This window comes from Pseudaeromonas sp. HNCC25DJ180 (assembly GCF_055413345.1).
This window is the reverse complement of the sequence record NZ_JBVAYF010000006.1, coordinates 173015-228807: the sequence shown is the minus strand read 5'-3', so window position 1 is coordinate 228807 and position 55793 is coordinate 173015. Positions and strand designations below refer to the sequence as shown.

44 protein-coding genes (1 of these 44 cut by a window edge) are annotated in these 55793 nt (G+C 58.2%); 29 read left to right on the top strand and 15 right to left on the bottom strand.

Features of this window, described 5'->3' with window-relative positions:
* Positions 1-182: 182 nt before the first annotated feature.
* The 6 genes from ACZYTD_RS07695 (at position 183) to ACZYTD_RS07670 (ending at position 5041) form a co-directional block, all read left to right on the top strand.
* Entirely contained in the window at positions 183-1220 is a 1038-nt protein-coding gene (locus ACZYTD_RS07695; RefSeq protein WP_463890912.1) for a phytoene/squalene synthase family protein, read from the top strand.
* 86 nt (positions 1221-1306) lie between these two features.
* Positions 1307-2407 (top strand): GGDEF domain-containing protein, encoded by a 1101-nt coding sequence (locus ACZYTD_RS07690; RefSeq protein WP_463890911.1) that lies wholly within the window; start codon positions 1307-1309, stop codon positions 2405-2407.
* A 15-nt stretch (positions 2408-2422) separates the two neighbouring features.
* Positions 2423-2689, top strand: coding sequence for a YihD family protein (locus tag ACZYTD_RS07685; RefSeq protein ID WP_463890909.1), 267 nt, complete (start codon positions 2423-2425; stop codon positions 2687-2689).
* A 74-nt stretch (positions 2690-2763) separates the two neighbouring features.
* Positions 2764-3744 (top strand): serine/threonine protein kinase, encoded by a 981-nt coding sequence (locus tag ACZYTD_RS07680; protein ID WP_463890907.1) that lies wholly within the window; start codon positions 2764-2766, stop codon positions 3742-3744.
* A 64-nt stretch (positions 3745-3808) separates the two neighbouring features.
* Entirely contained in the window at positions 3809-4417 is a 609-nt protein-coding gene (locus tag ACZYTD_RS07675; RefSeq protein ID WP_463890905.1) for a thiol:disulfide interchange protein DsbA/DsbL, read from the top strand.
* A gap of 153 nt (positions 4418-4570) precedes the next feature.
* Complete coding sequence (locus tag ACZYTD_RS07670; RefSeq protein WP_463890903.1) at positions 4571-5041, top strand: 2-thiouracil desulfurase family protein; 471 nt, start codon at positions 4571-4573, stop codon at positions 5039-5041.
* 98 nt (positions 5042-5139) lie between these two features.
* On the opposite strand, the gene ACZYTD_RS07665 is transcribed toward ACZYTD_RS07670, so the two are convergent.
* Positions 5140-6657, bottom strand: coding sequence for a YifB family Mg chelatase-like AAA ATPase (locus ACZYTD_RS07665; RefSeq protein WP_463890901.1), 1518 nt, complete (start codon positions 6655-6657; stop codon positions 5140-5142).
* 392 nt (positions 6658-7049) lie between these two features.
* Between ACZYTD_RS07665 and ilvG the strand changes: the two genes are divergently transcribed.
* From ilvG to ACZYTD_RS07635, 6 genes are all read left to right on the top strand, one after another.
* Positions 7050-8696: an acetolactate synthase 2 catalytic subunit gene (gene ilvG, locus ACZYTD_RS07660; protein ID WP_463890899.1), complete on the top strand. Its 1647-nt coding sequence runs from the start codon at positions 7050-7052 to the stop codon at positions 8694-8696.
* The gene (gene ilvM / locus ACZYTD_RS07655) at positions 8693-8959 is read left to right on the top strand and encodes an acetolactate synthase 2 small subunit (protein ID WP_463890897.1); all 267 of its coding nucleotides are present in this window, start codon (positions 8693-8695) and stop codon (positions 8957-8959) included. Before ilvG ends, ilvM begins: the two co-directional genes overlap by 4 nt.
* A gap of 17 nt (positions 8960-8976) precedes the next feature.
* A complete protein-coding gene (locus ACZYTD_RS07650) occupies positions 8977-9903 on the top strand; it encodes a branched-chain amino acid transaminase (protein ID WP_463890895.1) in 927 nt (308 codons plus the stop codon).
* 187 nt (positions 9904-10090) lie between these two features.
* The gene (gene ilvD, locus ACZYTD_RS07645; RefSeq protein WP_463890893.1) at positions 10091-11941 is read left to right on the top strand and encodes a dihydroxy-acid dehydratase; all 1851 of its coding nucleotides are present in this window, start codon (positions 10091-10093) and stop codon (positions 11939-11941) included.
* A 2-nt stretch (positions 11942-11943) separates the two neighbouring features.
* Positions 11944-13476 carry a threonine ammonia-lyase, biosynthetic gene (gene ilvA, locus ACZYTD_RS07640; RefSeq protein ID WP_463890890.1) on the top strand — a complete coding sequence of 511 codons (1533 nt, stop codon included), beginning with the start codon at positions 11944-11946 and terminating at the stop codon, positions 13474-13476.
* Positions 13477-13842: 366 nt separating this feature from the next.
* On the top strand, positions 13843-14844 hold the full coding sequence (locus ACZYTD_RS07635; protein WP_463890889.1) for a DUF2860 family protein: 1002 nt from the start codon (positions 13843-13845) through the stop codon (positions 14842-14844).
* A gap of 132 nt (positions 14845-14976) precedes the next feature.
* Here the strand turns inward: ACZYTD_RS07635 and ACZYTD_RS07630 are convergent, their stop codons facing one another.
* From ACZYTD_RS07630 to hemC, 6 genes are all read right to left on the bottom strand, one after another.
* A complete protein-coding gene (locus tag ACZYTD_RS07630; protein ID WP_463890888.1) occupies positions 14977-16194 on the bottom strand; it encodes an ammonium transporter in 1218 nt (405 codons plus the stop codon).
* Positions 16195-16542: 348 nt separating this feature from the next.
* Positions 16543-18813: an LTA synthase family protein gene (locus ACZYTD_RS07625; protein WP_463890886.1), complete on the bottom strand. Its 2271-nt coding sequence runs from the start codon at positions 18811-18813 to the stop codon at positions 16543-16545.
* 182 nt (positions 18814-18995) lie between these two features.
* Entirely contained in the window at positions 18996-20198 is a 1203-nt protein-coding gene (locus ACZYTD_RS07620; protein ID WP_463890884.1) for a heme biosynthesis HemY N-terminal domain-containing protein, read from the bottom strand.
* A gap of 10 nt (positions 20199-20208) precedes the next feature.
* Positions 20209-21306: a uroporphyrinogen-III C-methyltransferase gene (locus tag ACZYTD_RS07615; protein ID WP_463890882.1), complete on the bottom strand. Its 1098-nt coding sequence runs from the start codon at positions 21304-21306 to the stop codon at positions 20209-20211.
* On the bottom strand, positions 21303-22037 hold the full coding sequence (locus ACZYTD_RS07610; protein WP_463890880.1) for a uroporphyrinogen-III synthase: 735 nt from the start codon (positions 22035-22037) through the stop codon (positions 21303-21305). The genes ACZYTD_RS07615 and ACZYTD_RS07610 overlap by 4 nt, the downstream gene beginning before the upstream one ends.
* Complete coding sequence (hemC, locus tag ACZYTD_RS07605; RefSeq protein ID WP_463890918.1) at positions 22034-22960, bottom strand: hydroxymethylbilane synthase; 927 nt, start codon at positions 22958-22960, stop codon at positions 22034-22036. Before hemC ends, ACZYTD_RS07610 begins: the two co-directional genes overlap by 4 nt.
* 321 nt (positions 22961-23281) lie before the next feature.
* Here hemC and ACZYTD_RS07600 point away from each other — a divergent pair, with 321 nt between their 5' ends.
* Positions 23282-25768 carry a class I adenylate cyclase gene (locus ACZYTD_RS07600; protein WP_463890879.1) on the top strand — a complete coding sequence of 829 codons (2487 nt, stop codon included), beginning with the start codon at positions 23282-23284 and terminating at the stop codon, positions 25766-25768.
* A gap of 103 nt (positions 25769-25871) precedes the next feature.
* Here the strand turns inward: ACZYTD_RS07600 and ACZYTD_RS07595 are convergent, their stop codons facing one another.
* Both ACZYTD_RS07595 and cyaY read right to left on the bottom strand, forming a co-directional pair.
* Complete coding sequence (locus ACZYTD_RS07595; protein WP_463890877.1) at positions 25872-26180, bottom strand: Rdx family protein; 309 nt, start codon at positions 26178-26180, stop codon at positions 25872-25874.
* Complete coding sequence (cyaY, locus tag ACZYTD_RS07590; protein ID WP_463890874.1) at positions 26177-26488, bottom strand: iron donor protein CyaY; 312 nt, start codon at positions 26486-26488, stop codon at positions 26177-26179. The genes ACZYTD_RS07595 and cyaY overlap by 4 nt, the downstream gene beginning before the upstream one ends.
* Positions 26489-26559: 71 nt before the next feature.
* On the opposite strand from cyaY, the gene lptM reads away from it, so the two are divergent.
* The 8 genes from lptM (at position 26560) to traF (ending at position 35604) form a co-directional block, all read left to right on the top strand.
* Entirely contained in the window at positions 26560-26724 is a 165-nt protein-coding gene (lptM, locus tag ACZYTD_RS07585) for an LPS translocon maturation chaperone LptM (protein WP_463890871.1), read from the top strand.
* Between the two features lie 71 nt (positions 26725-26795).
* Positions 26796-28046, top strand: coding sequence for a diaminopimelate decarboxylase (lysA, locus tag ACZYTD_RS07580; protein WP_463890869.1), 1251 nt, complete (start codon positions 26796-26798; stop codon positions 28044-28046).
* 9 nt (positions 28047-28055) lie between these two features.
* A complete protein-coding gene (dapF, locus tag ACZYTD_RS07575) occupies positions 28056-28886 on the top strand; it encodes a diaminopimelate epimerase (protein ID WP_463890868.1) in 831 nt (276 codons plus the stop codon).
* A complete protein-coding gene (locus tag ACZYTD_RS07570; protein ID WP_463890865.1) occupies positions 28883-29578 on the top strand; it encodes a DUF484 family protein in 696 nt (231 codons plus the stop codon). Before dapF ends, ACZYTD_RS07570 begins: the two co-directional genes overlap by 4 nt.
* Positions 29472-30500 (top strand): tyrosine recombinase XerC, encoded by a 1029-nt coding sequence (gene xerC / locus ACZYTD_RS07565; RefSeq protein ID WP_463890862.1) that lies wholly within the window; start codon positions 29472-29474, stop codon positions 30498-30500. The genes ACZYTD_RS07570 and xerC overlap by 107 nt, the downstream gene beginning before the upstream one ends.
* Positions 30501-30767: 267 nt before the next feature.
* The gene (locus tag ACZYTD_RS07560; RefSeq protein WP_463890859.1) at positions 30768-33164 is read left to right on the top strand and encodes a hypothetical protein; all 2397 of its coding nucleotides are present in this window, start codon (positions 30768-30770) and stop codon (positions 33162-33164) included.
* Between the two features lie 227 nt (positions 33165-33391).
* Positions 33392-34099, top strand: coding sequence for an HAD-IA family hydrolase (locus tag ACZYTD_RS07555; protein ID WP_463890858.1), 708 nt, complete (start codon positions 33392-33394; stop codon positions 34097-34099).
* A 245-nt stretch (positions 34100-34344) separates the two neighbouring features.
* Positions 34345-35604: a conjugal transfer protein TraF gene (traF, locus tag ACZYTD_RS07550; protein WP_463890856.1), complete on the top strand. Its 1260-nt coding sequence runs from the start codon at positions 34345-34347 to the stop codon at positions 35602-35604.
* Between the two features lie 127 nt (positions 35605-35731).
* Here traF and ACZYTD_RS07545 read toward each other — a convergent pair whose 3' ends face one another.
* Complete coding sequence (locus ACZYTD_RS07545; protein WP_463890855.1) at positions 35732-37351, bottom strand: sensor domain-containing diguanylate cyclase; 1620 nt, start codon at positions 37349-37351, stop codon at positions 35732-35734.
* Positions 37352-37528: 177 nt separating this feature from the next.
* Here ACZYTD_RS07545 and uvrD point away from each other — a divergent pair, with 177 nt between their 5' ends.
* Positions 37529-39721 (top strand): DNA helicase II, encoded by a 2193-nt coding sequence (uvrD, locus tag ACZYTD_RS07540; protein WP_463890853.1) that lies wholly within the window; start codon positions 37529-37531, stop codon positions 39719-39721.
* Between the two features lie 62 nt (positions 39722-39783).
* Here the strand turns inward: uvrD and ACZYTD_RS07535 are convergent, their stop codons facing one another.
* The gene (locus tag ACZYTD_RS07535; protein WP_463890850.1) at positions 39784-40410 is read right to left on the bottom strand and encodes a TetR family transcriptional regulator; all 627 of its coding nucleotides are present in this window, start codon (positions 40408-40410) and stop codon (positions 39784-39786) included.
* Between the two features lie 150 nt (positions 40411-40560).
* Between ACZYTD_RS07535 and ACZYTD_RS07530 the strand changes: the two genes are divergently transcribed.
* The 5 genes from ACZYTD_RS07530 to ACZYTD_RS07510 all read left to right on the top strand — a co-directional run bounded on the left by ACZYTD_RS07530 (position 40561) and on the right by ACZYTD_RS07510 (position 49245).
* Positions 40561-41742 carry an efflux RND transporter periplasmic adaptor subunit gene (locus tag ACZYTD_RS07530; RefSeq protein ID WP_463890848.1) on the top strand — a complete coding sequence of 394 codons (1182 nt, stop codon included), beginning with the start codon at positions 40561-40563 and terminating at the stop codon, positions 41740-41742.
* A 17-nt stretch (positions 41743-41759) separates the two neighbouring features.
* Positions 41760-44918, top strand: a complete 3159-nt coding sequence (locus ACZYTD_RS07525) for an efflux RND transporter permease subunit (protein ID WP_463890846.1) — start codon at positions 41760-41762, stop codon at positions 44916-44918.
* Positions 44911-46287, top strand: a complete 1377-nt coding sequence (locus tag ACZYTD_RS07520; protein ID WP_463890844.1) for an efflux transporter outer membrane subunit — start codon at positions 44911-44913, stop codon at positions 46285-46287. The genes ACZYTD_RS07525 and ACZYTD_RS07520 overlap by 8 nt, the downstream gene beginning before the upstream one ends.
* A 578-nt stretch (positions 46288-46865) precedes the next feature.
* Complete coding sequence (locus tag ACZYTD_RS07515) at positions 46866-47915, top strand: SH3 domain-containing protein (protein ID WP_463890838.1); 1050 nt, start codon at positions 46866-46868, stop codon at positions 47913-47915.
* 859 nt (positions 47916-48774) lie between these two features.
* Positions 48775-49245 carry a DUF2846 domain-containing protein gene (locus ACZYTD_RS07510; protein ID WP_463890834.1) on the top strand — a complete coding sequence of 157 codons (471 nt, stop codon included), beginning with the start codon at positions 48775-48777 and terminating at the stop codon, positions 49243-49245.
* Between the two features lie 217 nt (positions 49246-49462).
* Here ACZYTD_RS07510 and ACZYTD_RS07505 read toward each other — a convergent pair.
* The 3 genes from ACZYTD_RS07505 to ACZYTD_RS07495 form a co-directional block, all read right to left on the bottom strand.
* Positions 49463-51015, bottom strand: a protein-coding gene (locus ACZYTD_RS07505) for an IS3 family transposase (RefSeq protein WP_463890831.1) whose coding sequence is annotated in 2 segments (ribosomal slippage) — positions 49463-50553 and positions 50553-51015 — 1554 coding nt in all. Because the reading frame shifts where the segments join, the coding sequence is not laid out codon by codon here.
* A 414-nt stretch (positions 51016-51429) separates the two neighbouring features.
* Positions 51430-52401, bottom strand: coding sequence for a transposase (locus ACZYTD_RS07500; RefSeq protein ID WP_463890828.1), 972 nt, complete (start codon positions 52399-52401; stop codon positions 51430-51432).
* Between the two features lie 309 nt (positions 52402-52710).
* Entirely contained in the window at positions 52711-53913 is a 1203-nt protein-coding gene (locus ACZYTD_RS07495) for an MFS transporter (protein WP_463890826.1), read from the bottom strand.
* A 99-nt stretch (positions 53914-54012) separates the two neighbouring features.
* On the opposite strand from ACZYTD_RS07495, the gene ACZYTD_RS07490 reads away from it, so the two are divergent.
* Positions 54013-54780: an AraC family transcriptional regulator gene (locus ACZYTD_RS07490; RefSeq protein WP_463890825.1), complete on the top strand. Its 768-nt coding sequence runs from the start codon at positions 54013-54015 to the stop codon at positions 54778-54780.
* A 40-nt stretch (positions 54781-54820) separates the two neighbouring features.
* The gene (locus ACZYTD_RS07485) at positions 54821-55360 is read left to right on the top strand and encodes an HD domain-containing protein (protein ID WP_463890823.1); all 540 of its coding nucleotides are present in this window, start codon (positions 54821-54823) and stop codon (positions 55358-55360) included.
* Positions 55361-55399: 39 nt separating this feature from the next.
* Here ACZYTD_RS07485 and ACZYTD_RS07480 read toward each other — a convergent pair whose 3' ends face one another.
* Positions 55400-55793 carry the 3' end of a gamma-aminobutyraldehyde dehydrogenase gene (locus ACZYTD_RS07480; RefSeq protein ID WP_463890821.1) on the bottom strand. Its footprint extends 1031 nt past the window's final position, so 394 of the gene's 1425 nt are visible here — the last part of the coding sequence; its start codon lies beyond the right edge, outside the window; its stop codon occupies positions 55400-55402.

Sequence of the window (55793 nt, the reverse complement as noted above, 5' to 3'; positions counted from 1 at the left end):
ACTACTTCGCAGACACCCAATTTGACCGTAAGGTCAGCAAAAAGCCTCGATAGTGATATCGGGGCTTTTTTGTTTTGGATCTTCCCTGTTAATAGTCGCACTGGGGATTGTTGTTAAAACATGCAGCAATTGGCACAGGATGATAAGATCCGCCGCTCACTATGACGGAGCCATGTTGTCCCATGCTGACGCTAGAGCAACAAACCACCTATCTACAGCAGGTCTCTCGCACCTTTGCTCTGACTATTCCCCTGCTTCCGGCACGGCTCTCCGATTGGGTTGGGAATGCTTATCTGCTCTGTCGTATCGTCGACACCATTGAAGATGATGCTGAACTCTCTTGTCAGGATAAGCAGCGTCATATTGCCAAATTTCTCGACGCATTCAGCGATCCGTTATCTGCGCCAGACTTTGTCATTCATCTGTTACCCATGATCTCCGCCTCGACACCAGAGCACGAGCGCGCTTTACTGCTGGATACGCCAGCTGTGTTGGCCCGTAGCCACAGTTACCCGACTGCGGTGCAAGATATTCTTAAACAAGCTGTGACCATCATGAGTCGCGGCATGCTGGATCAGCAAGGCAAGGTTATCACGGGTCAACAGGAGCTGGATCGATACTGCTATGTGGTGGCCGGAGTGGTTGGCGAGCTGCTTACCCGATTATTTGCCGAATACTCGCCCGAGATTAAACACCTGCAAGATCAGCTACTTCCTCTCTCTGTCTCGTTTGGCTTGGGGCTGCAGCTTACGAATATCCTTAAGGATGTGGGGGAAGATGGGGCGCGCGGGGTATGTTGGTTGCCATCAGAGACCTTGGCCAAGTTTGGCGTGTGCGCGGATAGCTTGGCCTCTGTTCCTGCTGAACAACAGGCACGGTTGATGGCCCATTTCGTGGCATTGGCGCGTGGTCATCTGTCCGATGCCTTGGAGTTTACTCTGCAACTCCCGGCCAGTGAGCAAGGATTACGGCAGTTTTGTTTGTGGGCGATTGCCATGGCCCTGCTCACCCTGCAGCGCATCATGGCCACTCCGGGATTTACTTCTGGCCTGCAGGTGAAGATCCGGCGGGGGCAGGTCCACACGCTTATCTTGATGTGCCGGTTGTTAGGAAAGCAGGATAGATTGCTGCGGTGCTATTTTTCCTGGCTGGGAAGGTGGTTGCCCAAGGAAGCCAGAGATCCTCATGCTGTATGGCGAACTGTCTCTTGCTGGCAGTAGTCGTGCGGCATTGGTTGGGTCTATGAAGCAAAACCCAGGGAGGTTTTCTGATTAACGAGCGCGTTCTGCACCGCGTCAGGCGGCAATTGTTACTCTATCTCTATGCGAATGGCTCGTTTGGCATTCCAGCATTGGCTGTACTCACCCTCTATGTTTCCTATTTCTGCCGTGATTGGGTCTCCAAGCCGCAGATAGATGCCTGGATGGTCACCATGCTCTTGAGTCTACTGGTGCGTTCTTGGCATCTGTGGTGGCGCTGGCGGCGTAATAACATCAGTCTCTCCTGGCTGGACCATGAGTATTTCGTTGCCGTGACGGTGAGCGCTATCCTGTGGGCGATGGGACTCATCTTCTTCATGAGTCATCTACCCGTAACCTTGCGTATGATGCTCACCTTGCTCTCCTGCATGTATATGGCCGCGGCGGGCATCTTGCTGCTCAGTAGTAGCCGTTGCTATTACGGGGTCGTGTTACCCATTGGTGGCGCTTTATTGCTGGAGCTCAGTGCTCAGTATGATGAGCAGTGGTTGGGCATTATGCTCTCTGTCTTATGCATACTGCTATTCATTACCCTGGTCCGGCGGCGGCTTGCCCACTGGCAAATGGAAGGCTTGTATCATCGTTATACCAATGCCCATATGGCTCAGGAATTGCGGAGAACTTCGGAGACGTTACGGTTGACCTCACAGCTGGATGGGTTAACGGCGATTGCTAACCGTGCGCGATTTGATAAGGCGCTGGAGACCGCTTGGCGGCGCTGCCATCGGGCTCAGGCGCCACTTTCCCTGATCTTGATCGATGTGGATTTTTTTAAGCAATTCAATGACAAATATGGCCACCAGGCGGGTGATGAGTGTTTGCGTCGTGTTGCCGGTTTATTGCCGCAGGTGCTGCGCCGGGAAGACGATTTGGCGGCACGTTATGGCGGTGAGGAGTTTGTGTTAGTCTTGCCCTTTACCGACCAACCTGGAGCCGTGCAGGTTGCGCAAGCGTTACAGAAAGGATTGGCAGAGCTGGCGATCCCCCATGGCTTTTCCGAGGCGGGTTCCTCCGTCACTTGCAGTATGGGGGTGGCGCGTCTCGTGCCTGGGATAGAGTTGGTGCCAGGTGATCTGGTGGCTATGGCTGATGTGGCGTTGTACCGTGCCAAGAGAAACGGCCGAGCTCGTATTGAAATTGCAGATTGAGAGAGGAGAAGAGGCATGCAGTGTCATCGCATAGAAGAGTTGTTGGCGTTGTTACAGGATGCTTGGTTAGCCGAGCAGGATCTTAGCCTGCTGCAGTTTTTAACTAAGCTGGCGAGTGAGGCGGGTTTCCCTGAGCCGCTGGAGCAGTTGAGCGATGATGTCCTCATTTATCAGCTGAAGATGCGGGGTAGGGGGCAGACGGAGATGATTCCTGGCTTGGCCAAGGATTGTGTACCTGATTTCAAAGAGGCCCTATTGCGCGCTCGTGGTATCAAGCCGTAGCGGCTGATTTGTTGCTTAGGTCTGGCCGCGGGTCGGGATGGGCCTATTTATAGCTTTGACCATGGAGAGAGTCGGTGAGTGCTTTTCATTTTGGAACCTTGACGCCGGAATTGATCCTGGATGCCCTGGCCTCGTGCGACTTTTATCTGGAGTCGGGTCTTACCGCGCTCAACAGCTATGAGAATCGTGTCTATCAGTTTGTTGCCGAAGATAAGCGCCGCTATGTGGTGAAGTTCTATCGCCCTGAGCGTTGGAGTAAGGCGCAGATCGACGAGGAACATGGCTTGGCTGCGTATCTGGCGGAGCAAGAGGTGAGCGTGGCTACGCCTCTGGTCTGTCGCGGACAGACGCTACATCAGCATCAGGGCTTTCTCTTCGCCATCTGGCCTAGCGTCGGTGGGCGGCACATAGAGCCGGATAACCTGGATCAGCTGGAGGCTGTCGGCCATCAGCTCGGTCGTTGGCATAGTCTCAGCCCCGGTTATCCACTGCAGCATCGCGCTGCGATGACGTTCAGTCGCTGTGTAGCCGAGCCCTGCCAGCAGTTGCGACAAATGGCGTTGTGGCCCGCCGTGATGACGAGCGATTTTGCACAGCTACTGCAGCAACTGGTCGAGGCCTTGCGCCCGGCTTTTTCCCTGCCGTTTGCGGCTATTCCCCTGCACGGTGATTGCCACATTGGCAATGTATTGTGGCGCGATGGCCCCTTATTCGTCGATCTGGATGACAGCGTGACGGGGCCGGCGATCCAGGATTTGTGGATGTTGCTCTCGGGTGAGCAGGCTGAGCAGCGCTTGCAGCTGGATACGCTGTTGGCCGGGTATGAAGAGTTTTGTGAGTTTGATGTGCGTCAGCTGCAGCTCATCGAGCCTCTGCGCACGGCCCGCATGGTGAGCCATTTAGCCTGGGTAGGGAAACGCTGGGCTGACCCGGCTTTTCCTATTGCCTTTCCCTGGTTTGCCACCGAGGCATTCTGGTTAGAGCAGTACCAGACGCTGCAGCAGCAACTCGTTCGGTTGAAACAACCTCCCCTAGCATTGACGCCTGGCTATTGAGTGAATAGGCTGTGAGCTGGGTTGGGCCACGAGGCCTGAATAGCAAAGACAGACAAGGTATTCTATGAAGAAAATCATCATGTTAATGGTGGGCCTGTTGATGGGCTCACTGGTTCAGGCCGCTCCCGTGTTCAAGGAAGGGGTCAATTATGAGGTGGTGAAACAGAGCCCCTCGGCTAAACCTGAAGTCTTGGAGTTTTTCTCCTATTTTTGCCCCCACTGCTATCAGTTTGAGCCCATCATGACTGATGTGAAGAAGGGCCTGCCGCAAGGGGTGGAGTTCAAGCGTAATCCGGTAGCTTTTTTGGGTCGCGAAATGGGGCCTGAGTTGCAACGCGCCTATGCAGTGGCAGTGTTGTTAGGGGTTGAAGAGAAGTTTTCTGCCGAGACGTTCAAACGTGCCCAGGTAGAACGTAATCCGCCTAAGGATCGCGCTGAAGTGAAGGCCCTGTTTGAAAGCATTGGGGTAGCAGCTGCCGAGTTTGATGGTGCTATCGATAGTTTTGCGGTGACCGGGCTGGTTTCTCAGTATGATCACAACACCGAAGGCTTCAACATCCGTGGTGTGCCGTCTACTCTGGTTAATGGCAAGTATCTCATCAAGACTGAATCACTCAAGAGTGCCGATGAGTTCAAGTCCTTGATCCAGTTTTTGCTGGCCCAAAAAGGGTAACAGTGGATGGGTGGCATATGCAGGGGAGCTTAGGCTCCCCTCTGTTTTTCTAGTGAGTAAAAATGACAGTAAGCCCAGCTGCTGTCGCTAGGTCCATACTTAGGGTTCATACTCATCAACAGATGCAGATAGTGCTATGCAACGGGTAACAAGATGAACAGCAAGATCCTGGTGAGTAGTTGTCTGCTGGGCGAAGCCGTCCGCTATGACGGTGTGGTCAAAGGGTTGGAACATGCCCTGCTGCGACGCTGGGTGACTGAAGGTCGTGTGGTCTCATTCTGCCCCGAGGTTGCGGCTGGCCTGCCTGTGCCGCGGGCTCCTGTCGAGTTACAGCAAGATGGTTATGTGCGCACCGAGCTAGGGGTGGATCTCTCCGAGGCGTTTGCTCGAGGTGCCGAAATGGCTCTGGCCGTGTGCCAGCGAGAGGGGGTGGTCTGTGCCCTACTCAAGGAGCGTAGCCCCTCATGCGGCTCTCGCTGGATCTACGATGGGCGTTTTCAGGGCCAGTTACAGCCCGGACAAGGGGTGACCACAGCCCTGCTGCGGCAACATGGCATCCCGGTTTATTCAGAAGAGCAGCTCCCCGAACTGGTCAGCTTCATGATGTCGCAACCTATGAGTTAAGGGGGGCCGAGGTCAGTGCGTCTCCCGTTTTCATCTGCGCTAGTTGTCGTACCTTCCCCAGCCATACCCCAATCTTTGCTTGTTGGCCTGGAAATAGCTCAGCTAATGTGCAGACGCTTGAGTAGGCGATCCATGGCTCGGTAGCCCAGGGCCTCGGCCAGATGGCGGCGTTGTATGAAGGGTTCCTGGCTCATATCGGCTACGGTGCGGGCGACCCTCAGTATCTTGTGCCAGGCGCGCAGGGAGAGTCCGAGCTGATGTATCGCCTCCTCAAGAAACTGGGCATCCTGGGCGCTGAGGTGGCAGTGCTGTTCAATCTCCCGGCTGTCCAGTAAGGCATTGAGCTTGCCGCTGCGGGCCAATTGGCGTTGTTGGGTGCGCAATACCCGTTCCCGTATGGTGCGGCTAGTCTCGCCCCGGTCACACGGGCCGCTGAGGGCGCCCTTGGGCAGGAGCGGGATCTCGACCGTGAGATCGAAGCGGTCGAGGAAGGGGCCGGAGAGGCGACTCAGATAGCGCAAGATCTGCTCTGGGCTAGAGCGGCGCTGCTGGTCATCCACATGGCCACAGGGGCTGGGATTCATGGCGGCGATGAGCTGGAAACGGGCCGGATACTCCACCTGACGCGCGGCGCGGCTGATGGTGATGCACCCTGTCTCCAGCGGCTCGCGCAGGGAGTCCAGTACCCGCTTGTCAAATTCCGGCAACTCATCCAAAAATAGAATGCCATTATGGGCCAATGAAATTTCACCCGGCCTGGGTTGGCTGCCGCCGCCCACCAGCGCCACGGCGGAGGCACTATGATGAGGTGTTCGAAATGGCCTATCGCGCCATTTTGTCCACTCGCGCTGCAGACCCCCTATGGAGTGAATGGCCGCCGTCTGTTGGGCTTCGGCGTCGCTCAGTGGCGGCAGTATCCCTGGTAGGCGGCTGGCCAGCATGCTCTTGCCGGTACCCGGTGGGCCGAGCAGCAACAGATGGTGCTGGCCACTGGCGGCGATCTCCAGCGCCCGTTTGCCGGTTTGCTGGCCCAGCACATCTTGCAGGTCGGCACTCCACTCTGGCTCTGCCATGGGTTCGGGGGCCTGTGCCAGCGGCAACTCCTGTTGTCCGGCCAGCCAGGCACTCAATTGCAGCAGGTGATCGCAGGTGTGCACCTGGGCTGTGGTGATGAGGCCCGCCTCCTGGCTATTGGCTCCCGGCAGTATCAATATGCGTCCTGCCGCTTGGGCGGCCAGTACGGCTGGCAGGGAGCCCAGGATAGGGCGGATGGTGCCGGTCAACGCCAGCTCGCCGAGGAATTCGCACCCGGCCAAACGGGTAGGCGGCAATTGGCGGGAGGCCACCAGTATGCCAATGGCGATGGCCAGATCGAAACGCCCCCCCTCCTTGGGAAGATCGGCCGGAGCCAGGTTGACCGTGATGTGGGCGGCGGGGAAGGTGAAGTTGCCGTTGAGCAGAGCACTGCGCACTCTATCGCGCGCCTCCTTCACCGAGGCCTCGGGCAGGCCCACTATGTTGAAGGCGGGCAGGCCGTTGCTGATATGGACTTCGACGCTCACCAGGGGGGCGCCAATACCCAAACTGGCACGGCTAAAAACAACAGCTAATGACATGAACTGCCTCTACAGTGAAATTATATTTTTATATGTTGATGATGTATGGAGTTTAGTTCTGGCTGGCCGCGTGTCAGCTGGCGGATTTCAGTGCATTCGCGCATAAAAAATAGTTGTGTTACCTAAACCCATATGCTAGTTGTAGAGGCCGGATGCCGCTGAAGCGGCAAGAATCAGGATTTTCTGGATAACTCATGCGCAGCTTTATCGTCGTCGTCAGCATTATTATCGTGGACCTAGTGGTGGTGATTATTCCACCGCTCGGGGCGAGATTAGCTGGCGTAAGGTAAGCATCACCTATCCAGAACGCAGCAAACGACCCCCGAGGCTCCAAAGCTCGGGGGTTTTTTTTCAGCCAGATGTAACACCCAGATAGCACAAGGAAGTAGACGATGAATGGCGCTCAGTACCTAGTCAACGCATTGCACCAGCAGGGAGTGACCCAAGTATTCGGGTATCCGGGTGGTGCCATCATGCCGGTGTATGACGCCCTTTACGATGGTGGCATCCCGCACCTGCTCTGTCGCCATGAGCAGGGGGCGGCCATGGCTGCCATTGGCTATGCCCGCAGCTCGGGTCAGGTGGGGGTCTGCATCGCCACCTCGGGGCCAGGGGCGACCAATCTCATCACTGGGCTGGCCGATGCCCTGCTCGACTCTGTGCCCCTGGTGGCCATTACCGGCCAGGTGGGGCGCGACTTTATCGGTACCGATGCCTTCCAGGAGATCGACGTACTGGGGATGTCCCTCTCCTGCACCAAACACTCCTTTATGGTGACCGACCCTGCCGAGCTGGGTGCTGTGGTCGCCGAGGCCTTCCAGATCGCCCGCTCCGGTCGTCCTGGCCCTGTGCTCATCGATATTCCCAAGGATGTGCAGACCGCCCTGCTGGAGCCGCGCCCGACCATGCATCTGGTGGACGAAATCCTGCCTCTGTGCGAGGACGCCCTGGGCGAGGCTCGTGCCCTGCTGGCGGCTGCCAAGCAGCCGGTGCTTTATGTGGGTGGTGGGGTGGCTCTGGCTGATGCGGTCAGTGAGCTGCGGGAGTTTGCCGCTGCGACTGCTATGCCAGCTGTGACCACCCTCAAGGGGATTGGCTCCGTGGATCCGGCCAGCCCGCTCTTTCTCGGCATGTTGGGCATGCACGGCACCAAGGCGGCCAACTTTGCGGTCCAGCAGTGTGATTTGCTGCTGGTGGTGGGGGCGCGCTTCGATGACAGAGTCACAGGGCGACTCAATGCCTTCGCTCCCCATGCCAAGGTGATCCATCTGGATGTGGATGCCGCCGAGCTGGGCAAGCGCCGCTCGGTACAGGTCAGCCTGCAGGCCGATCTGAAGTGTGTGCTGCCCCGTCTGGCCATGCCGCTGAGCATTGCTCCCTGGCAGGCGCACTGTCAGGGGATGCGTGAACAGCATGCCTGGCGCTATGACCATCCGGGTGAGCGCATCTATGCCCCGCTGCTGCTCAAGCAGTTGAGCGATGCCCTGCCGGAAGATGTGGTGGTGACCTGCGATGTGGGTCAGCACCAGATGTGGGTGGCCCAGCATATGCGCTTCAATAGCCCGCGCAATCACATCTCCAGCTCAGGTCTCGGCACCATGGGTTTCGGCCTGCCTGCGGCCGTGGGCGCCAAGGTGGCTCGCCCTGACTCTGAGGTGGTGCTGGTGAGTGGCGATGGCTCCTTCATGATGAATGTCCAGGAACTGGGCACCCTGCGCCGCGCCAAGCTGCCGGTGAAGATGGTGCTGCTGGATAACCAGCGTCTGGGTATGGTGCGCCAGTGGCAGGAGCTCTTCTTCGATGGCCGCTACAGTGAGACCATACTCACCGACAACCCGGACTTTGTCTGCATGGCCTCGGCCTTTGGCATTCCCGGCGAAACCATTACCCGCAAGGAGGAGGTAGCCCCGGCCCTGGCTCGTCTGTTGGCCAGCCCGACGGCTTACCTGCTGCATGTCTCTATTTCTGAAGGCGATAACGTCTGGCCCCTGGTGCCACCCGGGGCGGCAAACGAACACATGTTGGAGGCTCGACCATGAAACAGCATCAACTCACTATTCACGCCCAATTTCGTCCCGAGTTATTGGAGCGTGTGCTGCGGGTGGTGCGTCATCGCGGCTTTCAACTGCGCACCATCCAGATGGAATCCCAAGCCGATTGCCAGGATCTCTGCATAACGGTAATGGTTGAGAGTGAACGACCCATCCAGTTGCTGCATACTCAGCTGGCGAAATTGAGTGATGTGACTCATGTGGCGGTACAGTTGTTGACCCAACAAGCGGCTTTCCCTATCCGGGCTTAATCTAAGGAAGCATTCAGATGTCAAAAACCACTAAATATATCTGGTTCAACGGCGAGCTGGTTGAATGGGACAAGGCTCAGGTTCACGTCATGACCCACGCCCTGCATTATGGCTCCTCGGTGTTTGAAGGCATTCGCGCCTATGACACTCCCAAGGGCCCGGCCATCTTCCGTTTGCAAGAGCATATCCAGCGCCTGTTCGACTCCGCCAAGATCTACTGGATGGATATGCCTTACAGTAAGGAAGCCATCTGCGAGGCTTGCCGTCTGACGGTGCGGGAAAATGGCCTGAAGTCGGGTTATCTGCGTCCGTTAGCCTTCGTCGGCAATGTGGGCCTGGGTCTGCATCCGCCCAAGGATGCCCATACCGATGTGATGATCGGGGCTCTGCCCTGGGGCGCCTACCTAGGCGAAGAGGGGCTGAAGAATGGCGTGGATGTGGCCGTCTCGTCCTGGAATCGTCTGGCGCCCAACACCATACCGACCGGCGCCAAGGCGGGCGGTAACTACCTCTCCTCCCAGCTCATCTCCCGGGAAGCCAAGCGCCATGGCTATGCCGAAGGGATCGCCCTGGATGTGAACGGCTACCTGAGTGAAGGGGCGGGCGAGAACCTGTTCCTCATCAAGAATGGGATAGTCCACACCACGCCTGCCACCTCAGCCATATTGCCGGGCATCACCCGTGACACCATCATCACCCTGGCTCGTGAACTGGGCTACACAGTTAAGGAGGAGGCGCTGCCTCGTGAGGCGCTCTACCTGGCCGATGAGATCTTCATGACAGGGACTGCTGCCGAGGTGACCCCGGTGCGTTCCGTGGACAAGATCCAGGTCGGTGCCGGTTGCCGGGGCCCCATCACGGAACAGTTGCAGAAAGCCTTCTTCGGCCTGTTCAATGGTGAGACAGAAGATAAATGGGGTTGGTTGACCCCGGTTAACGATTAAGAGTAGCGAGGGAGGCGCGATTTGCCTCCCTCGTCTTGTTTCGGTTGTCGATGTGACAACGTGATAGGGCTCGACTGTGAGCCCAGGTAGGAGCGAGCTTGCTCGCGACGTTCAGCTTCGCCAGCAAGCTGGCTCCTGCCCTCAGTGATCGATCAGAATTCCAGTATGTCTATTCAGGGAGAGTTTCATGCCTAAGTACCGTTCAGCTACTACCACCCAAGGCCGCAACATGGCCGGAGCCCGCGCCCTGTGGCGTGCCACCGGCATGACAGATGATGATTTCAGCAAGCCGATCATCGCCGTGGTTAACTCCTTTACCCAGTTCGTACCGGGTCATGTGCACCTCAAGGATCTGGGGCAGCTGGTGGCGCGCGAGATCGAAGCGGCCGGTGGTGTGGCTAAAGAGTTCAATACCATTGCCGTGGATGATGGCATCGCCATGGGCCATGGTGGCATGCTCTACTCCCTGCCGAGCCGTGAGCTGATCGCCGATTCCGTGGAGTATATGGCCAATGCCCACTGTGCCGATGCCCTGGTCTGCATCTCCAACTGTGACAAGATCACCCCCGGCATGATGATGGCGGCCATGCGTCTGAACATTCCGGCCATCTTCGTCTCCGGTGGCCCCATGGAAGCCGGCAAGACCAAGCTCTCCGATCAGCTGATCAAGCTCGATTTGGTCGATGCCATGGTGATGGCCGCCGACAGCAAGGTGAGCGATGAAGATACGGCCGCCGTCGAGCGCAGTGCCTGTCCGACTTGTGGCTCCTGCTCCGGTATGTTTACCGCCAACTCCATGAACTGCCTGACCGAGGCCCTGGGGCTCTCCCAGCCAGGTAATGGCTCCCTGCTGGCGACTCACGCCGACCGCGAATTGCTGTTCAAGAGCGCCGGCCGCCGCATCGTCGAGCTGGCCAAGCGTTACTACGAGCAGGATGATGAATCCGTGCTGCCGCGCGCCATCGCCACCAAGCAGGCATTCGAGAATGCCATGACTCTGGATATCGCCATGGGCGGCTCCACCAATACCGTGCTGCACCTGTTGGCGTCAGCCCAGGAAGGTGGCATTGATTTCACCATGGCCGACATCGACCGTCTCTCCCGCAAGGTGCCGCACCTCTGCAAGGTGGCGCCGTCGACCCAGAAGTACCATATGGAAGATGTGCATCGCGCCGGTGGCGTGGTGGGCATCCTCGGTGAGCTGGAGCGCGCTGGCTTGCTGCACACCAAGGTACGCAACGTGTTGGGCATGAGTCTGGCAGAGCTGCTGGAGGCCTATGATGTGACCCGTGGGGCTTCGGTCATGGTTAAGGATTTCTACCGTGCCGGCCCGGGCGGTATCCGCACCACCAAGGCCTTCAGTCAGGATTGTCGCTGGCCGGATCTGGATGTGGATCGCCAGGAAGGGTGTATCCGTTCCAAGGAGAATGCCTATAGTCAGGATGGTGGTCTGGCCGTGCTCTCAGGCAACCTGGCGCTCAATGGCTGTATCGTCAAGACCGCCGGTGTGGATGAGTCCAATTTGATCTTCTCTGGCCCGGCCAAGGTGTTCGAAAGCCAGGATGATGCGGTCGCCGCAATCCTCGGCGCTGAGGTTAAGGCGGGTGATGTGGTGGTGATCCGCTACGAAGGGCCCAAGGGTGGCCCCGGCATGCAGGAGATGCTCTATCCCACCTCCTACCTGAAGTCCATGGGGCTGGGCAAGGCCTGTGCGCTCATCACCGACGGTCGTTTCTCTGGCGGTACCTCCGGCCTCTCCATCGGTCACGTCTCTCCTGAGGCGGCGGCAGGTGGCAATATCGGTCTGGTGGAAAATGGTGACATCATCAATATCCATATCCCCGAGCGCCGTATCGAGATCGCTATTACCGAGGCTGAACTGACCAAGCGCCGTGCCGCCATGGTGGCCAAGGGTAAATCAGCCTGGAAACCGCTGGGCCGCGAACGCGTGGTCTCCTATGCCCTGAAGGCCTATGCCATGCTGGCGACCAGTGCCGATATGGGTGCGGTGCGGGATCGCAGCAAGCTGGAGGAGTAAGTATGTCCAGTTCCCAACCTGATGCAGGCGAGTATCTGCGCAAGATACTGCTCTCTCCGGTCTACGAGGTGGCGAAAGTCACCCCGTTACAGGTGATGAAGAAGCTCTCCGATCGTCTGGGCAACCATGTGGTGCTCAAGCGAGAGGATCTGCAGCCGGTCCACTCCTTCAAGCTGCGCGGTGCCTACAACAAGATCGCCGGCCTGAATGAAGAGCAGCGTGCCCGCGGGGTGATTGCGGCGTCGGCTGGCAACCACGCTCAGGGTGTAGCGCTCTCCGGTGCCAAGCTCAATATCAAGGCGATCATCGTCATGCCTACCACCACGCCGGATATCAAGATCGACGCGGTGCGGCGCATGGGTGGCAACGTGCTGCTGTTCGGCAACAATTTCGACGAGGCCTATGCCGAGAGTCGGCGGTTGGGTGAGCTGCATGGTTATACCCTGATCCCGCCGTTTGATGATGCGGATGTGATCGCCGGTCAAGGCACTATCGGTCGCGAGCTGCTGGAGCAGGATACCCGACTGACCCACGTCTTCGTGCAGGTCGGTGGCGGTGGTCTGGCTGCCGGTGTGGCTGTCTATATCAAGCAACTGTTGCCCAACGTCAAAGTGATTGGCGTCGAGGCCGAAGGTTCCGCCTGTCTGGTGGCGGCCCTGAAGGCGGGTGAGCCGGTGAATCTGGAGCGGGTTTCGCTGTTTGCCGATGGGGTCGCGGTGCGGCGCATGGGGGATGAAACCTTCCGGCTCTGCCAGCAGTACCTGGATGAGGTGATCACCGTCAGCAATGACGAGATCTGCGCCGCGCTCAAGGATATCTTCGAAGATACCCGAGCCATCGCCGAGCCCTCCGGGGCCCTCTCGCTGGCGGGGTTGAAGAAGTATGCCGAGGAGCGGCAGGTGGTGGGGGGGCGCATGGCGGCCATCCTCTCCGGGGCCAACGTCAACTTCCACAACCTGCGTTACGTCTCCGAGCGTTGCGAGATCGGCGAGAAGCGCGAGGGGATGCTGGCGGTGACCATACCGGAGCGCAAGGGTGCCTTCCTGGAGTTCTGCCAGCGTCTGGGTAAGCGGGTGGTGACCGAGTTCAACTATCGCTACTCTTCCAGCGATAAGGCCACCCTCTTCGTCGGCGTGCGCCTGACTCGCGGCAGCGAAGAGCTCAAGCAGATCACCGACGAGCTGCAGGGGTCGGGTTATCCGGTCGTTAATATGACCGATAACAGCCTGGCCAAGAACCATGTGCGTTACATGGTGGGCGGTCGCCCCTGTGCCGCGCTCAACGAGCACCTGCTGAGCTTCGAGTTTCCGGAACAGCCGGGTGCCCTGCTGCGCTTTCTGGAAACCCTGGGCAGTCACTGGAACATCACTCTGTTCCACTACCGCAACCATGGTGCCGATTATGGTCATGTGCTCTGCGCGTTTGAGCTGGCCGAGGGCAATTTGCCTGAGTTCCACCAGCACCTGCAGGAACTGGGCTACGTCTGGCACGATGTCTCCGACGATCCGGCCTACCGCCTCTTCCTGGCGCCCTAGGCTGGGGTTAACTCCAGGTCAATAACCGAAGGGGAGCGAATCGCTCCCCTTGCCTTTGCCTGTTCTTCATCCAGCACAGGCGAGCGTAAAGAGAGGTTCTTTCGGTAAAACCTGGCAAAAACCAAGGAATGAATGAATAAAGCCAGGTGATTATATGACCTATAATCGCCCCCCCAAAATAGAACCCATAGATTTCGAAAATGGGTTGTATTTATATGAAGCCCTATTCTGTTAAGTTGGCAAGCGGGAGCGTGGCGAGATCTGGTAGCCAAACCTCTCGGTTTGTGTAAAAAATAGTCGCGGTGAACAGGGTTACTGCCGGACTAGACTTCCGGCTTCCTTCCTTTTTATACAAGAGAGTTTGTTATGCGTAAGGCTATTTTGGTTTTGGGATTATGTGGCGGTATCAGTGTCTGCCAGGCCGGAGTCAATCCGATCCCCAAGGAGAGCGGATTTTCTGGTTACGGTGCCTTGAGTGGCTCCTATTCCAAGGTGAACTCCAATACCCTGGTTGGGTCGGATGAGAAAGAGAGCCGCTATATTGGCTCCTTCAACGATCAAGCCTCCAGCAGTGGTTACAAGATTTCTCCTGATATCGATCTGCGTTACACCATGGCGGAGAGCCGCGCCCAATTGTATCTCGGCACCCTGATCCAGGATGCGGTGATGTTCGACTTTACCCAACAGTTCGGGGTGCGTAAGGAGTTTGGTAATAAGGGTATTGGCTCGATTGCCTATGTCTTTTCTGCCATTCCTACCGAGGTGTGGGCGGATCCCTATCTGACCGGACAGAACCGCGAGAAGAGTGATCGTGATTCATCAGGCCTGCGTCTGGGTTGGGACAGTGTCTGGGGCTCCAATTTTGATTTCACCTATACCTACCGCGATGTGAAAATTGATGATGAGCGTAGCGGCTCGAGTGTGGCCGGGCTTAGCGCGGCCGAACTGGCTCTGCTGCAGCGCAGTGGGCGTAGCGATTCCGTCGAACTCTCCTACAACTGGATGGGTAAGCCGGGTAACATCCTGACGCCGACCCTCAGTTATCGCCGCATGGATGCCGATGGGGACGCCATGAGCTACAAGCGCACCGGTGCCCAACTCACTTATGCCCTGCTACAGGCCAAGTACAGCCTGGTCACTAACTTCCTGGTTGCCAAGGTTGACTATGATGAGGCCAACCCTGTGTTTGGCCAGGTCGCGGATGCCGATGAGTGGGGGGTTAACGCCAACTTCTTCTGGCATCGCCTCTGGAATGTGGATCAACTCAGCGCCCTCTTTTCGGTGGCCTACGGCGAGTCTAATTCCAAGGTCAATTTCTTCGATACCGACCTGAGCCGGGCGAGCGTCGGCCTGCTCTACAAGTTCTGAGCTGTGTCATGTAACAACCAGGGTCGGTTATCCGGCCCTGGTTGTTTCTGGCGCGGTTAGCGATGCGCTATGAGCAGACAAAGAAAAAGCGGCTCACAAGGAGCCGCTTTAACAGAGCAGAGAGATTCAATCTCAGATCTGGACCTCGTGGGCGGTGGCACTGATCTTGTGAATGGCCAAATCCGCCCCTTCGTGCTCGGCCTCTTGTGACAGGCGCAGACCCACCACTTGGCGCATGATGCCATAAATCACCAGGGCGCCGACGACGGCGATCACTATCCCCAGCAGGGTGCCGAGCAGTTGGCTCATGAAACTGACCCCCCCTATGCCACCCAAGGCTTGGCTGCCGAAGATACCGGCGGCGATACCACCCCAGGCACCACACAAACCATGTAACGGCCAAACCCCCAACACGTCATCGATCTTGTGCTTACGTTGCAGCCAGGTGAAGACCAGGATGAAGAGACCACCCGCCACGCCCCCCGTCACCAAGGCCCCAACCGGGTGCATCAGATCGGAACCCGCGCAGACCGCCACCAGACCGGCCAGGGGGCCGTTATGGATGAAGCCTGGGTCATTCTTACCCAGCAGCAGAGCCACCAGGGTGCCACCGACCATGGCCATCAGCGAGTTAACGGCCACCAGGCCGCTGATGGCAGAGAGTTTCTGGGCTGACATGACGTTGAAGCCAAACCAGCCGACGATCAGGATCCAGGCACCGAGGGCCAGCATCGGGATGTTGGAAGGAGCAAAGCCCACTGTCTGGCCGTTGCGTACCCGTCCGCGGCGGGTGCCGAGCAGGATCACGGCGACCAGACCTATCCAGCCTCCGACCGCATGCACCACTACTGAGCCGGCAAAGTCATGAAAGGCGGCGCCAAATTCGGCCTGCAACCAGCTTTGGATGCCGAAGTGGTTATTCCAGGCAATTCCTTCAAACAGCGGATAGACCAGACCGACGATGAAAAATGAGCAGATGAGCATGGGATAGAAGCGGGCCCGCTCGGCGATACCGCCACTGACTATGGCGGGAATGGCTGCGGCAAAGGTCAGCAGGAAGAAGAACTTGGTCAGATCGAAGCCATGGTTGGTCACCAGGCTCTGAGCGCTGCCCATGAAGCTTTGACCATAGGCTAGATAGTAGCCAAAGAAAAAGTAGGCCAGCGTCGAGACGGCAAAATCTGTGATGATCTTGACCAGGGCATTGACCTGGTTCTTGCCTCGTACTGTGCCTAGCTCGAGAAAGGCAAAGCCTGCATGCATTGCCAGCACCATGATGGCACCCAGCAAAATAAACAGGGTATCCGAACTCGTGACCAGCGTTTCAACTGCGCTGTTTACATCAACCACAACCGACCTCCATCTTGAAGTGATGCCTCTTGATTGGGCATTTTATGTGCCATTTATGAGCATGCTCTTTGCTGGTATGGGCGCAAGGCTCCATCTTTGGGAGTGGATCTGGTGCGCGCGGGCCATCCTGATACACAAACTGTACCAGGTTTGTTGTTTCAATATTTTTAAAATGTAATCCATTGATCTCAAATGGAAAAAGCCACTAAGGTGACAGGGGTATTCCCTAGGGGCTGCACCAGCCATGAGCGCTTATTCTGTGCCCCATTACAGTGCAATGCACCACAAGGAGGAGTTATTGGTGTGTGGGGCTTGCCTGGTGATCTGCACCAGAGCAAGCTTTGCGGATCAGTGGGGTAGGAGGTCGGAACGGAAGCTCTGATGGATCTGCAGTTGGTAGTCGCTTAGCGAGAAACTTTTCTCCATGCCCAGCAGGGGGTGCAGCAGGGCAGGGCGCAACTGGGGGGTGACGCCGCGCAGTAGTGCCGAGGTCTGTTGGCTGGCCTGGAACAGTTGTCGCACCCCACCATAGGCTTGGGTCAAGGGCACAGATCCCGATGAAGAGAAGGCCATGAAGGGGATACGGAAGGTGAATTCGGTGTGGGCATGTTTGGGTAGCACCTGCTCACCGGCACTCATCAGATAGGGCTGATGATCACCGAAGGCCAGTACCAGATAGCGTTTACCACTGGCCTGCAGCGCAGTTACCAGCTGTTCCAATGAGGCCATGGCATCTACCACCCCAGTGTAGTAGGTATTCAGGAGCTGGCGATTGCCTTCACTCTGATTCGGGCAGGCAGCGTCCAGCTCCTGTTGGGCATAGCGCTGCTGGTTGAAGGGGCCATGGCCCTGCATGGTGACGGCATAGATAAATTGCGGCTGTGTGCTCTGGTTTACCTGCTGCACTATGTGCTCAACCACAGCCTGATCGCTGGCGTAGAGTCCCTTCTGTTGCAGGGCGGAAAATTGATCCTCGAACTCCTGATGCTGGTAGCCCAGTGCCGGTATGGCCTTGTCTCGGCCCCAGAAGTTACGTTTGAAGGGGTGAATGAAGCGGGTCTCATAGCCTTGTTGCTGGGCGCTGCGGGCCAGGCCAGGTACGTTGTCACTCAGGTAGTAGTAGGGGACTATCCCCTGTTTGAGGATCCCGACTGGCAGGCCAGTATTCATCTCGAACTCGGCCAGCACTGTCATGCCACCCGTGGTGGGTGAGTGGATCTCCTTGCTGAATTGTTCGACCCCCGCAGGGAGATGCAGGGTCGGTGCTGGTTTGCAGATGCCACCCTGCCAGCCCAGCCACAACGCCTCGTACTGCATCACAATGACCACATCATAGGGTTGCTGGCCCACAGGGGCAGGAGCCGGGCTGGCTTCTTCCTGCAGTAGGGAGGGAGTAATGGGATAGGTGAAGATGGTGCTGCCGGAAACCAGACCGCTGATGAGGTCGAACAGATAGAGGGTGGGACCGCGGCGCACCATGTCCCTGTGGTAATTCACTTCGCTGTGGAAGTAATTGATGTTGGGCCCCAGCACCTTGATGCTGGCCTGGGTGGCAAACACGCTGAAGCCGAAGAAGGCGATGAGCACGGCACTGCAGCGCAGCAGCCAGCCAAACAGCCGCAGGCGCCACAGGATCAGTAAAGAAGCGATCAGCACGGCCCAGACTATCCTGCTGTGTTGATCGAGCAGGATTTCCAGCAGACTCCCCAGATTTTGCAGATCGTCGCCGCCCAAGGGGATGCCATAGACATTGATCTTGGCAAAGTTGGCCAGCAGGCCGATGGCGAATAGGCAGGTGAACATCAACCCCATGTAGAGGTGGCGGCCAACCAGCACACAGAAGGTCCAGCCCAGCACCATCAGGGCCCAAGAGAGGTAATATTGCTCGATACGGTATTCTGACCAGACCAGGAACTCATCCAGGCGAAAGCTGAAGCTTGAATGCAGGCTGAGAAAGGCCAGGTTGCCTATCAGCAGGCAGCCGATGGAGCGTCGCCACCAACTGCGACGCAGGGTGGGGGCGATCGCGCTCAGCAGGCCGCCGCATAGCAACAGGGTGGCCAGCAGGCTGATGGCCATGCGCTGCAGATCAAAGCCACTCTGGGGCAGTTGTCGCACTAGTTGCGCCTGGTTGAAGGGGCTGCCGCGCTGGGGACTGTGGATCTCGGCTGTGAGTTGATACTGCTCGGCCAGCTCCTCCTCCATGACGCGAATACTGCCAGCCAGATGAACCCGACACCCTTGGGCCAGGCAGCCGGCCTGAAGCCCCTCCTGCTCTCCCACCGCCATCTCGATGTGGCTGGCCTCCTTGCTATCGACCCGGCTCAGGCGGTAGATGATCTTCTCATCGGCAGTCAGCGGCTGGTGGAATACCCAGTTGGCATCCAGCACCGCATAGGTGCCCCGCTGATCGCTCTTGTAGATGAGCCCCAAGGTATCCAGCTCGGCCACTTGACCAAACTTGAGTTGGTAATGGGGGTAATAGAGGGCTTCCATGCGGGCGACAGGCAGTAGCAGGGTGAATAGCAGCAGAGCCGCCAGCGTCACGAGCAGCAGGCGTTGCCAGAGGGTACTGGCTGAGGCGGCGGGGGGGCGCTGAAATAGACGAGGCATCTGCATGGTGACCGAGTTTCTCCAACCTAATAGATTTGACCACATGGGGTCTGTTTCATTCCATATGGTGAAAAACCAGCCAGCCCAATCAGGTGATGGTGGCGAGATAACAGAAAGGTGTCAATCAGATGACAGCAAGATTAAGAGGGAGTCGACAACCTGTAATAGTTGCCGACTCCAGATGAGAACTATTTTCTCTGGGGTAGGGGATGCGGGGCCGGGCTGTTCAGGGTTTGGGCTTGGCGATAGTAGCCATTGGCTTTTTCAAATAGTCGCTGCTGTTCCATCACTCGGGCCAGTGCCAGGTAGAGGGCGGGAGTTGGTGCCTGCTGTACGGCCTGCTCCAGGGCGGCTTGAGCCTGGGGATACTCATGGCGCTGCAGGTGCAGCAGACCCTGGATCTCAAAGCGCAGGGCGGGCTCTAGTTGAGCACTCGATTTTTCCAGCTGGGCCAGCAGGGCCGGGCTGGGGTGGGGCCACTCCCCGGCAATCCGCAACAGGGCGGGATGAGGATGTTTGCGCAACCCCTCCAGCAGCAGGGGTTCGCCTTCACTGCGGGCGTCCAGCTGTGCCAATTGGCAGCAGAGGGCGGCTAACAGCTCAGGCTCCTGGCGCAATGCCTTGGGTAACTCCAGCCACAGGGAGAGCAAACCCTGTTTGCCTAGCTGAGTGGCCCGCTCGGCAAACAGCGCCGGATAGATCTGGCGATAGAGCTGATCCTGTTCGCGGGCCGTGATCTGCTTATGTTTGAGCAACTGGGGCAGCAGGGCCAGCAGAGATGACCAGTGGCCTAGCGCCAGATAGCACTCTTTAAGCAATTGCAGCAGGGCAAAGTGGTGCGGATACTCCCCCTGCAGTGTTTGCAAACTGCTCTCGGCCGCTTGGTACTGCCCCTGGCGGATCTGTTGACGAGCCCGGATCAGTCCCACGGCCAGGCGGGCATCAGCCTCTTCACCCTCGGCCTGTTGCAGGTAATGAGCCGAACGCTCCAGCTCACCTTGGGCGGCGGCGGCCTCGGCGGCGGAGAGGTAGTTGAGCAGCGCCTGCTCATTGCCCTTGGCCCCTTTGAGCATCAGGCTCTCAGCCTGGGCATAGCGCCCCTCGGCCAGGGCCAGGGCGCCGCTTAAGGTCTGTTGTCGCGCTTTGGTCCGACGGCGGCGGTGGAACCAGTCACGGGTATTGCCCCGCAGGCTGAACAGCCTGGCCAGCGCCGCCTCCAGCAGCAGCAGGGTGAAGTAGAGCAGCAGAGCAAACAACAGGGCACTGACGACGCTCATCTCTATGGTGTAGTCACCCAGCGCGATCAGTACATACCCTTTATGCCCGGCCAGCAGGGGGCCGGCTATCATGGCGCCAGCTATCACAGCGAACAGCACTATCATGCGTAACATGCGCTCCTCCTCATTGGCTCATCAGGCGCTGGAGACGCTGATGGACCAGCTCCTCCAGTTGGGCCTGAGTGGCGAATTGTTTCGGATAATCGGTGACTATCGGCTGTTCCAGCAGCTTCTCCACCTCACTCTGCATGTATTGGTTGGTGCCATCATTGGCATCGAAATATTGAGTCAACCAGGTTGCCGCCTTGTGCAGGTTGTCTTCGTAGACCCCCTGCTGTTCGCGGTAAACCGCCAGTTGCGCCTGCAGCAAGCGGGTCTTCAGATTCTCTTTCAAATACCAGCTCTGCTGAGGTGAGACCAGCGCCTCGGTATTGCCATCTCGGCGACGAATGGTGATGAAGTTTTCGGCAAAGGCATGCCAGCTCTTTTGCAAATTACTGCGCCAGTCGCTCAGGTTATCGCTCAGTTGTTCCTCTGTGGTTGGCTCGCTACTGGGCGGAGTGATGCCCAGCAGGGTCAATTGATCCACGTTATCGATGAGGGCGCCCAGACGCAGCACAACCCCCTCTCGGTCGATGAGGGGCAGCTCCTTGAGTTGGGAAAGATCCTTGGCCAGGGCTTGGCGCAGGGGCAGCAGACTGGCATCGTTCAAGTCTCGCAACCGATTATCCGCTTCGTTCAGCAGCAACAGGGTGGCATTGACGTCGCGCTCCAGCCAGAGCTTGCGGCCGGCCATGCGGATCAGATAGTCAGCCTCGGCCAGCAACCAGTCATTGGGACGGCGGCTATCCAGGCGTAGTAGCTGCTTCTCCAGCTCACTCTGTTTGTCGTTCAGTTGTTGCTGGTTGGAGCTGAGATTGCGTAGTTGTAACTGGGCCTGCTGGTCACTCTCCTGCAGGGCCGGTTGTTTACTCTGCAGCTCGGTCAGCTTCAGCTCCAGGGCATGTAGGGCTGCGGTCTGTTGCTGGCTGCGCCAGTTGTCATAGAGATAACCGCCAGCACAGGCGCCGATGACCAGCACCAGGGAGAGGCCTCCGAGCCACAAGCCGGCGTTCGATGCGCGGATAGGCTGGGAGGCAGGTGCCGCCGCGGTGTTACCTGCTTGCGGGGGAAGGGACTCTGTCACGGCCGGGGGCAGTGGAGAGTGGGTTTGTTCTGTCATGCCGAATTCCTCTCGCCTAAGGCCGCCAGCAGGGCGGCATGGGTGGCACCTGCAGCCAGCCGGGGTGCAGGTAAGCCCGCCTCAACGACCAGGGTGGCAACCCGGGGGCTGGGGACAATAAAGAGTAGATGCTGTAGCCAGGGGCGTTCGCTCTCTGGTACCAGCTCCAGCAGGCGGCGTAACAGCTCGCCGCTGGTGATGATAACACTGTCTATCCGCGCCGTATGCCACCTGGCACACAGCCGAGCGCCATCCAGCTCCGGCCAACAGCGCCGATAACATTCACAATAGCTGACTCGGGCACCGCGCGCGCGCAGGGCCTCGGCCAGCAGCTCGCGCCCGCCATCCCCACGCAGGATCAGGATAGCTTTCCCCGCCACGTGCTGCAGCGCGGGATGCGCCAGCAGCCCCTCACTGCGGGCATCCTCCGGGTAGTGGGCGCTTACCCCATCCTCGCGCCAGCTCTCGGCCGTGGCGCTGCCCACCGCCAGATAGGTACGCTGAGGCCAACTTAATTCACTGCGCGCCAGCGTGTGTGAGGCTTGTTCTACCGCCTGGGCGCTTACCGCTATGATGAGTTCACTGGCTTGGAGGCGAGCATAGAGCTCAGGCAACTGGCGCCCTGGTAATATGGTCAGCAAGGGGGTGACCACAGGCTGGTGGCCCGCGCTAGCCAGTTGCCGCGCCAACTCGCTGGCCTGGGGTTCAGGGCGCAGTATGAGTGGCGTCATTGGGCGTAGACTGCGGCCAATATCTCATCGGCACCCAGTTCCCGCAGTTGCTCGGCCAGTGAAACCCCCAGGGTTTCGGCTTGGTTGGCTGGGCCGCGGATCTCGGCACGCAATAGCTGTGCGCCATCTGGGCTACCCACCATGCCGCGTAACCAGAGGGTCTCCTCCTCCAGCTCGGCATAGGCACCGATAGGCACCTGGCAGCCGCCCTGCAGGGCGCGGTTCATGGCGCGTTCAGCCTGCACCCGGTAGCGGGTGGGGCCATGCTCCAGGGGGGCCAGCAGGGCTAAGAGTTCGGCATCGTCACTGCGGCACTCAATGCCGACGGCGCCCTGGCCGTTGGCCGGCAGGCTCTCGTGACTCTCGAGATAGGCAGTGATGCGCTGGGTTAACCCCAAACGTTTGAGTCCAGCCGCTGCCAGCAGTATGGCATCGTATTCGCCACCATCCAGCTTGGCCAGGCGACTGTTGACGTTGCCACGCAGGTCACGCAGTTGCAGGTCCGGGCGTTGGTGGCGTAGCTGACATTGGCGGCGCAGGCTGGAGGTGCCCACCACGCTACCAGGCGGCAACTGGGCCAGGGAGGCGTAGTGATTGCTGACAAACGCATCGCGGGGATCTTCCCGCTCGCAGATGACACAGAGATCCAGGCCGGCCGGAAACTCTACCGGCACATCCTTCATGGAGTGAACCGCTATGTCGGCGCGCCCCTCCAGCATGGCTTGCTCCAGCTCCTTGACGAAGAGCCCTTTGCCTCCCACTTTGGCCAGCGGGCTATCGAGTATCTTGTCGCCTCGAGTGGTCATGGGCAGCAGCTCTACCACGAGTTCAGGATAGAGGGCTTGCAGCCGCTCCTTGACGAAGTTGGCCTGCCACAGGGCCAGGGGACTCTTACGGGTGGCGATGCGAACCAGGGATTTCATAGTGTGCAGGCGTAGGGGTGTCGGGCTACAGAGTGATAACCCGATAGTAACACTCTTACCCAGTGTGTGCATGAGGCGAGCCCCACGCTGGGCTTTAGCGCTGTGGCTGGGGAGGGGGAGCAGGTAACCGGTTTCTTTTCTTGCGGGACGAGCATAGCTCGAACGGGAAGGGTGGCCGTGGTGCTGGCTAAATAGAGCAAAAAACCTAACATACAAGATGGTTTACCCGCGTGTTACCTGTTGTTACCATGCTCACACTTTTGTCTGGTTAGCCATGACTGGGCCATGCCTTAATCTCCCGAGAATATAAGGTCAACACGATTGCTCAATGAATTCGATACGCTCATAGCGCGCTATGATGCGATCAATCAGATCAGGACTGAGCGTGCACTGGAAGCAATGAGTCAATATGGACAACAGCTGTTCGAGCTGCTGCCTGTGCTGTTCCATTACAACCACCCGCTCCTGCCAGGCTATGTCTCCGGGGAAGTTCCCCACGGCATCGCCTGCTTTGCCCTGTCTCTGAGTCAGCGCGAGTTCATCGACGACATCTGCATGGCCACCAATTGTCATGGCGGGATTCATACCCAGGAGAGCTCCATCCTCGGGCTCTACTCCATGGGCAGCACCTCCTCCATCGGCCAGTGCTGTCATTCCGATCTGGATATCTGGGTCTGCCACTCCCACTTCCTGGCGCCGGATCGCCTGGAACTGCTGGAGCACAAGTGCCTGCTCATCTCCAAGCTGGCGGAGAATCGCGGTGTCGAGCTCAACTTCTTCCTCATCCCCGATAACAAGTTCCGCCTGGATAACCGGGCCGAACTGGGCGGTGATAACTGCGGCAGCGCCCAACACCTGCTGTTGCTGGACGAGTTTTATCGCAGTGCTTTGCGTATTGCCGGTCAGCGCCTGCTCTGGCCCATCATCTCGGGGGAGTGGGAGCCTGAGTATGATGCGCGGGTGGCTGCCCTGTTTCGCGAGGGGGTGCTCAACCAGGCCGAGTGGCTGGACTTGGGCAGTCTGGCCCGCATCCCGGCCGAGGAGTATTTCGGCTCGGCGCTCTGGTTGCTCTACAAGGGGCTCGACTCCCCCTACAAGGCGGTGCTCAAGATACTGCTGATGGAGGCCTATTCGGCCGAATTTCCCCAGACGCGTCTGCTCTCGGTCGAGACCCGCGACTGGTTTCAGCAGCATGCTGAGTACAGCCTGCAGCTCGATACCTACTACCTGATGCTGGATAAGGTGACTCACTATCTGCAGGGCATAGGGGATGAGAAGCGGCTGGATCTGGCCCGACGCTGTTTCTACCTCAAGGTGTGTGACGAGCTCAGCCATGAGCAGAGCCCGCAGCATGGGGCCTGGCGCCACGAGATTATCACCGCTCTGGTGCGTGAGTGGGGTTGGGATATTCACACCCTGCATCATCTGGATAATCGTAACCACTGGAAGGTGGCCGATGTGAAGCTGGCCTATGGCGAGTTGCTGGATGCTCTGATGCAGAGTTATAGCCAGCTCATCCAGTTTGCCCGTCGTAACAACATCAGTGAGTCCATCAACCCGGAAGATATCGGTGTCCTCTCCCGCAAGCTCTATGCGGCCTTCGAGGCTCTGCCGGGCAAGGTGCAGCGCATTAACCTGAAGATAGCCCCCGATCTGCATGAGCCGAATCTTAGTCTGATCCAGGTGCCGCCAGGGCGTATCAACCGCGCCGGCTGGTATCTCTACAAGCATTCGCTGCGTCCGGCCGACATCATAGGTCGCGCGCCTCTGGACTATAACGGCTATGTCTCCAAGCTCATCGCCTGGGCCTATTTCAACGGCTTGTTGACCCAACAATCCAATCTGCACCTCTATGCCCAAGGCGCGGATCTGGATCTGCTCAACCTGCAGCTCTTCGCCCATGATCTGGCGGCCACCTTCCCGGTGCATTTTGCCCCGGCCAGCAACCTGGCGCTGAGTCGCCCCTGCGAGATCCGTCATCTGGGCATCTTCCTCAACCTGGAGCTGGATCCGACCTCCCACTGGGAAGATAGAGAGCTGGAGTTCGACGCCGACAACAGCGATGTGCTCTCCTTCGGTCGGGAGCAGGAGTGTCTGGTGGGCACGGTCGATCTGGTTTATCGCAACTCCTGGAACGAGATCCGCACCCTGCACTTCAATGGCCCGGATGCCGTGGTGGAGGCCCTCTCCACCATACTCGGCAAGATGCATCAGGATGCCCAGGCCCCGGAGACGGTCGATGTCTTCTGCTACAGCCGCCACTTCCGCGGTCTGATCCGCAATCAGTTTCTGCAACTGGTGCAGCAGTGTATCGACCTGCGCCTGGCTCGTGACAAGCAGCGGCTGGTGAAGATGCTCTCGCTGGGCCATGACCGCTATGCCCTGTTTCTGGAGCGGCGCGGTGTCTCGGTACGCAAGATGGAGAGTGCCATCGACTTCTACCGTCAGGTCTCCAGCAACAAGCTGGAACGTCAGCCCCTGCCGGACGGGGAGGCCAGCTTGCGCATCCCCTCGGCGGTGGACTCCTATGCCAGCGATGGCTTAATTCAGTTCTTCTTTGAGGAGAACGGCGTGGAGGGGGGCTTCAATGTCTATGTGCTGGATGAAAATAACCAGGTGGAGATCTATCGGGATTATTCCGGCAGCAAGGATGATCTGGTGCAGAGTGTGAATCGTTATTACACCCTGACCCACGAGCGGTTTAATTTTGATAATCAGTTTATCAATTTCAACTTGCCACAATTTTATGAGGTGGTCTGGTGCGATGGCCAACAGCAGGTCCGCCCCTATCGCTCCGCGCCTAAATAGGTTCCCTAACCAAACAGGCAGAGTAGCTGCAGGGCCTCACTCTTCTTGACTCATCTTTCTACATAAAAAATGGCGGCCAGTGGCCGCCATCTTCGGTAACTCATTAACCTTCAGTTTTTTCTCTGTCCACATGCCCCAGATCGCGCTCCGGGTCGATCACATCGCGTACCCGCTGTTTCAGATGCTTTACCTCGGGGAAGCCACCATCGCGTTTGCGCTCCCAAATAGAGACCCCATCGATGAAGATCTCGAAGTGGCCGCCGGTATCCGGGTGCAGGTTGACGCTGCCCAGCTCTTCGCTGAAGGTGGAGAGCAGCTCCTGGGCCATCCAGGCGGAGCGCAGCAGCCAGTTGCATTGGCGGCAGTAGTAGATGTCGATGACGGGTTTGTTGGCGTCTGCCGATGGGTTCACAGGGAGACCTCGGCACCGGACTGGCTACTGCAGGCGGCGGAGAGCAGGGACATCAGCTCATGGCCTTCCCGGTTGTCGATCCACTGCTCGTCCCTGTAGTCGAAGTGGTAGCCATTGAAGCGGGTCGCCACCCAGATCTGGCATAGGGGCGCCTGCTTGTTGATGATGATCTTCGACTTGTCGGGGAAGCTGAGGGTCAAGACGCCGCCACTGGTGTCACAATCAATATCGACGCCACACTCATCGACAGCCTCTTCGATGAGCTGGAACTGCTCTTCCGCCAGGCGGTGAAACTCACTCTCTTTCATCACGCGGGTCCTATTGCATTTAAAAGGATGAGTGCGATTATAGAGGGCCAATCCGCTTTCGCACTAGGCCCATGAATAAACCCCAATTTGCCTGGCGCGGGCTCCTGCTGTTGGCTCTCACTCAGTTGACCGCCTGCGGCCTCAAGGGCCCGCTCTATATGCCCAAGGATGTACCGCCCGCTCAGGAGCAAACTCAGCTGGTCGAGCAGACACTTGGCGCGGGTATTGAGCCCTGATATCGCGGCTCCGGCAGGATAGGCCGGAGTGCCCCAGTACTAAGTACTAAGTAGTAAGGAACCAAGGATCCATGGATTATTTTAACTACCGAGACAATGGCCAACTCTGTGCCGAAGAGTGCACCATCAGCCAACTGGCCGCCGACTACGGTACGCCGCTCTACGTCTACTCTCGCGCCACTCTGGAGCGTCACTGGAAGGCGTTTGCCAATGCGGCGGGTGATGTGCCCCACCTCATCTGCTATGCGGTGAAGGCCAACAGCAACCTGGCGGTGCTGAATGTGTTGGCCCGCCTGGGTTCGGGCTTTGATATTGTCTCGGCGGGTGAGCTGGCCCGGGTCATAGCCGCGGGGGGGGATCCGCGCAAGGTGGTCTTCTCCGGCGTGGCCAAGCGTCGTGAAGAGATGGTCTATGCCCTGGAGCAGGAGATCCTCTGTTTCAACCTGGAGTCCGAACCGGAACTGGAGCGCCTGGATCAGGTGGCCGGTGAGCTGGGTAAGGTGGCTCGGGTCTCGGTACGGGTCAATCCGGATATCGACGCCGGTACCCACCCCTATATCTCCACCGGCCTCAAGGAGAACAAGTTCGGTGTGCCCATCGATCGCGCCGTGGAGCTCTATCGCCGCGCCGCGACGCTGCCCAATGTCCAGGTGGTGGGCATCGACTGTCATATCGGCTCCCAGCTCACCGAGTTGGAGCCCTTCCTCGAGGCCATGGATCGTCTGTTGGTGCTCATCGACCAGTTGGCGGCCGAAGGTATTCATATTCACCATCTGGATGTGGGTGGTGGCCTGGGGGTCAACTACAACGATGAAAATCCACCGCACCCGGAGCAGTATGCTGCCGCGCTCAAGGCCAAACTGATTGGCCGCGACCTGCAGCTCATCTTTGAACCGGGCCGGGCCATAGTGGCCAATGCCGGTGTCCTGGTCACCGAGGTGGAGTACCTGAAGCTGGGTGAGGATCGCCACTTTGCCATAGTCGATGCGGCCATGAACGATCTGATCCGCCCCTCCCTCTATGGCGCCTGGATGAACATCATTCCGGCAGACAAGAGTCTGGAGCGCACAGTGCGCAGTTATGACGTGGTGGGGCCAGTCTGCGAGACCGGCGACTTCCTCGGCAAGGATCGGGCGCTGGGCTTGGCTCAGGGCGATCTGCTGGTGGTGCGTTCCGCCGGAGCCTACGGCTTTGCCATGTCCTCCAATTACAATACCCGTCCCCGTGCCGCCGAGGTGCTGGTGGATGGCGCACAAGCCCATCTGGTCCGGGAGCGGGAACCGCTGGCCGACCTGTGGCGGCTTGAGCACCTACTGCCCTGAGGCGAGACAATGCTGATCCAATTTTCCAAGATGCACGGCCTGGGTAATGACTTTGTCGTCATAGATGGCGTCACCCAGAAGATTTTCTTGAGCACAGAGATGATCAAGAAGCTGGGGGATCGCCACTTCGGCATAGGTTTCGATCAGCTGCTGCTGGTCGAGCCGCCCTATGATCCGGAGCAGGATTTCCACTACCGCATCTTCAATGCGGACGGTTCCGAGGTGCAGCAGTGTGGCAATGGCGCCCGCTGCTTTGCCCGCTTCGTCCGCCTGAAGGGGCTCACCAACCGGGATCGCATCGCGGTCAGCACCATGAGCGGCCGTATCGTGCTGCAACTGGAGCAGGACAATCAGGTGACGGTCAACATGGGGGTGCCCGAGTTTGAGCCGGCCAAGGTGCCGTTCCGGGCGCAGAAACCCGAGAAGACCTACCTGCTGCGGGTGGCAGAGCAGACCGTCATGTGCGGTGTGGTCTCCATGGGTAACCCCCACTGCGTGTTGGAGGTCGAGAGCGTGAAAACGGCTCCGGTCGAAAGCCTGGGCCCGCTGCTCGAAAGTTTCGACCGCTTCCCCGAGCGGGTCAATGTGGGCTTCATGGAGCTGGTCTCCCCCAGCGAGATCCGCCTGCGGGTCTATGAGCGTGGGGCGGGTGAGACCCTGGCCTGTGGCACCGGTGCCTGTGCGGCCGCCGTGATCGGCATGAGCCAGGGTAAGCTGCGGGATCGCGTCAAGGTCCAACTGCCAGGTGGCAGTTTGCAGATTGCCTGGAAGGGGCCGGGTACCCCCGTCTTCATGACAGGCCCCGCCGAGCATGTCTTCGATGGCGAGATCGAGCTGTGAGTGAGCCCGGCTTGCTGCGCGGCATGCAGCAGGAAGAGGAGGTGGTGGAGTATCTGCTGCGCCACCCTGAATTCTTCCTGCATCACAAGGCTCTGCTGGATAGCCTGCTGATCCCCCATCCGTTACGTGGTGCCATCTCCCTTATCGAGTTACAACAGGAGCGGCAGCGGGAGCGGGTGCTGGAGTTGGAGCAGGAGCTGCGGGCTCTGATGAGCAATGCCAGCCGCAACGAGCACATCTTTCGCGTCTATGCCGATGTTTACCCCGAGCTCTTCGCCTGCACCACACTGCGTCAGCTCTGGAAGCGGCTGCATCTGACCTTTCGTGAGCGGTTGCGTATTCCTGCCAGCGCCCTCTGGATCAACGATGGTGCCGTGCAGGCCAAGCGCAGCGATAAAGGCTTTACCCTGGAGGGCAGTCGTTACCAGCAGATCTGCCATCAGACCATGCGCGGTGAGCGGGTCTACTTTGGCCGGGTGCAGGAGGCGGATCGCGCCACCCTGTTTGGCCCCGATGCCCTGGTCCACTCCATGGCCCTGCTGCGGTTAGGGGAGCAGGGGGAACTGGGCTTTCTCGCCTTTGGCCATGCCAACCCGGAACACTATCACGGGGGCATGGATAGCCTGTTGCTGGAGCAGTTGGGGCGCTTCATCACCCTCTTGCTACCCACCCTGGTGCACGCTCGTGAGTGACGAGCCCCTGCTGCCCTGGGTGACTCGTTTTCTCGATTATCTGCGCGTCGAGCGCCAGTACAGCCCCCACACCCTGAATAACTACCGTCTCCATCTCCATGAACTAAGCCGATTGGCCGCCGAGTTGGGCTTGGTCGAGTGGCGCGAGCTCAAGCCGCCGCTGGTGCGCGCTCTGGTGGTGCGTCTGCGGCGGAGTGGTAAAGCGGCCCCGCGCACCCTGGCCACCAAGCTCTCCTCCCTGCGCAGCTTTCTCGATTATCTGGTGCGTCTGGAGGAGCTCAAGGCCAATCCGGCCCGCGGCATAGTCACCCCCAAGCAGGGGCGCCCGCTGCCGAAGAATCTGGATGTGGATCAGGTCTATCAACTGCTGAACATACCGGAGGAGAGCGATCCCCTGGCGGTGCGGGATCGCGCCATCATGGAGCTCTTCTACTCCTCTGGCCTGCGTCTCTCCGAACTAGTGGGGCTGAACCTGAGCGATCTGCGACTGGAAGAGCGTCAGTTGCGGGTGGTGGGTAAGGGCAACAAGGAGCGCATCCTGCCCATTGGCCGTATGGCGCTGGAGTGGTTAGGCAAATGGCTGGCGTTACGCCCGCTGTTGGCGCTGGAGGGTGAAGGGGCGCTATTTCTCAGCAAGCAGAAGCGGCGCATCACCAGCCGTTCGGTGCAGCTGCGGCTGGCCCAATGGGGTATCAAGCAGGAGCTGGCGCCCCATGTCCACCCCCACAAGCTGCGCCACAGCTTTGCCACTCATCTGCTGGAGAGTTCCGGTGATCTGCGTGCCGTCCAGGAGCTCTTGGGACATGCCAACCTGACCACCACCCAGATCTACACCCATCTGGATTTTACCCACCTGGCCGATGTCTACGACAAGGCTCACCCCCGCGCCAAACGTAATGCGGATGATGATCAAAGTGAATAAAACATCTGTTACAAAATCACCGACATGACTAATAGGGTGGAATGTTTATTTCCTATTGATTTTATTGGTTTTTTTAATCTAAGTTTGAAATCACTTGTTCACGGTTGTCATAACCTAACTCCTGCGCATCTCTTTCCCGTCGTATAAAAGTGCAGAGTCACCATTTGGCTCTGGTTTTTTCCCCGATAATTAATGAAACTTTACCCGCTTTTACAATACCTGCCGCAGGATTGCGACGTAAAACTGGGTACTCAATCGGGATAAATGATGAAAAACAACAAGATAGGATTAGGCGCGCTACTGCTTGCCACCTTGGCGCTGCAGAGTGGATGCGGCGGCGGTGGCGGCGGGAGTTCGACCCCAGAGAAAATGGTTACCTGGGAGAGGTCGGTGACCGTCATTGATGGTTATCTGGAAAATGCTGTGGTCTGGCTGGATCAGGATGACGATGGGGTACTCGACAGCAACGAGCCGACGGCGCGCACCAATGCCAGCGGTCAGGCAACGCTGAAGGGTGAGACCTCCGCCAATGCGACTCCAGCCATCCATCGCTTCATGGTGCAGGCCATTGCCGGTGTGACCAGAGATAGGGGGGATGGTACGGGTGAACCGGTCACCGTGGCCCGCACCTATCTGATGTCCGCTCCGGGCAACTATAACCTGGTGACCCCCTTTACGACTCTGATCGATCAGACCATGCGCGCCAACGTTGGTAGCACAAGCCAGGAGGCGGCCAGCAAGGTGGCCAGCGATCTGGGTCTGGAGAGCAGCCAGGTCGAGGCGTTGCATACCGATTTTATGGCCAGCAAGGATTACCAGAGCCAGTTCTATGCCACCCAGATTGCCACCCTGCTACCGGAAAAGCTGGATGAGAGCACCCGGGGCACGTTGCTGCAACAAGCCGGTCAGATGGGCAAGGTGCTCGGTGGCTATCTTGCGGAGAACCCCTCTGCGGCCGCCAGCGCCATGCCGGAGATCAAGGTTGTCCTGGTCGAAGGTGGCAAGGTGGAGATCAAGGACAAGCCACAGCCGCTGCTGACTCATATGGATGAAGACACCCATGGGGCAGTGCTGCTCAAGCGTGATGCGCAGCGCAGGGTCACTCAGGGCTCCAATGGTTCTGTGGTGGTGGAAGAGAGCGGTGTTGACTACTACTGGGATCGGGCGATCAAGGACGTGGAACGGCTCAACGGCCAGCCGCTGCGCTACCGCGAGTTTACCCGCACCGAAACCCGTCAGGCCGATGGCCAGTTTGTGCGCCAGTTGACCTGGAAAAAGGATCTGAACAAGGATGGTCAGCTGCAGTTGCTCGGCCAGGCTTTCGAGCAGGGAAAGCGTACGGCGCAGGGGGAAACCTTCTGGTCCTTTATCGATCAGGGAGGGGTATCCGTCGAGCGGAATGCAGAGGTGTCAGCTCAATATGAGTCTTTCTATGATGGTCAGGATCTGCAGGCGGCAGTAGCGGCCAAGGATTATAGCCGGGTCGATTTGGCCTTGCGTGTGACGGTCACCCGCCAGGGGGAGAGCACAATTACCCAAACGGCGTTGGTTGAGGCGCCTAAGGATATTCCCGAAGCCGTGACGGCTCTCCAGTTGGCAGATTGGCTCAAGATAGCTGGCGAAGAGATGCAGCCCAAGGCCACCTATGGACAAACCCTGACCACCCAGGGTCAGGAGAGTGGTGCCATGACAGCCGATTTGCTGATTGATTGGGGCAATGACGGTACTGTCAATGGACACTACCAGCTGGTGCGCAAGGCTGATGGCACGCTGGTCGAGAGCTCGGAGGCGCCCGTCTATCCCAGTCCGCTGGATGGTCAATTCGAGGAGTATGCCGACTATAACTGGCAGCAACCCGCTATCAAGACTTACTACTGGTATGAAAAGAGCCGCAGCTCCTCGCTGGTGGACGGCAAGCTGGTGACCCGGATGAGTGGTCATCGCTATTTGCTGGATATAGACAAGGCCCAAAAGCTGGTCAGCGATGAGGCGCCGCAGGGGATAGAGTTTAACAAGTACAGCAGCATCACCACTGATGTCAGCGACAGCGAACAGCGGCTCTACGCCTCCTGGGTTAACTACCATAGTGACGGGTATAATTTCACCGCCGACACCACTGAGGTGGGACAGCAGTATGTGGTGACCCTCAAGGGCGCTAACGATCTCTGGGTCGGACATCGCTTTGCCGAGTGGGGTAGCCGCGAGGTGGCGGATCTGGCCGACAAGGTAGAAGCGCTACGCACTCAGGGGATTGCACTGGAGAAGATCGACGCCTCCCTGCTGCCGGGACTCAGTGACTATAACGGCCTGCTGTTGACCCCTTCCTTCCGCTACGATGCCAATCACCAGCCACGCACCTGGTATTGGGTGACCAATCGGGATCTGAAAACCGGCGGTACACTGGAGACCGGGTGGCAGAAGATCAAGCTCAAGCTGGTGAATAAGGGCTACCAGCAGTGGCCTATCAACGATGCCGACGGGGCACTGATCTTCACCATTCCCAATAGATCCGACCCCTATAACTGGTATACCTGCTATGACACTGTAGCCGTTGCGGCTTCTGCCATCGGTACCCGTTCCGGGCATATGGCTACCTGGGCGGGAGATTTCTTCCTCGATGAGAGCGAGGCCGATGCGGATCTGGCGCAAAAGCCGATAAATTGAGTGTCTGTGTCAAGCGCGTTATCTGGCCACCTTCGGGTGGCCTTTATATTTGTGGCCCCTCATGTTCACCCCCACAAGCTGCGCCACAGCTTTGCCAACCACCTGACCGATGTCTATGACCAGGCTCACCCCCGAGCTGACCCTGAGCGCCTTGTTTGAATAATCGACTCCCTTTTCCATGCAAACCCGCTACCATGAGGGGAGGCTCTCTATGAGGTGTGTTGCACATGGAATTCTTTCGCCGCCTGAGCGGTATTCGCGCCATCAGCTTCGATCTGGATGACACCCTCTACGATAATCGCCCCGTGATCGAGCGCGCCGAGCAGTGGATGGTCGCCTATATGCGCGACACCTACCTGCAGACCGCCATGTATGACAGAGCCTGGTGGCACAGGCTCAAGCTGCGTTTGCAGCAGGAGCAGCCCGCCCTAGTCGATGATGTCTCGCTCTGTCGCCGGGTGCTGTTGCAGCAGGGGCTGATGGCCGGAGGCATGAAAAAGGCGGAGGCCAAGCGGGAGGCGGAAAACGTCTTCGCCCATTTTCTTGAAGTGCGCTCGCAGGTGGCCGTGCCGGAGATCACCCGACGGGTGCTCTCGGCGCTGGCGCAGAAGTACCCGCTGGTGGTGATCACCAACGGCAATGTGCTGGTGGAGCGTCTCGGTCTGGAGGGCCAGTTCCAGCATGTGCTCAAGGCGGGGGGCGGCTTTCGCATGAAACCGGCCCCGGATTTGTTCACCGATATGGCCCGCCGCCTGCAACTTCCCCCCCAGCAGATACTGCATGTCGGTGACGATGTGCTCACCGATGTGGCCGGTGCCATCCACAATGGTTACCGCAGCGCCTGGCTCAATGATGTGGGCCAAGATTGGCGCAAGCTCACCATACTCCCCGATGTGATGCTCACCCGCCTGGAGCAACTGCTGACCCTGCTCTAGTTCCCGCTGTCACTACCCCGCTCTTCTTATCTAGTTAAGCGCTGAGTTGACAGTTGCTTTCTGTGACTTTGCGCTTTTTGTTTACGATTCTTAACAGAGATAATGCTTTTCTCATCACTGTCATGAGCGCTATACAGAATGGCTGCGAGTGAGTGTGCCACTGGGATCACATGCTCTAACGGCTTGCCTGTTGGTCATGAGCCACATTTGCCGCAGATGCGGCTTCTTTTTTAAGGATAAAATGGATGCTTAAACTGCGTAAGCTTACCCTCTGTGTGGCTCTGGGCTCTTTGGTGAGCGGCTCTGTGTTGGCGGGTCCCTATGCCTTCAACGCCCGGCAGGATGCCATGGGTGGAGCAGGGGTCTCCAGTGCCAACTACCTGAGTGCCCCCTTCTACAACCCGGCGCTGCTGGCGCTCTCGGACGATAGCGATCAGGTGGGGTTGTTGTTGCCGGTCGTCGGTGCCGAGGTGTTTGACAAAGATGACCTGCGCAATCAGGTGGATGACTTCAATACTACCTATGATGAGTTTACCGCCGCTTACGATGCATATGGTGCCAACCAGAGCCAGGCTAACAAGCAACGGCTGGAGAGTGCCAATGCCCAGGCGACGGCCGAGCTGCAACAGTTAAGTGGCGCCACAGGCTATGCCCGCGCGGGGGCTGGAGCCGCGGTCGCTCTGCCCTTCAGTGCCCTCTCTGGTGCGCTGTTTCTCAATGGCTATGCGGATGCTCAGGCTTTCACCGATGTCTCGATGGATGACTTCACCACCTATGACTACAAGGGGGTGACTCTGACTGTGCCCCGCAGCGAAGAGGCCATGAACTCACAAGTGATCGGCATGGCGGCGGCGGTGAGCGATCTGGGCTTTAGCCTGGCGAAATCGTTCCAGGATGGGGAGATGACCTGGTCTGTGGGGGTGACTCCTAAGCTGCAGACGCTCAAGGTCTACAACTATGTGGCTAATGCCTCAGACAGCGATCTGGGGGATATGACCGACAGTCAGTACGAGAACAAGAAGAATACCTTCAACCTGGATGCGGGTTTGGCGGCTAACTGGAGCAATGGCTGGAGCAGCGGTCTGGCCATCAAGAACCTGATCAAGCAGGAGTTGGATGCCCCCAAGATTGGCTTGGTGCAGAGCACCTATCAGCTGAGCCCTATTCCCACGGCCTCGCTCTCTTACCACTTGGCTGGCGTGCTGTTGACCGGTGACGTGGATCTGTTGGCCCAGAAGCGCTTTACCTCCCTGACCGGCACCCATGCCACCTACCATGCGGATCACGATGATCTACAGCCTGCCGCTCTGGGTCTGGAGTGGGATGTGCTGGGCTGGTTGCAACTGCGTACCGGCTATCGCCATGACCTGCAGAGTAATCTGGACGATGCCTTTACCGCGGGCTTTGGTCTGGCACCGTTTGAAATGTTCCATTTGGACTTGGCCGGTATCTATGCCGGTAACAACGAGTTCGGCGGTGTACTGCAGAGCAGCTTTACCTTTTAGTAGCGGAGAGACGATACTCTCCTTAGTAAAATTGGGCGCAATGCCTTGCGGTAATAACCCCAGCGTTGAATGTTAACAGAGAGGCCACCTGCGGGTGGCCTCACTGTTTGGCTTGTGCTTGGCCTGGCTACTCCCACTCCGAGACCAACTGCATGGCGGCGATGCAGCGGTTGCGGCCATTTTGTTTGCCCTGATAGAGGGCGCGGTCGGCGCGCTCTATGCTGGCCTCCAGGCCGCTGCGGGTGTCGAACTCGGCCACGCCGGCCGTGATGGAGAGGGCGATGCGCTGGTTGCGGTAATGGAAGGGCGTCTGAGCCACAGATTGCCGCAGCTTGTCGGCGACCACCATGGCCTGTTGCTGGTTGGTCTCAGGTAGCATGATGAGAAACTCCTCGCCGCCCCAGCGGCTCATGGCATCCTGAGTCCGCAACTGTTGCTGCAGTAGCTGGGCCAGAGCGATCAGGCACTGATCCCCGCCATCGTGGCCATAGTGGTCATTGATCTTCTTGAAGAAGTCGATGTCACACATGATGAGGGAGCAGGGACGGTTATAACGCTTGCTGCGGGTCATCTCGCGAGTCAGCAGCTCTAGCATGCCTCGTCGATTGTAGAGGTGGGTCAGGGGGTCAGTCTTGGACTCCTGCTCCAGGGTGCGACGGCTCACCTGCAACTGCAGTACCATGGCCTGCAGCTGCTCTTCACTGCGTTTCCGGCGTTGATTCTCCCGCAGCGCTACCATCAGCAGCAAGCCCACCAGCAGCACTGGGGTCGCCAGTTGCAGGGCTGACCACAGGGCCATATGCAGGGGGAGCAGATAGTAGAGCTGCCATTGGGTGCCCTGTACCGGTGCGCGATAGAGATAGTAGCTGCCGATAAGATGAGGTTCCCGGGCTTGCAGATCCTGCAGGCGTATGCCGGGGTTATGCAGACTGGCCGGCAGCAGGCTCTGCAGATCACTGGGTGGTGACAGCATAGGGGAGGGGCTCAGGGTGGTGGCGACTATCTGGTTGCCCTGATCCAGTAGCAATACCTCACTGTGGGCAGGCTGTTGCCGGAGGAGCATGGAGTGTAGGGCTCGAATGGCAATATCCAGGGAGAGCACACCGCGAAAGCTATTTTGCTCATAGATGGGGGCGGAGAGTGTCACTATCTTCTCCTGGCTGTTCGCCGCCTCATAGACCGGGCTCCAGTAGGTGAGCCGTTGCGGGTTGTACTTGGGTAACCCCTGCAGGAAGGCCAGGTGTTGTAGTTGGCTGGGGTGGAAGCGGGCCAAAGCCGAGGGGCGCCATGGATAGCGGTTGCTGAAGTGTCGCACCGAGGTGTAGTAGATCTCGCGCACCTCTGGCATGTCGGCCGCGACCTTGGCCAGGTAGGGGTTTAGCATCACGGCCATGGTCAGCTCCCGGCGCAGGCTGGCATCCTGGCGATAATCCCCTTCACCTGTGAGGTTGCCGCGCGGCGTGAGCGGGGGCAGATCCTGGGTGTAGCTGAGCTGTGATTTATCCAGCTCCAGCTCATGCAACAGCGGGAGCGGGCTCTGCCACTGTTGTAGATAGAATTGATTGGCAATCTGGGCTACCCCCTCCAGCGCCATCACACTCTGGCGCAGGGTTTGGGTGATCTGCTGGGATTGTTGATTGGCCTCGTTCGTCAGTTGATGCATGCTGTTCTGCAGGCCGAGCAGCAGTAGGTAGAGTGAGGCACTCAGGGTTAGCAGCAACATGAGCACAGTGCGTTTTTGTCTCACCCGGCCTCCGCTGTCTGGGTTCTGTCTCTTGAGTATAGGAGCCAACGGCGGATCCGGTAGGTTTCAAGTGTTACCTGTATTGGCCCAGCGCTGGACGCGGAATTGTGTGGGTATGGCTCGGCCTGATGGCATGAGCCATGTATACTAAGAGTACTGTACATATTCTCAGGAGTCGTGATGGACGTGGAAACCCTGCTCGATGGTCTCAATGACCGGCAACGGGAGGCGGTCGCCGCCCCGCTGGAAAACCTGTTGGTGCTGGCGGGAGCCGGCTCAGGCAAGACCCGGGTGCTCGTCCATCGCCTCGCCTGGCTGCTGGGGGTGGAGCAGGCTTCCCCCTTCTCCATCCTGGCGGTTACCTTCACCAACAAGGCGGCCGCCGAGATGCGCGGGCGCATTGAGAAGTTGCTGGGGGGCCATCTGGGCTATGGCAACGGCGGCATGTGGATTGGCACTTTCCACGGTATCGCCCACCGCCTGCTGCGGGCCCATCACCTGGATGCCGGGCTGCCCCAGGATTTTCAGATCCTGGATAGTGACGATCAGCTGCGCCTCATCAAGCGGGTGGTTCGTTCCCTGAGTCTCGACGAGAAGCAGTGGACGCCCCGCTCCGTGATGGGCTACATCAACAACAAGAAGGATGATGGGCTGCGCCCCAAAGATATCGAACCCTTCGGTGATGTTACGGCGCGCACCTATCTCAAACTCTACCAGCTCTATCAGGAGACCTGCGATCGGGCCGGTCTGGTGGACTTTGCCGAGCTGCTGCTGCGGGCCCATGAACTCTGGCTGCACAAGCCCCATATCTTGCAGCACTACCAGCAACGCTTCCGCCACATTCTGGTGGACGAATTCCAGGATACCAACGCCATCCAGTACGCCTGGATCCGCATGCTGGCCGGTAACCTGAGCCGGGTCATGATAGTCGGGGACGATGACCAATCCATCTACGGTTGGCGCGGCGCCAAGGTAGAGAACATCAGCCGCTTCCTGAGTGACTACCCGGGTGCGCGCACCATACGTCTGGAGCAGAACTACCGCTCCACCGCCACCATATTGCGCGCCTCCAACCAGTTGATTGCCAACAACGCCGAGCGCTTGGGCAAGGAGCTCTGGACCGAGGGCGTCGAGGGTGAGCCCATCTCCATCTATGCCGCCTATAACGAGATAGACGAGGCGCGTTTTGTGGTGGGGCGCCTCAAGGCCTGGCGGGAGCAGGGGGGCGTGCTCTCCGATTGCGCCATCCTCTACCGCAGCAACGCCCAGTCCCGGATATTGGAAGAGGCGCTGATGCAGGAGCGCCTGCCCTATCGCATCTATGGGGGGCTGCGCTTCTTCGAGCGGCAGGAGATCAAGGATGCCATGGCCTATCTGCGTCTGCTGGGCAACCGGGGCGACGATGCCTCCTTCGAGCGGGTGGTCAACACGCCGACCCGGGGCATAGGTGATCGCACCCTGGGGCTCATCCGCGAGGCCGCCCGGGAGCGGGGGCTCAATCTGTGGCAGGCGGCTTGGGAGCTGTGTGAGCAGAAGGTGCTAGCCGGACGGGCCGCCAGTTCGGTCAGTCAATTTCTGAATCTGGTCAATCGGTTGGAGAGCGACACCAACGAGTTGCCGCTGCATTTGCGAGTCGACAGGGTGATCCGCCAGAGCGGCCTCTGGACCCTCTACGAGGCGGAGAAGAGCGAGAAGGGACAGTCGCGGATCGAGAACCTGGAGGAGCTGGTCAACGCCACGCGTCTGTTCCAGCCCTCCGAGGAGATGAGCGACATGAGCCCGCTCACCGCCTTTGTGGCCCATGCGGCCCTGGAGGCCGGGGAGTCGCAAGCGGACGAATTCGAGGTGGCGGTGCAGTTGATGACACTGCACAGTGCCAAGGGGTTGGAGTTCCCCCTGGTCTGCATGGTGGGGGTGGAGGAGGGCATGTTCCCCAGCCAGCAATCCAGCGAGGAGAGCGGGCGCCTGGAAGAGGAGCGGCGCCTCTGTTATGTGGGTATGACCCGGGCCATGCGCAAGCTCTACATCACCCATGCCGAGAGTCGGCGCCTCTACGGCAAGGAGGTGTACCACAAGCCCAGCCGCTTCCTCAAGGAGCTGCCCAGCGACTGCCTGGAGGAGGTGCGGTTGCGCACCCAGGTGAGCTGGGCCCAGCCGGTGGCCAAGAGCAACCGCTTCAATGCCGAGTTTTCCCAAGAGAGCTTCGAAAGCACAGGCTTTCGCCTGGGGCAGCGGGTGTTGCACAGCAAGTTTGGTGAAGGGACTGTGCTCAACTACGAGGGGGTGGGGCCCCAGAGCCGGATCCAGGTGAACTTCGGTGAGTTGGGCAGCAAGTGGCTGGTGGTCGCCTACGCCCGGTTGCAGGCGCTCTAACCGCGTTCGCCTCCCGGCGTGACGGGCATGGGGGGCTGATGCCCCCCGCTAGCGGCTCGCGCTCAAGGCGCCAGACCGTGTTTCAGGGTATAGATCAGGCTGGCTACCAGCGGTTCGGCCTCCTGCTCCAGATCGAAGGCGTTGGGGTAGTGTAACCACTTGAGGATGAAGCCATCCAGGCTGCAGTGCAGCAGGGTGACGGCACGCTGCAAGTTGATCTCACTGGGTAGCTGGCCGCGGCGGATGGCGTTTTGCAGGGCCTGGCTCAGATCGGCCAGATACTCAGTGTGAAGCTGGGTCATCTGGGCGTGCAGTTTCAGCAGCTCTGAACTCTGGGCGCCCAGGTTGAACAGTATGGTGAACATCTGCTGATGCACCTGAGAGCCGGCGACACTGCGCAGCACAGTGACCAGGAAGAGTTGCAGCTTACCCAGAGGATCGGCCTCTTCGCTATCTATGCTGGCGGCCACTAGATGAGAGAGGGGGAGACAAAGCTCCTGCCACAGCGCGGCGAACAGCTCCTCCTTGTCCTTGAAATGCCAGTAGATGGCGCCGCGAGTCACCCCTGCCGCCTTGGCAATATCCGTCAGACTGGTGCGCGCCAATCCCTGTCGACAAAACAACTCCAGAGCCATACTCATTATGGTGCTGCGAGTGGCTTGTGCCTCTTCCTTGGTTCTTCTGGCCATATCCAATCCAATTGGGTTAAAGAGTGTAAAAATCGCTTACATACATTCATGACTGTATGTATATTGCCATGCGAGTGGCGATACGCCAATTTTAAGTGATCACCATGCAAATAACAGACAGTCCATCGGCTGAAAGAGGCTCGGGTTCCCATGCATAAACATACGCGTACTTACTCTATTGGCTTTGCCTTGCTGGCGAGCCTCCTGCTTACCGCCTGTGGTGAGGAGAAACCCGGTGCCGCCGGTGGCGCCATGCCGCCCGCCGCCGTGGATGTGGTCACCCTGAAATCCGCGCCGCTGCAGCTCACCACAGAGCTGACCGGTCGCACCTCGGCCCTGCGCATCGCCGAAGTGCGCCCCCAGGTCAGCGGCATCATATTGAAGCGTTACTTTACCGAAGGTAGCGATGTAAAGGCAGGGCAACTGCTCTACCAGATCGATCCCGCCAGCTACGAGGCGACGGTGGCCAGTGCCGATGCCGCCCTGGCCAAGGCCGAGGCCAATGAACTGAGCGCGCGGCTGAAGGCCCAGCGTTATGCCGAACTGGTGAAGGTCAAGGCCATCAGCCGTCAGGATTATGATGATGCCCAGGCCAGCTGGAAGCAGCAGCAGGCCGAGATTGCCGCCGCCAAGGCCAGCCTCAAGAGTGCGAAGATCAATCTGGCCTACACCCGGGTCACCGCCCCCATCTCCGGTCGCATCGGCAAGTCAGCCGTCACCGAAGGGGCGCTGGTCACCGCCCAGCAGGCCAATAACCTCACCACCATTCAACAGCTGGATCCCATCTATGTGGATGTGCACCAATCAGCCGCCGATCTGCTGCGCCTGAAGCAACAGCTGGCCAGTGGCAAGCTGGAGACCAACCGGCAAAAAGCCGCTCTGGTCCACTTCCGGCTGGAAGATGGCAGCGACTATCCTCATGCAGGAACCCTGCAGTTCTCCGATGTGACCGTGGATGAAACCACCGGCATGGTCAACCTGCGGGTGCTGGTGCCCAACCCTGACAAACTGCTGATGCCTGGGCTCTTCATGCGCGCCCAACTGCAGGAGGGGGAACGCAGCAACGGCCTGCTGGTACCGCAGACCGCCGTAAGCCGCACCCCCAATGGTGGCGCCAGCGTGTTGCTGGTCAATGCCGAACAAAAGGTGGAAGCGCGCACCGTACAGGTGAGCCGCGTGGTCAAGGATAGCTGGCTGGTAGAGTCCGGTCTGGCCGCCGGAGACAGGGTCATAGTCGCCGGTCTGCAGAAGGTCAAACCCGGTGCCGTGGTGAAAGCCAGCGAACAGGGCAGCGCCGCCCCCGCCTCCCAGCAACCACCCGCTAACAAGTAAGACGGAGTAAGCGCCTCATGGCCAGATTTTTCATAGACAGACCCATCTTCGCCTGGGTTATCGCGCTGGTGATCATGCTTGCCGGTGGCTTGTCCATCATGAAGCTGCCGATCTCCCAGTACCCGACCATAGCCCCCCCTGCCGTGGCCATCTCTGCCAGCTACCCGGGTGCCTCTGCCAAGACGGTAGAAGACTCGGTGACCCAGATCATAGAGCAGAATATGACGGGGCTGGATCACCTGCTCTACATGTCCTCCCAGAGTGACTCGGCCGGTAACGTCTCTGTCTCCCTCACCTTCATGCCGGGCACCAATCCGGATATCGCCCAGGTGCAGGTGCAGAACAAGCTGCAACAAGCCACCACCCAGCTGCCGCAAATCGTGCAGCAGCAGGGGATCAAGGTACAGAAGACCTCCAGCAGCTTTTTGATGGTGGTGAGCTTCATCTCCACCGATGGCAGCATGGGTAACGACGATCTGGCCGACTATGTGGTGGCCAATATCAAGGAACCCCTGAGCCGCCTCGATGGCGTGGGCGAGATCCAGCTGTTCGGTAGCCAGTACGCCATGCGCGTCTGGCTGGATCCCAACAAGCTCAACAGCTATCAACTGACCCCCGCCGATATCCAGACCGCCATCAAGGCCCAGAACGCCCAGATAGCCCTGGGCAAGCTCGGCGGCACACCATCGGTCAGCGATCAGCAATTTACTGCCACCATCATGGGACAAAGCCGCCTCTCCACCCCCGAGCAGTTCGGTAATGTGCTGCTGCGGGTGAATCAGGATGGATCCAAGATCCGCCTCAAGGATGTGGCACGCATCGAGCTGGCGGGCGAGAACTTCGACGCCGAGGCCAAGTACAACGGTCAGGCCACTGCCGCCTTCGCCATCAAGCTGGCCACCGGCGCCAACGCGCTGGATACCGCCGAGAAGGTGAAGGCCAAGATCGACTCGCTCTCCCCCTACTTCCCCAGCAATATGAAGGTGGTCTACCCCTACGACACCACCCCCTTTGTGCAGATCTCCATCGAGGAGGTGGTGCAGACGCTGTTCGAGGCCGTGATCCTGGTCTTCTGCGTCATGTACCTCTTCTTGCAGAACTTCCGCGCCACCCTGATCCCCACCATTGCCGTGCCCGTGGTACTGCTGGGCACCTTCGGCGTGATGGCGGCGTTTGGCTTCTCCATCAACACCCTGACCATGTTCGGCATGGTGCTGGCCATAGGCCTCTTGGTGGATGACGCCATAGTGGTGGTGGAGAACGTGGAGCGACTGATGAGCGAGGAGGGTCTCTCGCCACTGGAGGCCACCCGCAAGTCCATGGATCAGATCACCGGCGCCCTGGTGGGGATAGCCCTGGTGCTCTCGGCGGTCTTTGTGCCCATGGCCTTCTTCGGCGGCTCCACCGGTGCCATCTATCGCCAGTTCTCCCTGACTATCGTCTCGGCCATGGTGCTCTCTGTCATGGTGGCCCTGATCCTGACACCCGCCCTGTGCGCCACCTTGCTCAAACCCGTCAAACATGGCGAGTTTGGTGCCAAGCGCGGCTTCTTCGGCTGGTTTAACCGGGCCTTTGATGCCAGTGCCAACCGCTATCAAAGCGGCGTGCGCAAGGTGGTCAAACGCGGCGTGCGTTATGGCCTCATCTATCTGGTACTGGTGGCGGTACTGGGCGTGCTCTTTATGCGCCTGCCCACCTCCTTTGTGCCGGAAGAGGATCAGGGGGTATTGATGTCCATGGTGCAGCTGCCGGTTGGCGCCACCAAGGAGCGTACCGAGAAGGTACTGGCCCAGATGCGCGACTACTTCTTGCAAAACGAGAAGGAGAATGTGGAGTCGGTACTGACGGTGGCGGGCTTTAGCTTCGCCGGTCGCGGTCAGAACAGCGGCATGGCCTTTATCAAGCTCAAGCACTGGGATGAACGCAAAGGGGCCGAGCATAGCGCCAATGCCATCATAGGCCGCGCCATGGGCTTCCTGTTCAGCATCAAGGAGGCCCAGGTCTTCGCCTTCAACCTCCCCGCCATTCCGGAGCTGGGTACGGCCACCGGTTTTGACTTCTTCTTGCAGGATCGCGGCGGTGTGGGCCACGAGCAACTGATGGCGGCGCGTAACCAGCTGCTAGGCATGGCCGCCCAGAACCCCAATCTGGTGCGGGTCCGCCCCAACGGCATGGAAGATGCGCCCCAGTTCAATGTGAAGATCGACTACGAAAAGGCGATGGCCCAGGGACTCTCCATCAGCGACATCAACAGCACCCTCTCCACCGCCTGGGGTTCATCCTATGTGGATGACTTTATCGACCGTAACCGGGTGAAGAAGGTCTATCTGCAGGCCGATGCTCCCTTCCGCATGAACCCCGAAGATCTGAACCGCTGGTATGTGCGCAACAGCGCCGGCACCATGGTCCCCTTCTCGGCCTTTGCCAGCACAGACTGGAGCTTCGGCTCACCGCGTCTGGAGCGCTATAACGGCGTACCGGCCATGGAAATCGTCGGCGAGGCAGCCCCAGGCAAGAGTACCGGTGAGGCCATGGCCGCCATCGAGCAGATCGTCAAGACCCTGCCGGATGGCATCGGCATAGAGTGGACCGGCCTCTCCTTCCAGGAGCGGCAGGCGGGTTCCCAGGCTCCGGCCCTGTATGCCATCTCCTTGCTGGTGGTGTTCCTGTCGCTGGCGGCGCTGTATGAGAGCTGGAGCGTCCCCTTCTCCGTCATGCTGGTAGTCCCGCTGGGGGTCTTGGGCGCCGTACTGGCCACCGTGCTACGCGGCTTGGAGAATGACGTCTACTTCCAGGTGGGGCTGCTGACCACCATAGGCCTCTCGGCCAAGAACGCCATCTTGATCGTCGAGTTTGCCAAGGAGCTCTATGAGCAGGGCAAGGGGCTCACCGAGTCGGTGGTGGAAGCGGCGCGCCTGCGTCTGCGCCCCATCCTCATGACCTCGCTGGCCTTTATCCTTGGCGTGCTGCCGCTGGCCACCAGTTCGGGCGCCGGTGCCAGCAGCCGTATCGCCATCGGCACCGGCGTCATCGGCGGCATGGTGAGTGCCACCGTACTGGCCATCTTCTTCGTGCCCCTCTTCTTCGTGCTGGTGATGCACTACTTCACCAAACATAAGCACCGCGAAGAACGAGCTACGCACCACAGCCAATTGGAGACCCATCATCATGACTAAGCGTCTATTGGCCGTGACCCTGGGCCTGCTGCTGGGCGGCTGTTCCCTGGCCCCCGACTACCAGCGCCCGGCCACACCGGCTGGCGCCAGCTGGCAGGCCAGCACTGATGTCACCACCACCCGTGGCTGGAAGGGCACCTTTAGCGATCCCCAGCTGCAGCAACTCATTACCCTGGCGCTGAGCAATAACCGGGATCTGCGTATCGCGGCGCTGAATGTGCAGAGCTACGAGGCCAGATACCGCATCCAGCGGGCGGCCCAACTGCCCACCGTCGGCGTCGATGGCTCCGGCAGCCGTCAGCAGACGGCCGGAGATATCAATGGCAGCGGCCGCGAGCAGATTGGCTCCCAATATGCCGCCAATGTGGGCATCACCGCCTATGAACTGGATTTCTTCGGCCGCATCCAGAGCCTTAAGGATCAGGCTCTGGAGAACTATCTGGCCCAGCAGGAGAGCCAGCGCAGCACCCATATCGCCCTGGTGGCCTCGGTGGCCAACGCCTACCTGACCCTGCTGGCGGATCAGGATCTGCTGACCCTGAGCCAGCAGACCCTGCAGACCGAGCAGGAGAGCTACGAGCTGACCAGCAAGAAGTTCAATCTGGGCGCCGCCTCCGATATGGAGCTGGCCCAGGGCAAGACCACACTGGAGAGCGCCAGGGTCAGCCAGGCCCAATACCAGCGTCAGGTGGCCCAGGACAAGAACGCCCTGATGCTGCTGATAGGCGGCAACCTGCCTGCCGGGCTGCAGCAGACCCGAGCGCTCGACGACGTGGCCCTCACCCCCGTTCCGGTGGGGGCGCCATCGAGCCTGCTGCAACAGCGGCCCGATGTGCTGGCCGCCGAGCATAGCCTCAAGGCCGCCAACGCCAATATCGGCGCGGCGCGGGCCGCCTTCTTCCCCACCATCACCCTCACCGCCACCGCCGGCAGCGCCAGCAACGAGCTGAGCTCGCTGTTTGACAGTGGCAACGGCACCTGGCTGTTTATGCCCAAGCTGAGCCTGCCCATCTTCGATGGCGGTAAACGCACCGCCGATCTGGATGTGGCCGAGATCGAGGCCAAGAAAGCGGTGGCCAGCTACGAACAGAGTATCCAGAGCGCCTTTCGCGAAGTGGCCGATGGTCTGGTGGCCCAGCAGAGCTATCAGCAGCAGCTTGCCGCCCAGCAAGCCCTGGTGGAGGCCAACCAGCGTTACTTCGATCTGGCCGAGAAACGCTACCAGCAAGGGGTGGACAGCTACCTGACCCGCCTCGACGCCCAGCGCTCCCTGTTCAGCGCCCAGCAGAGCCTGATCGCCACCCGCCTCGCCCTGCTCGGCAACGAGGTCAACCTCTATAAGGCCATAGGCGGAGGCTGGCAGGAGTAAGCCGCTAATCGTGCCCTCTATTGCGCCAGTGTCTGAGGCAACTCAGCGCTGGCGCAAATTTTTCAATAAATCAGATAGTTACTCTTTTCGTTTTGCGCCCCTGATCCGCCATTCCAGATATCCAACCTCCTAACCCCGTCCCGCCAGAGCATTCCATATCCCCCAGACGAATCAGGGATTTTCAACTGACCCCAAGGCGGGTAGCATAGAGACTCAATAATGCCAGCTGTCAGAGTCGGCAACCCCCAGCGTGAGCTCAATGACACAGCCATGCGGTAGCCATGGCCACGCCCAGGCGGCTTTTACGCCGTTATCCCCAAGCCAACAGAAAGCCAGCAACATCCCTCCCCTTTTCAAGGGGAGGGCTTGGGTGGGGTCAGGTGGGTGAAGCGGCAAAAGCCAGGGTGAGAAAACTGTTCGGGGCGAAGATGTCTTCCGTCGTCATCCCCGTGAAAACGGGGATCCAGGCAATCATTGCAGATTAAGACGCTCAAGTTCCCGAGCTTATGGGGATTTGTTCCGGATAAGAAATTGTTAGATTCCTAAGCTCCTACTAAGTCGGGATATCATATAGAACCATGGATAAAAGTATCGAAAACATCATCAATCTGCCTTGGCTGGAGTCAATAAGGAAGATGGAAAAGCAATTGAGCCTGACTGCTTCAGTGTTTCAGGAATCTGAAACAATGCGAACAATAAGAAAGCTCAGTGAAACAACAAGGCTGGCATCTTTGGCTTTTAACGAATCAGAGTTAATAAAATCCGCTCGGGTTGCAGTCGACAGTAGCAGACTCGCTTCGCTTGCTTTCCACGAATCTGATGCCATGAAGTCTATTAGGCAATTGACAGAATCAAGTCGGCTGGCAACGGTAGCTCTACAACAATCGGATGCTATGAGGTCTTTTAAGGCTGTAGCTGAATCAGCCCGGCTATTCTCTCTGGCATTTCAGCAGTCTGATATTGCGAAGCAGCTGCAAAATTTTGAAAAAACAAGTCAGCTTGCATCAATTGCCTTGCAGCAATCTGAAGCATTTAAGCAAATATCTCAATTTAGTAACTTGGCGTCATTTAAAGCTTTAGCCAGCCTAGATAACAGCCCATTTCCCCAAAGTGCAACCTTGGCCTTCGCATCGGAAATGGGCAAGATCAATATAATAGATGAATCTCTTAAAGAGATAGATGCTCAAATAAGCGCAGAGATATATTCACAAACAGACTTTAATGCGCTATCTGACAAAACTAAGAGTATCTTGCTCTATTTATACCACTATTATTTTTTGCCGATTTTACTCAGTTACTTATCTGCTTACATGATGACCAACGCAGTTGAAGCAAGAAAAGAGCTAAAGTCTATATCTACGCCTACTGAGGTCAGACAATTTACTCGCGCACCTAACCACAATTTTGATCGATCCTCGTTAAAAGGATTTCGTGTCACAATAGTACAATCTCTTCATTTTAGAGAAGGTCCGAGTATGAAATCTGAAATAATAACGACCTTGCCAATTGGTTCGTTAGTCGAGGTAATAGATAAGTCACACCGCTCATGGCTTTTAGTCGAAGTAGAGATCGACGGAGTGCTTGAGCAGGGCTGGGTGTCGAGACGCTATACAGCATATTTTAAATGAATCTAAAAAAAGCCTAAATGGACACCCACTCTCACCAAACGCTAAAAAAGCACCTATCGGGGCCAGCCTAATGATGTTTGAACCAAACAGGACACTCACTCGCATCAAGGGCGAGAGGAACACTCATCGCTACAGAAGAACAAATTACTGCCAATGATGAAATCATCCTAAAATTGCTATGAGTTACTTATTTTAAATTGATTACACATTCGCTAATGCGCCCTACGCGAGCTTGAGCCGGACGCTCTATGCAGTCTTACTATTTAACACATTGAAATGCATATATGAATAAAATTAGCCACATTAAATCAATATTGATATCTACACTAGGCGGTTTTCTAGCCGTCGCCATTTCCCTAGTAGGATGTTTGTTAGCATGGTCTTGGATCTATTATTGGATTAGTGGCCATATATATAATATATGGCTCGAACCAGTGACTTATCTTTCCGGGACTATTTTACCCTCACTGGTTTGCTTTTATCTGTTAGCCAGATTGCTGGCAAAACATTCTGGGCGCTATTTTTTTCTCTATCTATTACCCATGTTTTTGTTAAGCCTAGTAATATTATGCTCTAGTAAACCATGGCACCCACTTATTCATAATCTTTTAATACTATTTAGTATGGTTATTGGTGCAACATTTGGGCTTTGGCATACCGATCATTTGAGTGACAAAGCCACTATTCCTGAAGCAAACATCCACCAGTAACACGCCATCATCTGATAGATTAAGCGGCATTCCGTCTTTCTGCGTGAAGGGCTTTCTTTATCACCATAGTACTAGTTGTTGTGACCTGAATTTCACTCCGAGTTGATGTGTCAGCTCAAATTTCAACCATCTGGAAAGGTAACTTTATCATGAAATTTTCAACCTTCTCGGCTGTTGCTGTAAGCATGGCCCTCATTCTCACCGGGTGTGCTTCTGTAGATATGGCCTCCCAATCTGATTCCGCAAAAGCAAAAGAGTTTGCCCCACCCAGCCAAGGCAATGCGGGCTTGTATGTATATCGTGACAGCTTTGTTGGCAAGGCGCTAAAAAAGGACATTTGGGTTGATGGTAAATGTGTCGGGGAAAGTGCTCCTGACGTCTTTTTCTATACTGAAGTTGAAAGTGGAAAAACACACACCATTGATACCGAATCTGAATTCTCACCAAACAAATTAGAAATGATGTTTGAACCAGGAAAAAATTACTTCGTCCGGCAATATATCAAGATGGGCGTGTTTGTCGGGGGAGCAGGAGTAGAGAAAATCCCTGAAGAGCAAGGCAAAAAAGATGTAGCAAAATTGAACATGGCGAAACCTGGCAAGTGTAGCCAAACGAAATAATTGTCACTCTACAGGAGGGGGCACTCATCAGTTTTATTATTAGATGGATGCCCTCTGCTCTTTCTTCCTACATTGACAATTGTGGAGACTGTTACAAAGACAAATAGTTAGAGCAGAGTCTCAAAAACATCAAAAAGGACACCCACTCTCCTAAATACTGAAAAGGCCCTACTCATAGTTTCGGCGTTTTTCAAGATAGTTGTCGCGTAAACCTGTTTTAAGCCGCCTGTTTTTGCTCTGGTTCGGGCCGCTCCGGATTTAGCATCACCGCACCGATAGGCGCCCAGTTTCTCGTTGTTCGGCTCCACCTGGTTGGATGTCGCGCTCGGGCCGCCTGATACACCGCATCCCGTTTTGCCAGCAGCGCTTTATCTTCACCCCGATGCCGCTCGCTTGGTGTGACAAAGCGGATACGGCTATGCCGGTGCTCTTCGTTATACCAAGTCATAAAGTCGCGCACCCACTCCCTGGCCGCTTCCAGACTGGCAAAGCCGTCTGATGGCCACTGCGGACAGTACTTCAGCGTCCGGAACAATGACTCCGAGTACGGATTATCGTTGCTGACCCGAGGCCGTCCCCGCGAGGGCGTGACACCCAGGTCATACATCTTGGTCAACAGCGTGACCGACTTCATTGGCGCGCCGTTGTCCGAGTGCAAGACCAGCGGCTGCTTCCAGCACTGCTCGCGGATGACGCTCCGTTGCAGCAACGCCGCCGCGTGTTCACCGCACTCTTGCTCATGCACTTCCCAGCCCACCCCTTTGCGGCTGTAGATGTCCTCTATCAGATAGAGGTAGTAATACTGGCCGCGGACGAGTGACGGCAAGTAGGTGATATCCCAAGACCACACTTGATTGGGTCCGGTCGCGGTATGGCTGGTTGGTACCGGCACATGACGCGGTGGCTGGCTCCGGCCACGCCTGTGCTGCTGGTCAGCCGCCCGCAAGATGCGATAGAAGCTCGACTCACTGGCCAAGTAACGCCCCTGATCGGCCAGCCGTGGCACGATTTGACTCGGTGGCAACGAGGCGAACTCCTGGCCATTGCAGACGTCCAGCACGGCCTGCCGCTCCTCTGGACTCAAGGCATGGGCTGGCGTAGGGCGAACCGCATCCGGTCGCCCATCGGCACTCAGCTCAGGCTCGGCCAACCAGCGCTGGAGCGTGCGAAGACTCAGCCCCAACACCTCGGCCGCTGGATGCTTGCGGGCGCCAGCTTCAAGCGCTTCGCGCCACCATGCAACGTATTGCTGCCGCTCTGGCAACGAGGTCAATCGGCCTCGTCGACGCTGCTCCAGTAGGCATCGAGCTTTTTTTGCAATATCAGCAGAGCTGCCGCCTCGGCCAGGGCTTTGTCTTTGCGCCGCAGCTCCTGCTCCAATTGCCGGATACGCTTCTTGTCGGCTTTGGCTTGCACTTTATCCGCCTGTTGTTGGGCGCGAGCGGACTGCTGGCCTTGGACACACGCCTCTCGCCACGCCTGTATCTGCTCTGGGTAAAGGCCTTTTCGGCGACAATACTCGCTGAGTTCAATCTCCGAAAGGGCAGCCGTTTCCAGCACGGTTGCGAACTTGGCCTCGGCAGGCCATTCATCGGTCAGTTTGTTGTCCCCTGGCACAGGAGCTCCTCCGGCTTTGGCTTGTTTGCGCCAATTATACAGAGTGACTTCGCTGATGTTTTCCTGACGAGCCAACTCGGCCACAGACAGATTGATGGGAGGCAACAGCTTCTTGAGTAAAGCAGCCTTACGTTCATTTGAATAACGAGCCATTCGACACTCTTTATCCGCCCCGGTCTTCACTTTTAAATGGTTCAGGTCAGGCGACAACTATTCTGACACCGGGGGGTTTCACCAAGCCGACAGTACAGGGCCTAAAGGGACACCCACTCTGAGGTACTGCTGAGGTACTGAGGTACTGCTGAGGTACTGAGGTACTGAGGTACTGCTGAGGTACTGAGGTACTGAGGTAAAGGGACACCCACTCTCACCAAATGCTAAAAAGGCCCTACTCGCAGTTTCACCAAGCCTACAGCAAAAGAAATAGGTTTATTTGTACCTGATATTGTTTTTTGGGGTGAACAAAACGGCGGGGTTATGTCGGCGTGGGTGCATACGCATAGTAAGAAGGTATACGCCCATGACCCAATGAGCTCTGGTTAATATCAGCAGGTGAGTAGACTGCTGTCAGCTCGGTCTTAGCAAACTGCCTCTGACACTCTGCCGGCTCGTGAGTCTGGCAAAAGCGCTGGCGCCAGTGACCAGCCCGATAACTGTGCCGCGTGAGAGCTGCTTTAGTGCCAAGTTCGACAGGAAACTGCGCCGCTCAATCCCCAGACGGGACAAGATTGGCGGCTCATCAGCGGCAATCGCGCCGCGCTTATCATAACGCCGTACTCTGCCTGTCCAGTCGAGTAACAACAGGTAATCCTGGAGGGTATAGGGCAGACAATCGGGCTCTGGATGAGCGCTTCTGGCAAATGGCAATAACCAGGGATGATCCGCTTCCGGCTGTGGTGCGCTGGACTCCACCAACCGTTGATGGATGGAAACATCCGCCGATTCTTCCGGTGTGGCAACCAGGCTGGCGCGTAGCGGATTAAGGTCCACATAGATCATACAAGCCAGGAGCCCCTCCTTATCCAGTATGGCTTGGGATTTAAAACGCCCTTCCCAGAAGCGGCCCTTGCAGCCGTCTTCAATATTGGCTTGGCGTGCAATATGTTCGTTCAGGCAACGCATATACCAGGAGACATCGCAAAGTCGCTGGCGCCACAGGGCAAGCAGTTTCTCTACCTGCTCGTTTTGAGGTGCTACCGTTTGGCTGTTTTGCCAGCATTTGACCATGTCAGGCACACGAAACAGTCGGCCCCAGCGGGAGATAACCTCGTCATGGCTCAGAGATAACGCCTTGTCGTGATTGATATGCAGCACCAGATGGTAATGGTTGGACATCACCGCATAGGCGCACAGCTCTATGGTGAACACCTCTGCCAGCAGAGCTAGCCGAGCCAGCACCCAGCCTTTGCGATGACTGTAATCCTTGCCGGTCAAGGCATCCTCCCCACACAGGAAGGCGCGGCGCACACAACGGCCAATGCAGTGATAGTTAGGCGTGGAGGATGGGCAAATCAGCTGGCTGCGAGGTAGGGTCATCATCTACTCCTACAGAACTATCCTATGCAAAGTGTAGGCACTGTTTTTATATACAGCAAGCTGAGGTGGGTGTCCCGTTCTTACTCCTCTCCCGTTCTTACTCCTCCCGTTCTTACTCCAGAGCCCAAGGGCCAAACCTCACCCCGGCCCTCCCTTGAAAACAGGGGAGGGAGCAAAGCAACAGCATAGCGAGCTTCGCTTGCTCCCATCTTGGCTTTAAATGGCACTGCTTGCGGCGGCCCGAACGCCGGGGCCAAGGCTCGTTCGTCGGGCCGATTGGTACGGCGGTAAATTAGCGGCCTATGTAATGACCTAGCCCTTTCGCGGTGAGCGTAAGTCGGGCAGGAATACGGTGATCAGTCCCATTAGCGGCAGCCAGGCGCAGATCTCGTAGACGGTGCGGATGCCGTAGTGGTCAGCCAGGTTGCCCAGTATGGCGGCGCCCACCCCGGCTATGCCGAAGGCAAAGCCGAAGAAGAGACCGGAGACGGCGCCGACCTTGCCGGGCAGCAGTTCCTGGGCGTAGACCACTATGGCCGAGAAGGCCGAGGCCAGGATGAAGCCGATGATGAAGGAGAGCACTGTCGTCCAGAATAGATCGGCGTGAGGCAGCAGCAGGGTGAAGGGGGTGACGCCCAGGATGGAGAACCAGATCACCTGCTTGCGGCCGATGCGATCGCCTATGGGGCCGCCCAGCACGGTACCGGCGGCCACGCCGAACAGAAAGACGAAGAGGTGCAGTTGGGCCGAGCGGGCGCTGACGCCGAACTGTTCCATCAGGTAGAAGGTGTAGTAGCTGGTGAGGCTGGCCAGGTAGAAGTATTTGGAGGTGATGAGCAGCAGCAGTACCCCTATGGTCATGGCGATGCGGCCTCTGGGCAGCGGGTTGGCCGGGCGCAGCCCCCCCTTGGGCTTGTTGCGCTGCTGGTGGCTGTACCATTGCCCCACTTTATAGAGCACGCCCATGGCCACCAGGGCCAGCACCGAGAACCAGGCCAGGCTGCCTTGGCCCAGCGGTAGCACTATTAGCGCTGCCAGCAGGGGGCCCATGGCGGTGCCGCCATTGCCGCCTACCTGGAAGATGGATTGGGCCAGACCATGACGGCCCCCTGAGGCCATCCGCGCCACCCGGGAGGATTCGGGGTGGAAGATGGAGGAGCCTATCCCCACCACGGCGGCACCCAGCAACAGCAGGGGGAAGGTGGGCGCGCAGGAGAGCAGGATCAGCCCCACCAGAGTAAATCCCATGCCCACCACCAGCGAGTAGGGTTGCGGGTGTTTGTCGGTATAGAGACCCACCAAGGGCTGCAGCAGCGAGGCGGTACTCTGGTAGGTGAGGGTCAGCAGGCCTATCTGGGTGAAGTTGAGATCGTAGTTGCCCTTGAGCAGGGGGTAGATGGCGATGATCAACGACTGCAGCAAATCGTTGAGGAAGTGCGACAGGCTGATGGCGCCGAGGACCTTGTAGCGGGTCTCCCCGATCGTTTGAGCGGGAGCGGCAAGCGTGGATGACATGGTGAACCTCTGACTGGTGTGATCTTGAGCATAGTATCAGGTTCAGATTTGCCCCTCGTGCTACTATGCGGCAATTATCATCGCAAAAAGGGCAGAGTGATGCTGGTATCCGGAATTGCGCATCGGCAGGACGCTGGCCTGGCACCCGTGGTGGCTCGGGCTTTCGATCGCGGGCCGGGTGTCGAAGCACCGCGTCACCGCCATCCGACCGCCCAGCTGCTCTATGCGGTGAAGGGGGTCATGCTGGTGGAGACTGACGAGGGGCAGTGGATAGTGCCGCCGACGCGCGCCATCTGGGTGCCCATTGGCGTCTGGCACCGCACCCTCATGCTCGGCGAGGTGCTGATGCGCACCGTCTATATCCGGCAGGAGAAGCTGGCGGGTCTGCCCACCGAGTGCTGTGTGGTCGGCGTCTCGCCCCTACTACGCGAACTGATCCTCGCCGCCATTTCGTTGCCGCTCGACTATGATGAAACGGGGCGTGATGGTCACCTGGTGCAGCTCCTGCTGGACGAGATCCAGCGTATGCCGAGTCTGGCGCTCTCCGTGCCCGAGCCCACCTCGCCCAACTTGCAGCGTCTGTGTCGGGCGCTGCGTGAGCAGCCCGATGAGGGGCGACCGCTGGTGGAGTGGGCGGCCGAGCTGGCGATGGATGTGCGCACCCTGCAACGCCGCTTCATGCGCGAGACCGGGCTGACGGTGGGACAGTGGCGGCGCCAGTGCCGCCTTTTGCTGGCCTGCGAACGGCTGGCGCGGGGCGAGTCTGTGCTGGAGGTGGCGCTGGCGTTGGGTTATGCCAGCCCCAGCGCCTTTAGCGCCATGTTCAAGCGCGAGCTGGGTGTCCCTCCCAGCCTGTTTTATCGTTAACGGGAGTCGGATCTCTTTTGGTTAGTTGAGTCGAGGTGCTATGCAGATCACGAGATCACTGCCTTTACTGGATGAAATATTGGTGCCCTGGCAAGAGTGCTTGGGCGCGGACTATGTCGGCTACCGCAATCACCTCTATCGCATGTTGCACTACTGCTTCTATCTGGGGATGCCGACAGGGGAGGATAGGCAGAAGCTGATCATAGCCGCGGCGTTTCATGACTTGGGGATCTGGAGTGCCCATACGCTTGATTATTTACCCCCCTCCATCGAGCTGGCTCGTCGTTACCTGCGCGAACAGGGGTTGTGGCACTGGGGGGAAGAGATAGCCCTGATGATCGACATGCACCATAAGGTGACCCCCTATCGCGGTGTGCATGCCCCCTTGGTGGAGTTGTTCCGGCAGGGGGATCGGGTGGATTTTTCCTGGGGGCTGTGCCGTTGCGGCGTGTCGGCTGAGTATGTCGCCGCGGTGAAGGCGGCCTTCCCCAATGCCGGATTTCATAAGTGCCTGGCCAAGCTGGCCTGGCAGCAGTTGAAACGGGCGCCGTTTAATCCGGCACCCATGATGAAGTGGTGATCTCGGGCACCATAAGGGATTTAAAATCCCTTGTGGTGTTTACCACTTCACCATCACATGGCGGGCGCAGGTGTACTCCTCCAGGCCATACATGGACATATCCTTGCCGTAACCGGATTGCTTCATGCCGCCGTGGGGCATTTCTGTCGTCAGCATGAAGTGGGTGTTGATCCAGGTGCAGCCATACTGCAGGGCGGCTGCACCGGACATGGCGCGGCTGACATCCTGGGTCCAGATGGAGGAGGCGAGGCCATACTCGGAGTCATTGGCAAAGGCGATGGCCTGTTCGAAATCATCGACCGGGGTGATGGAGACCACGGGGCCGAACACCTCTTTTTGCACGATTTCATCCTCCTGGTGGGCGCCGGCGATCAGCGTCGGCTCGAAGAAGTAGCCTGGGCCTGCACCCGGCTTGCCGCCTGTGATGATTTCA

Coding starts and splice junctions, on each gene's coding strand:
- ACZYTD_RS07695 (WP_463890912.1), top strand. CDS start 183: ATGCTGACGCTAGAGCAACAAACCACCTATCTACAGCAGGTCTCTCGC.
- ACZYTD_RS07685 (WP_463890909.1), top strand. CDS start 2,423: ATGCAGTGTCATCGCATAGAAGAGTTGTTGGCGTTGTTACAGGATGCT.
- ACZYTD_RS07675 (WP_463890905.1), top strand. CDS start 3,809: ATGAAGAAAATCATCATGTTAATGGTGGGCCTGTTGATGGGCTCACTG.
- ACZYTD_RS07670 (WP_463890903.1), top strand. CDS start 4,571: ATGAACAGCAAGATCCTGGTGAGTAGTTGTCTGCTGGGCGAAGCCGTC.
- ACZYTD_RS07665 (WP_463890901.1), bottom strand. CDS start 6,657: ATGTCATTAGCTGTTGTTTTTAGCCGTGCCAGTTTGGGTATTGGCGCC.
- ilvG (WP_463890899.1), top strand. CDS start 7,050: ATGAATGGCGCTCAGTACCTAGTCAACGCATTGCACCAGCAGGGAGTG.
- ilvM (WP_463890897.1), top strand. CDS start 8,693: ATGAAACAGCATCAACTCACTATTCACGCCCAATTTCGTCCCGAGTTA.
- ACZYTD_RS07650 (WP_463890895.1), top strand. CDS start 8,977: ATGTCAAAAACCACTAAATATATCTGGTTCAACGGCGAGCTGGTTGAA.
- ilvD (WP_463890893.1), top strand. CDS start 10,091: ATGCCTAAGTACCGTTCAGCTACTACCACCCAAGGCCGCAACATGGCC.
- ilvA (WP_463890890.1), top strand. CDS start 11,944: ATGTCCAGTTCCCAACCTGATGCAGGCGAGTATCTGCGCAAGATACTG.
- ACZYTD_RS07635 (WP_463890889.1), top strand. CDS start 13,843: ATGCGTAAGGCTATTTTGGTTTTGGGATTATGTGGCGGTATCAGTGTC.
- ACZYTD_RS07625 (WP_463890886.1), bottom strand. CDS start 18,813: ATGCAGATGCCTCGTCTATTTCAGCGCCCCCCCGCCGCCTCAGCCAGT.
- ACZYTD_RS07620 (WP_463890884.1), bottom strand. CDS start 20,198: ATGTTACGCATGATAGTGCTGTTCGCTGTGATAGCTGGCGCCATGATA.
- ACZYTD_RS07615 (WP_463890882.1), bottom strand. CDS start 21,306: ATGACAGAACAAACCCACTCTCCACTGCCCCCGGCCGTGACAGAGTCC.
- ACZYTD_RS07610 (WP_463890880.1), bottom strand. CDS start 22,037: ATGACGCCACTCATACTGCGCCCTGAACCCCAGGCCAGCGAGTTGGCG.
- hemC (WP_463890918.1), bottom strand. CDS start 22,960: ATGAAATCCCTGGTTCGCATCGCCACCCGTAAGAGTCCCCTGGCCCTG.
- cyaY (WP_463890874.1), bottom strand. CDS start 26,488: ATGAAAGAGAGTGAGTTTCACCGCCTGGCGGAAGAGCAGTTCCAGCTC.
- lptM (WP_463890871.1), top strand. CDS start 26,560: ATGAATAAACCCCAATTTGCCTGGCGCGGGCTCCTGCTGTTGGCTCTC.
- lysA (WP_463890869.1), top strand. CDS start 26,796: ATGGATTATTTTAACTACCGAGACAATGGCCAACTCTGTGCCGAAGAG.
- dapF (WP_463890868.1), top strand. CDS start 28,056: ATGCTGATCCAATTTTCCAAGATGCACGGCCTGGGTAATGACTTTGTC.
- xerC (WP_463890862.1), top strand. CDS start 29,472: ATGCCAACCCGGAACACTATCACGGGGGCATGGATAGCCTGTTGCTGG.
- ACZYTD_RS07560 (WP_463890859.1), top strand. CDS start 30,768: ATGAAAAACAACAAGATAGGATTAGGCGCGCTACTGCTTGCCACCTTG.
- ACZYTD_RS07555 (WP_463890858.1), top strand. CDS start 33,392: ATGGAATTCTTTCGCCGCCTGAGCGGTATTCGCGCCATCAGCTTCGAT.
- traF (WP_463890856.1), top strand. CDS start 34,345: ATGCTTAAACTGCGTAAGCTTACCCTCTGTGTGGCTCTGGGCTCTTTG.
- uvrD (WP_463890853.1), top strand. CDS start 37,529: ATGGACGTGGAAACCCTGCTCGATGGTCTCAATGACCGGCAACGGGAG.
- ACZYTD_RS07535 (WP_463890850.1), bottom strand. CDS start 40,410: ATGGCCAGAAGAACCAAGGAAGAGGCACAAGCCACTCGCAGCACCATA.
- ACZYTD_RS07530 (WP_463890848.1), top strand. CDS start 40,561: ATGCATAAACATACGCGTACTTACTCTATTGGCTTTGCCTTGCTGGCG.
- ACZYTD_RS07525 (WP_463890846.1), top strand. CDS start 41,760: ATGGCCAGATTTTTCATAGACAGACCCATCTTCGCCTGGGTTATCGCG.
- ACZYTD_RS07520 (WP_463890844.1), top strand. CDS start 44,911: ATGACTAAGCGTCTATTGGCCGTGACCCTGGGCCTGCTGCTGGGCGGC.
- ACZYTD_RS07515 (WP_463890838.1), top strand. CDS start 46,866: ATGGATAAAAGTATCGAAAACATCATCAATCTGCCTTGGCTGGAGTCA.
- ACZYTD_RS07510 (WP_463890834.1), top strand. CDS start 48,775: ATGAAATTTTCAACCTTCTCGGCTGTTGCTGTAAGCATGGCCCTCATT.
- ACZYTD_RS07500 (WP_463890828.1), bottom strand. CDS start 52,401: ATGATGACCCTACCTCGCAGCCAGCTGATTTGCCCATCCTCCACGCCT.
- ACZYTD_RS07495 (WP_463890826.1), bottom strand. CDS start 53,913: ATGTCATCCACGCTTGCCGCTCCCGCTCAAACGATCGGGGAGACCCGC.
- ACZYTD_RS07490 (WP_463890825.1), top strand. CDS start 54,013: ATGCTGGTATCCGGAATTGCGCATCGGCAGGACGCTGGCCTGGCACCC.
- ACZYTD_RS07485 (WP_463890823.1), top strand. CDS start 54,821: ATGCAGATCACGAGATCACTGCCTTTACTGGATGAAATATTGGTGCCC.